The organism is Stenotrophomonas sp. ESTM1D_MKCIP4_1, assembly GCF_003086895.1.
In the GTDB taxonomy this organism is placed as follows: domain Bacteria; phylum Pseudomonadota; class Gammaproteobacteria; order Xanthomonadales; family Xanthomonadaceae; genus Stenotrophomonas.
The window spans coordinates 2532416-2588732 of record NZ_CP026004.1 but is presented as its reverse complement, the minus strand read 5'-3'; the positions used below and the strand labels follow the sequence as shown (position 1 = coordinate 2588732).

Below are 56317 nucleotides of genomic sequence, written 5' to 3'. Positions count from 1 at the left end.
CTGATCAATCAGTTCATTGATTCGCAGGCGAACCAGCGCACCGATGGCTATGGTGGCTCGCTGCAGAACCGCCTGCGCTTCCTGCGCGAGGTGGTGCAGGCGGTGGTGGACGTTGCAGGTGGGCAGCGGGTGGGCGTACGTCTGGCGCCGCTGACCACCCTGCAGGGCGCGGTGGATGACACGCCGCAGGCGACCTACCTGGCCGCCGCGCACCTGCTGGGCGAGCTGGGCGTGGGCTATCTGCATATCGCCGAGGCTGACTGGGAAGATGCCCCGGTGATGCCGGTGGCATTCAAGCAGGCACTGCGCATGGTCTATCCCGGCACTCTGATCTACGCCGGCAAGTACACCGCCGAGCGTGCCGAGCAGGCGCTGGCTGAAGGTTGGGCCGACCTGATCGGTTTCGGTCGGCCGTTCATCGCCAACCCGGATCTGCCCGAGCGGCTGCGCGTCGGGGCGGAATTGAACCCGCCGGATCGCGCCACCTACTTCGGTGGCGGTGAAGCGGGGTTCACCGATTACCCGGCGCTGGAAGAAGCCGTCGAGGCCTGATGTCGGTCGGTGGTTGCCGGCCAGCATCGGATGAGGTAGGTGCCGACCGTTGGTCGGCACGCCCGGTTGGAAGTCAGGGCCTGTCGCGCACCAACGCGTCGGCCTCGACCACGCCGCCATCCTTGCCATGCAGGTACAGGTGCATGTCCTGCTGCGGGTACGGAATGTTGATGCCGGCCTTGTCGTAGCCCAGCTTGAGCTGTTCCAGCAGGGTGACCTTGGTACCGAAGTGATCGGCGGATTTGACGTAGCAGCGGATGCCGAGGTTGATCGCATGCGCACCCAGCTCGTACACCACGACGTCCGGTGCCGGGGTGGCGAGCACGCGCGGTTCGGCCTTCATCAGCGCCAGTGCCGTATCGCGTGCGAGCTGGATGTCATCGTCATAGCCAATGCCGATCACCAGTTCGACGCGGCGGGTCGGCTCGGCGGTGAGGTTGATGATGGGCGCGGCGGTGATGAGCGTATTGGGAATGGTGGTGTGCTGGTTGTCCGCGCCGGTGATGACAGTCTGGAAGATGCGGACTTCACGCACGGTGCCGGTCTGCCCGGCCACGGTGACCACATCACCGACGCGGAACGGACGCAGGGTCACCAGCATCACGCCGGAGGCGATGTTGGACAGCGAATCCTTCAGCGCCAGGCCCACGGCCAGACCCGCGGTGCCGAGTACGGCCAGTAGCGGTGAGATCGGGACGCCCAGGGTGGCGATGGCCAGCACGACGACGATGACCAGCGCGGCGGCATACACCACGTTGCGCATGAAGCTGCCGAGCATGGGGTCCACCCCCATGCGCGAGGTCGCGCGGGGCATGGCATTGGACACGCGACGCGCGATCCACACGCCGATGAGCAGCACCACGATGGCCGACAGCAGCGGCACGCCGTAGGTTTCCAGCAGGCGTTCCCAGTTGAGCGAGTGGAACCAGGACGTGGCGGCGGGGACGGACGGGGCAGCGGCGGCGATCATGGGGTCTCCTATGCAGCTGGGGGCGTGGCGTTTACAGACGGCAGAAACACGAACGCCCCGCAGAGGCGGGGCGTGCATGCTGTTGCAGTATGGGCGGGCGCCAATGAACGTGACGTCAGCCCATCATGGCGTCAGGCATTGGCCTTGTGCTTGGCCAGACGCAGCCAGGTGTCGACCACGGTATCCGGGTTCAACGACAGCGACTCGATGCCTTCCTGCATCAGCCACTCGGCCAGATCCGGGTGATCGGACGGGCCCTGGCCGCAGATGCCGACGTACTTGCCCTTGGCGCGCGCGGCCTTGATGGCCATCGACAGCAGCTTCTTCACCGCCGGATTCCGCTCGTCGAACAGGTGCGCGACGATCGACGAATCGCGGTCCAGGCCCAGGCTGAGCTGGGTCAGGTCGTTGGAGCCGATCGAGAAGCCGTCGAAGATCTCCAGGAACTCATCGGCGAGCAGTGCGTTGGACGGCACTTCGCACATCATGATGATCTTCAGGCCGTTCTCGCCCTGCTTCAGGCCGTTCTGTTCAAGCACCTCGACGACCTTGCGGCCTTCTTCCAGGGTGCGCACGAACGGAATCATGACCCACAGGTTGTCCAGGCCCATTTCGTTGCGGACACGCAGCACGGCCTTGCATTCCAGCGCGAAGGCGGCCGAGAAGCTCGCATCGACGTAACGGCTGGCGCCGCGGAAGCCGATCATCGGGTTCTCTTCGTGCGGCTCGTAGTTGCTGCCGCCGATCAGGTTGGCGTACTCGTTGGACTTGAAGTCCGACAGGCGCACGATCACCGGATTGGGGGCCACCGACGCGGTAAGGGTGGCGATGCCTTCGGCCAGGCGGTCCACGTAGAAGCTGACCGGATCGCCATAGCCGGCGATCTTTTCGTCGATCTTTTTCTTCGTCGCCGCATCCTGGCGGTCGTATTCCAGCAGCGCATTCGGGTGGATGCCGATGTGGCTGGCGATGATCATTTCCAGGCGGGCCAGGCCGATGCCGGCGTTCGGCAGCTGGCCGAAGTCGAAGGCACGTTCCGGGTTGGCCACGTTCATCATGATCTTCAGCGGTGCCGGCGGCATGTTGCCCAGATCGGTGGTGGTGCGCTCGAAGTCGAGCTTGCCTTCGTAGATGAAGCCGGTATCGCCTTCAGCGCAGCTGACGGTGACCTGCTGACCATCCTCGATGACCTTGGTGGCATTGCCCGAACCGACCACGGCCGGCACGCCCAGCTCGCGCGCGATGATCGCGGCGTGGCAGGTGCGGCCACCACGGTTGGTGACGATGGCCGAGGCGCGCTTCATCACCGGTTCCCAGTCGGGGTCGGTCATGTCAGCAATCAGCACGTCGCCCGGCTGCACGCGGTTCATGTCTTCCAGCGTCTTGACCACGCGGGCGGTGCCCGAGCCGATCTTGGCGCCGACCGCACGGCCTTCGGCCAGCACCTTGCCGCCCTTTTCCGTCAGCGCGAAGCGCTCGATCTGGGTGGCATGGCTGCGCGACTTCACCGTTTCCGGGCGCGCCTGCACGATGAACAGCTTGCCGCTGACACCGTCCTTGGCCCACTCGATGTCCATCGGGCGGCCGTAGTGCTTTTCGATGATCAGCGCCTGCTTGGACAGTTCCTGCACGTCCTCGTCGCTGATGGAGAAGGTGCTGCGCAGCTCGACCGGGGTGTCCTCGATCTTCACGCGCTCGCCCGGCACGTCCGAATAGACCATGCGGATCGCCTTGCTGCCCAGCGCGCGGCGCAGGATGGCCGGCTTGCCGGCCTGCAGGGTGGGCTTGTAGACGTAGAACTCGTCCGGGTTGACCGCGCCCTGCACGACCATTTCGCCCAGGCCGAAGGAGGAGGTGACGAAGACCACGTCACGGAAGCCCGATTCGGTGTCCAGGGTGAACAGCACGCCGGAGGAGCCCACGCCCGAGCGCACCATCAGCTGCACGCCCGCGGACAGGAACACGTCTTCGTGCTTGAAGCCGTGGTGCACGCGGTAGGCGATGGCGCGGTCGTTGTACAGCGAGGCGAACACTTCCTTGACCTTGTGCACGACATCGTCGGCACCGGTGACGTTGAGGAAGGTTTCCTGCTGGCCGGCGAAGGACGCGTCGGGCAGGTCCTCGGCGGTGGCCGAGGAGCGCACGGCCACGGCCACGTCGCCGCCGCCGTTCTCGGCGCTCAGCTTGGCGTAGGCGCTGCGGATGTCCTGGTCCAGCTGGGGCTGCAGCGGGGCATCGATCACCCAGGTGCGGATTTCCTTGCCGGCGACCGTCAGCGCGTTGACGTCTTCGACGTCCAGCGTGGCCAGCTTGTCGAAGATGCGCTTGGACAGGTCATTGTGGGCGATGAAGTCCTTGAAGGCTTCAGCGGTCGTGGCGTAACCGCCGGGGACGGAGACCCCCAGACCGGCCAGGTTGCCGATCATTTCGCCCAGCGACGAATTCTTGCCGCCCACGCGGGCCAGATCGCCCAGACGCAGTTCGTGCAACCACAGGATGTTCTCGTTCAAGCGCGATGCTCCGTTTGGCCATCGCCCGAGGCGGGCTGAATGGCCGCGTCCGTAGGAAGAAGCCGATATGATGCCGGTCGCAGTACCGTCGGCACAAGCTTGTGCTGCAACCATTTTCAGCTTCAGAGGGGTGAAAACCGCCTATGTCGACCATCCGTCCGGTGTTCTACGTTTCCGATGGAACCGGTATCACCGCTGAAACCATTGGGCATAGCCTGCTCACGCAGTTCACCGGGTTCAGCTTCATCACTGATCGAATGTCGTTCATCGACGACCCCGAAAAAGCCCGGGAAGCCTGCGCCCGGATCCAGGCGGCGGGGGAGCGGTACCAGGTCCGGCCCATCGTGGTGAACTCCTGCGTGGACCAGAGCCTGAGCCTGATCCTGGCTGAAAGCGGGGCGCTGATGCTGGATGTGTTCGCGCCGTTCATCGAGCCGCTGGAGCGCGAACTGGCCAGCCCGAGGCTGGCCCGGGTCGGCCAGGCCCACGGCATGGTGGACTTCGATACCTACCATCGCCGCATCAACGCGATGAACTTCGCCCTGACCCACGATGACGGCATCGCGGTGAACTACGATGATGCCGACGTGATCCTGGTGGCGGTGTCGCGCGCCGGCAAGACGCCCACCTGCATCTACCTGGCCCTGCATTACGGGGTGCGCGCGGCCAATTACCCGCTGACCGACGAGGATCTGGAAAGCGACCGCCTGCCGCCGCGGCTCAGGAACTATCGTCGGAAACTGTTCGGGCTGACCATCGACCCGGACCGCCTGCAGCAGATCCGCCAGGAGCGCCGGCCGAATTCGCGCTACGCCAACCTGGACACCTGCAAGCGCGAGGTGGCCGCAGCGGAGGTGATGTTCCGCATGGAACGGATACCGACCCTGAGCACCACCCATACCTCGATCGAGGAGATTTCCAGCAAGGTGCTGGGCACGCTGGGCCTGCAGCGCGAGATGTATTGACGGGTGCGCCAGCCCGGCGTTGGACAGGTAGCGCCGGCCGCTGGCCGGCGTTGAACAGGTGGAGCCGGCCGCTGGCCGGTTGCCAGGGAATCCGCTGGCACCACCCTCCGCTGCCCCCTTGGCCGGGCTGATCCAGCCCCCACGTTGTAAGGCCAACGTGTAGGATCGACCCATGGCCCAAGCCTCGCCCCGCACCGAACGCATCCCCCGCCTGAGCCGGCTCAGCTGGCTGATGGGCCTCTATGCCGAAAACTACCGGCATCTGGTCCGCCTCTTCGCCCCGGCCGAACTGACCGCCGGCAGCTACGTTTCCTCGGTCGGCGACGGCCTGGACGTGCGCCTGGACGTGATCGAATGCCACCGCTACACCGTGGAACTTCGGCTGACCTACGACCTGGCCGACCCGGTGACCGGTGAGCCGGATCCCTCGGCCTATGTGCGCCTGTACCGTGATGCCCGCCAGGCCGAGACGACCCACTGCTACGTGGGCCGCCGCTGGCAGGACACGATGGGCCTGTACCCGCCGCCGGCCGAGCTGATCAGCCACCGCATGCGGATGAACACCTTCCTGGGCAAGTGGCTGGAATACCTGGCCGAACGCGGCCACGGCGTGGCTACCCTGCGCCGTGACCCGGAGGGCAGCGCTGCGCTGCCGGCCGGGCAGCGCCTGTCGCTGGTGCGCTGATCGGCCATAATCCACGGCTGACCTGCCGCTGGATGCTGCCCCATGCCGTACACCCCGATCGTCGCCACCCTGGGCTATGTGCTCTCGCCCGATCGCCGCCAGGTGCTGATGATCCACCGCAATACCCGCCCCGGCGACCATCATCTGGGCAAGTACAACGGCCTGGGTGGCAAGGTTGAGCCCACCGAGGACGTGGCGGCGGGCATGCGCCGCGAGATCGCCGAGGAAGCCGGCATCGACTGCACCGCCATGCGCCTGCGCGGCACCATCAGCTGGCCGGGTTTCGGCAAGCATGGCGAGGACTGGTTCGGCTTCGTGTTCGTCATCGACAGCTTTGCAGGCAGCCCGCATGGCGGTAACCACGAGGGCACCCTGGAGTGGGTGGACGTAGACAAGCTGGACACGCTGCCGATGTGGGAAGGCGACCGCAACTTCCTGCCGCTGGTGTTCGACGCCGACCCGCGCCCCTTCCACGGAGTGATGCCGTACAAGGACGGACGCATGCAGAGCTGGTCGTTCAGCCGGCTCTGAAACGATGCGGGTAGAGCCGGCCGCTGGCCGGCTGCCAGGCATGGTGAGGTTGCCGGCCAGCGGCCGGCACTACCGATTGCTGCCGGTGCGCAGGGGAATCAGCACCGGTGCGCCAGCAGCAGGTGGAAATGCTTGTCGCGCGTCTGCCCGTCATTGCCGGCAGCGGTTTCCCGGTGGCTGCGCCACGCCGAAACGTTGAAGCCGGACACCCGCAACGCCAGTTCCACGGCGTCAAGCTCATGCAGGTGGAAATCAGCGGCAAACGGCAGGCTACGCATGAAACCGGCATCACCGAAGGCCAGGCACAGCCGGCCGCCACGGCGCAGCACCCGCGCCAGTTCGTCCAGCACGCGGGCCAGATTCGGCCAGAAGTACAGCGTGTTGACCGCCAGCGCGGCGTCCACCGAGCTGTCGGCCACCGGCAGGGCATGCACATCCCCGTGCTGGACCGCAGCGCGGTCGCCCAGGCCGGCATCGGCCAGATGCCGGTTGCCGGCGTCGACCATCGCCGTCGACAGTTCAATGCCCAGGTAGTGGCTGCCCGTGGCCCGCAGCAGTTGTGGCGCGAAGGCGGCGTTGCCAGGACCGATCTCCAGCACCCGTTCGCCCGGCGCGACCGCCAGCAGGCCGATGGCGGCGCCATTGAGCTCGCGGTTGCTGCGGTTCATCGATTCGCCCACGGCCAGCGCGGCGTCGCCGTGGGGGTGCCGCAACTGCGCGGCCAGGGTGCGTGCATCCAGCATCGACAACGTCCATGAAGAAGAAATCGGACGTGGCGTCGGCGGGTCCGCCGGTGACCATAACGCCGGGCCCGGCACTTGGGAAGTAGGAAAACCCCGCTTCGTCGTGATCAGCAAATGGCCAGCGTCGCAGTCCATGAGACCAGGTTGTCCACAGGGGGTGTGGATTACGCGTGGGCAACTTTGTGGATAAGCCGCGACAGGCGCCACCCCCCTAGGCTGTCAAGATGGGTGGCGAAAAATTCACCGCAGGTGATGAGGGGTGACGGATGGGTGAAGACCGGCCTCGGCCCATGCTGTCGCCAGCAGTGGCGCTCGCGGTACCCTGTCTGCCTTGATCCTCCGTGAGACCCCATGAAACGTCATTTCTCGATGCTGCGTGAGTTCCAACTGGCGGACTGGTTCACCTTGGCCAACGCCTTCTGCGGCACCGGGGCCGTGTTCGCCGCCATGCGCTTCCTGCAGGACGGCGCGCGCGGCTACCTGATGTTCGGCATGGCGCTGATCCCGCTGGCGTTCATCTTCGATGCGCTGGACGGCCGCATCGCGCGCTGGCGCAAATCCAGTTCCACCCTCGGCCGCGAGCTTGATTCGCTGTCCGATGTGATCTCCTTCGGCGTGGCCCCGGCGGCGCTGGCCTACGCCTGCGGCATGCAGGGCGGCTGGGACTGGCTGGTGCTGAGCTACTTCGTCTGCTGCGGCGTCAGCCGCCTGGCCCGCTACAACGTCACCGCCGAGGCGCTGGCCGGTGAAGAGGGCAAGGTGAAGTACTTCGAGGGTACGCCCATCCCCACCAGCCTGGCGTTGGTGATCGTGCTGGCCGTCGCGGCGGGCACCGATGCCATCGGCCACAACCTGTGGTTCGGGCAGTGGCAGCTCGGCCCGTGGCAGCTGCACCCGATGGTGCTGCTGTTCGCCCTGTCCGGGTCGCTGATGATCAGCAAGACCCTGCACATTCCCAAGCCATGACCCAGCCCAGCGGAGGCCCGCGATGACCAGCTCGGCCCATGACGCCGGCAGCAGCGATTTCGAGAACCTGTCCCGCCAGTACTTCGGCGCCTGGGGCGATGCCCTGCGCCATGCGGCGACGCCGGGCGCCGTGGCCGGGGACGATCCGGGCAGCTGGCAGCGCCTGTTCGACTGGTGGGGGCAGCTGCTGCCGGAACAGGGGCAGGGCGCTCCGGAAGATGCCCTGCGCCGCTTCCGCGAACAGGCGGGAAGCTGGTACGGCACGATGCAGGAAGTGGCCGCGCGTTTCGCCGGCCGCGACGCCAGCAGCGCCGACGTTGCCCAGGCCTGGCGTGAAGCCGTGCAGGGGCAGGGCGATGGCATGCTGCAGTGGATGCTGCAGGGCGCGCGTGGCAGCACCCAGGCCGGCGCCTCGCTGCCGGAATTCGCGGCCTGGCTGCAGCAGTGGCAGGTGCAGGCCGGCCCGTGGCTGCAGAGCCCGGCCTTCGGCCCCGGCCGCGAGCACCAGGCGCGCTGGCAGACCCTGCTGCGCGCGCAGGAGGAATACCAGCAGCATTCCCGCGCCTACGTGGACCAGATCAAGCAGGCGCTGGAAGAGGCCTTCAATCTGTTCGAAAAGCGCCTGGCCGAGCATGAGCAGCCGGGCAGCCAGCTGACCAGCGCGCGGGCGATGTTCGATCTGTGGATCGAGGTGGCCGAGGAGGCCTACGCCAAGGTGGCGCTGTCGGAGGCGTTCCAGCAGGTCTATGCCTCGCTGGGCAACGCACAGATGCGCCTGCGTGCCGGCCTGCAGCGCGAGGTCGAACAGGTGAGCGAGCGGATCGGCCTGCCCACCCGCAGCGAGATGGACGCCGCGCACCGCCGCATCGCCGAGCTGGAGCGCAGCCTGCGCCGCCTGCAGGCGCAGGTGGCCGTACTGGCCGGCACCGCCGAGGTCGACCCGGTGGCACAGCCGGCGCCGGCCAAGGTGAAGCCTGCCGCACGCAGGGCGCCGAAGAAATCCGCGGCTGCCCCACCCGCAGCAAAGAAAGCCACCACCAGCAGGAAGGCGCCGGCGAAGCCCGCCGCGCGCCGCACCACCACGCGGAAACCGTGACCGATGAAAGGACCGCTGGGCTTCAACGCCGATGACCTGATGCAGGAAACCCTGGCCATGCAGCGCAAGCTGATGGAAGGGTTGAAGCTGCTGCCGCAGGTGGAGGACGTGGACTATGGCGCCACTGCCCGCGAGGAAATCTGGCGCGACGGCAAGGTGGTGCTGTACCGCTTCGTGGGCGAACAGGCCCCGACCCGGAAGCCGCCGCTGCTGATCGTCTACGCGCTGGTGAACCGGCCCTACATGGTCGACCTGCAGGCTGACCGTTCGCTGGTGCAGAAGCTGCTCGCGCTGGGCCAGGATGTGTACGTGCTGGACTGGGGCTACCCGGACCGCTCCGAGCGTTTCCAGACCCTGGAGGACTACCTGCTGCGCTACATCGACGGTGCGGTGGACGCGCTGCGCGTGCGCAGCGGTGGGCCGGTGAACATGCTGGGCATCTGCCAGGGCGGAGTGTTCGCCCTGTGCTATGCGGCGCTGCGCCGGAACAAGCTGGACAACCTGATCACCATGGTCACCCCGGTCGATTTCCACACTGCCGACAACATGCTCTCGCACTGGGCACGGCAGGTGGACGTGGATCTGCTGGTGGACACGCTGGGCAACATTCCGGCTGACCTGATGAACGCCAGTTACCTGATGCTCAAGCCGTTCCGCCTGAACGTGCAGAAGTACGTGGGCCTGCTGGACATCCTCGACGACAAGGCTGCGCTTGAGGATTTCCTGCGCATGGAGAAGTGGATCTTCGATTCGCCGGACCTGGCGGGCGAGGCCTTCCGTGACTTCATCAAGCAGTTCTACCAGGGCAACGGCCTGGTGAAGGGCACGGTGCGCATCGGCGAGGAAGCCGTGGACCTGTCCAGGGTGACCCTGCCGGTGTTGAACATCTATGCCGAGCAGGACCATCTGGTACCCCCGGACGCCTCGCGTGCGATGCGCGGCCGATTGGGCACCGACGACTACACCGAGTCCAGCTTCCGCGGCGGGCATATCGGCATCTACGTTTCCGGGCGCGCGCAGCGCGAAGTGCCCGCGACGATCAACGACTGGCTGCACGCCCGCAAGGCGTAGAGTCGAGCTTGCTCGACCGCCACGTCGACTCACTGGAGACTCTGATGACTTCACGACATCTCCTGATCCTTGCCACCCTGCTGGCCGCGCCGCTGGCCGAGGCCGCCCCGGGCGCCCAGGCCCAGCGCGAGATCGCCCAGCTGATCGGCAGTCTCGACGGCTCACAGTGCCGGTTCCAGCGTAATGGCAGCTGGCATGACGCGGCCGAGGCGCGTGCGCACCTGCAGCGCAAGTACGACTACCTGCTGCGGAAGAACAAGGTGGACAGTGCCGAGCAGTTCATCGAGCGTGCGGCCAGCCAGAGCAGCATGAGCGGCAAGCCCTACCGCATCCAGTGCCCCGGGCAGGCAGAGCAGTCCTCGGCCGCCTGGTTCGGCGCCCGCCTGCAGGCCCTGCGCCAACGCACGCCGTAGACACAGCCCCGGTGTAGAGTCGAGCTCGCTCGACTTCGTCTTGCCCCCAACCCAGGAGGTGCCACCATGAACACCGCGCCACGCACGCTGTCGCGTTCGTTGAACGACCGCATGATCGCCGGCGTGATGGGCGGCATCGCCCACCGCTTCGGCTGGAATCCCACGCTGGTGCGGATCGTGTTCGTACTGGTGTCGATCGGCTCGGCCGCCTTCCCCGGCATCCTGGTGTACCTGATCCTCTGGCTGCTGATCCCCAACGAGGCCGATTGAACACCGCCGACCGGCCCTGGCCCCTCTGGTTGCGCGCACTGCAGGTGCTGGGCGCCGCCTGGACGCTGCCCAATACATTGCTCGGCCTGATCGGCGGCCTGGCGGGCCTGGCAGGCGGGGCGAAGCTGCGCTGGAGCGGGCGCGACTACGCGCTCATCTTCGACCACTGGCCCTGGGGGCCGGGAGGGGCGATCACCCTGGGCAACGTGATCCTGCATACCGGGCACGACCTGGGCATGTCCTGCCGGACCTATGCACACCAGGCGGGGTGGGGCGTGGAGCCGCTGATCCGGCTTGATGACCATGAGCGTGCGCACGTCTACCAGTATCTGGTGCTGGGTCCGTTGTACCTGCCGGTGTATCTGCTGTGCGGGGGCGTCAGTGCGCGCAATCCGTTCGAGCGGGCCGCGGATCATTACGCCCGCTTCGGGCACGGCTGGTGGCCGTAGTTTCCAGCCAACGGCGCAGCCCCTCGTGGCTGGGGCGCGGTGATTCATGGGGGGCTGGCCGGGCAGGTGGATTGCGCAGGGGACGCTGCAAGTACGTCCCTGTAAGCTCGGTCGCCGCATCCATGCGGCTCACGCCCCTGCGCAACCCACCTACCCGGCCTCGGACACGTTCCTGCGGCGTCCAGCCACGGAAAAGAAAAAGAAGAGGAGAAGCGGGTCGCGCGCTGCGCTTGCTCGCAGCCGAGCATGGCTATGCCGGTCGTCCTGACCGGCACCCTTCGGGCCGTCGCCACGCGCGACGTTGGCAGCGGCTCCTGCCGCTGCCTTCGGCTCTACAGGAAGCAATCAAGCGGCCGGGGAGGCTGCTCTGCTTTTGATCTTCTTTTTTCTTTTCCGTGGGTGGAGGCACCCGGGAACCGTCAGGGGACGGGCGGGGTGGGTTCGCGGGACCGTTGGCGCCATGGATGGCGCCATCGAGCCCCCATGGATGGGTTTACGGCGTGTCCCGCGAATCCACCCCGCCCGGCCCAGCTCGCAATGCCAGTCGACTGCCAGTCGACCCACCCCACCACCCACGAGGGGCTGCGCCGTTGGCTGGAAACCCCCATTCACTATCCGAAAGTTAAAGATCCGTAAGCATCCTGACGTGATCGGGCGGTCATCTGCATGCAACCGATCGTCATTAGCCTTCGTGACGTTCCAGTCAGCTTGTTCGCGGTAAGCTCTATCCCGATGAGCTCGCAAGTACCGCTCATCGTGTGCAGTACGCAGTAGCAATTTGGAGGAAGACATCACATGGCAATCGTTCTTTATGTCGGTGGTAGCAAGGATGGCGAGAAGGGCGTGGTGCCCTACGGCTTCAGCAAATCGCGCGCCGACACCGCGCTGGGGCCGGAGTTTTACACCGAGCGGTTCATGGAACTGCAGGGCGTCGGCAAGGTCCGGTTGATGGCGCTTGAGGGCATGCGTGACGACATCGTCATGCAGCGCGCCGCCCGCCACTACCGTTGACCCCGTAACACGCGGCAGGGCGCGCCCACCATCGCGCGCCCGCGCCGGCATCCCAGCCCCCCCGCCAGGATGCCGGCGTCCAGACCGGCCGCAGATGCTGAACCCCGCCCGGTGTCAACGCCTTGTCCGGTTCGCCCGCGGGTTGCCAGAATGGGGCCTTCCCGTAATGCGGCCCAGACCTGAAGCAATGCACGACGCCAAGAACGCCCAGAGCGCGCTCGCCCAGCAGATCGCCCAGACCATCGCCGAAGAGATCGGTGCCCAGCCCGCCCAGGTGCGTGCCGCCGTCGGCCTGCTCGATGAAGGGGCCAGCGTTCCGTTCATTGCCCGCTACCGCAAGGAAGTGACCGGCGGCTTGGACGACACCCAGTTGCGCAACCTGGAAACCCGCCTGACCTACCTGCGCGAGCTGGAAGACCGCCGCGCCGCCGTGCTGGCCAGCATCGGCGAGCAGGGCAAGCTGAGCGATGCCCTGCGCAATGACATCCTGGCCGCCGACACCAAGAGCCGTCTGGAAGATCTGTACCTGCCGTACAAGCCCAAGCGCCGCACCCGCGCGCAGATTGCCCGCGAGGCAGGCGTGGAGCCGCTGGCCGATGGCCTGCTGGCTGACCCCACGCAGGACCCGCAGGTGTTCGCCGCCACCTTCGTCGACGCCGACAAGGGCGTGGCCGATCCCAAGGCGGCACTGGAGGGTGCGCGCGCGATCCTGATGGAGCGCTGGGGCGAAGATGCCGCGCTGGTGGGTGAACTGCGTACCTGGCTGGGCGAGACCGGGGTGATCCGGGCCCGCGTGGCTGAGGGCAAGGAAAACGACGGCGCCAAGTACCGCGACTATTTCGAGCACGCCGAGTCGCTGGCGAAGATTCCCTCGCACCGCCTGTTGGCGCTGTTCCGCGCGCGCCGCGAAGAAATCCTGTTCCTGGAGCTGGATCCCGGCACCGATGCCGAGGCCGGCCACCAGTACGCCGAAGGGCGTGTGGCCCGCAAGGCCGGCATCGCCGACCAGGGGCGAGCGGCTGATCGTTGGCTGCTCGATGCCTGCCGGCTCACCTGGCGGGCCAAGCTGCACACGCACCTGCTGCTGGACCTGTTCAACCAGGCCCGCGAAAAGGCCGAGGCGGATGCCATCGCTGTTTTCGGTGACAACCTCAAGGATCTGCTGCTGGCGGCGCCGGCCGGCCCGAAAACCGTTCTGGGCCTCGACCCGGGCATCCGCACCGGCTGCAAGATCGCGGTGGTCGACGCCACCGGCAAGCTGGTAGCCACCGACACCATCTACCCGCACGAACCGCGCCGGCAGTGGGATCAATCACTGCAGACGATCCGGCAGCTGTGCGCCAAGCACAACGTGGAACTGATCGCGATCGGCAACGGTACCGCCAGCCGCGAGACCGACAAGCTGGCCGGCGAGGCGATCAAGGCGACGGGCAATCCGAAGCTGCAGAAGGTGGTGGTCAGTGAAGCCGGTGCATCGGTGTACTCGGCGTCGGAGTTCGCGGCCAAAGAGTTCCCGGGCCTGGATGTGTCGCTGCGTGGTGCGGTGTCGATTGCGCGGCGCCTGCAGGACCCGCTGGCCGAGCTGGTGAAGATCGAACCCAAGGCGATCGGCGTCGGCCAGTACCAGCATGACGTTGACCAGTACCGCCTGGCGCGCGCGCTGGATGCGCGCGTGGAAGACTGCGTCAACGCCGTCGGCGTGTACGTCAACACCGCCTCGGCCGCGCTGCTGTCGCGGGTGTCCGGCCTGTCGTCCACGGTGGCCGAGAACATCGTGCGCCACCGCGATGACAACGGCCCGTTCAAGCGCCGCAAGGACCTGCTGAAAGTTGCGCGCCTGGGCGAAAAGACCTTCGAGCAGTGTGCCGGCTTCCTGCGCATCGCCGATGGCGACCAGCCGCTGGATGCCTCCGCCGTGCACCCTGAAGCCTATCCGGTGGTGGAGCGCATCGTGGCCAGCACCGCGCGCCCGATCAAGGCGCTCATCGGCGACGGCACCTTCCTGCGTGGCCTGAAGGCCGAGCAGTTCACCGATGAGACCTTCGGTGTGCCGACCGTGCGCGACATCCTCAAGGAACTGGAAAAGCCGGGGCGCGATCCGCGTCCGGAGTTCAAGGCCGCCCGTTTCGCCGAGGGCGTGGAGGACATCAAGGATCTGCGCGAAGGCATGGTGCTGGAAGGCGTGGTCAGCAACGTGGCCGCGTTCGGTGCGTTCGTCGATATCGGCGTGCACCAGGACGGGCTCATCCATATCTCGGCGCTGTCCGATACCTTCGTCAAGGACCCGCGTGATGTGGTCAAGGCGGGCGACATTGTCAAAGTGAAGGTGCTGGAGGTGGACGTGCCGCGCAAGCGCATTGCCCTGACCCGGCGCCTGGACGACACGCCCGGCCAGGCCACCAGCCGGCCCGGACCGCGCGAGGAGCGGGGCCCGAACGCTGGACCGGGGCCGCGCCGCGACGCGGGCGGCCAGGGCCGGGGTCAAGCCCGCGGGCAGGGGCAGGGGGGGCGTCCGGCAGCGTCGGCGCCGCCCGCCAACAACGCACTGGCCGAGGCCTTCGCCCGCGCCAAGCGCAGTTGAGCACGCCCCCTCCCTGGCACCAGCCGGGTGGGGGGACTTGTCGAGGTTCCCCCACAGTGCGCACACTTGCGCCCTAGGGGGCGCCACCGGGCGGCCCTGTCGTCGCCGGGGAGGGCCGTGGCGCCAATCGTTCCCGCCAGCTTCCATGTCGGTTGCAGCCGTGTGCTGCGGCCGGCGTGCACGTGCGCGGACGGCGCGGAGGGCTGATGGGCGGCCCCGGCAACACTGAATCCAGTCGCGTCGAGCAGCGGCTGCTGGAGCTGGCCGAGGACCGTCGCCGCCTGGCGATGATCATCGACGGCACCGCCGCAGGGACCTGGGAATGGAACGTGCAGACCGGCCAGATGCGGATCAACGCGCGCTGGGCGGAGATCGTCGGCTACCGCCAGGACGAACTGGAGCCGGTGTGCCAGCAGACCTTCATCACCCTGGTCCACCCCGAAGACCTCGCCCGTTCCGACGCAGCGCTGGAGGCGCATTTCCGCGGGCAGACCGATCACTATGCCTGCCTGCTGCGCATGCGGCACAAGGACGGGCGCTGGATCTGGATCCATGATCGCGGCCGTGTGTTCGAGTGGGACGGGCAGGGGCGCCCGCTGTGGATGGCCGGCGCCCACGACGATGTGACCGAGCTGCAGCAGGCCCGGCAGGATGCGGCGGAGATGCGCCAGCGACTGCAGGCCCTGGTCGATGCCTCCGACGAAGTGGCGGTGATTGCCACCGACCCGCAGGGCACCATCACCCTGTTCAACACGGGCGCCGAACGCCTGTTGGGCTATTCGGCCGACGACGTGGTGGGCCGCGTCGATCCGGGCATCTTCCATGAGCCTGACGAGATTGCCGTGTTCCTGGCGCCGCTGGTTGATGGCGAGGGCCGCCTGCCGACGATCTTCCAGGCCATGACCGCGCAGGCCCAGGGCCGCACGTTCTCGCGGCAGTGGACCTTCCTGCGCAAGGATGGACAACGCCGCCAGGTACGCCTGTCGATCAGCCGCATGGACGGTGCCGATGGCCAGCGCATCGGCTACGTCGGCATGGCCATTGATATCACCGAGATGCAGCAGGCGCGCGCGGATGCACGTCTGGCGGCGGAAAAGTTCGCCGGCGCCTTCACTTCGGCGGCACTGGGCATGGCCCTGGTTTCGCTGGAAGGGCGCTGGCTGGACGTCAACGATGCCTTGTGCCGCATCCTCGGCTATCCACGCGAAGAGCTGTTGCAGGTCGATTTCCAGCGGCTGACCCATCCGGCCGATCTGCAGGCCGACCTGGCGCTTGTGCAGGATCTGCTGGCCGGCCGGCGCAATTACTACCATCTGGAAAAGCGCTACCTGGACCGCGATGGCAACATCATCTGGGCGCGGCTGTCGGTGTCGTTGGTGCGCAACGAGCGCGGCGAGCCACTGCATTTCGTGTCGCAGATCCAGGACATCACCGCCCAGCGCAGCAGCGAGCAGCGGCTGTACGAGAGCGAACAGCGCAGTCGCATCACGCTGGATGCGGTGGCCGACCTGGTGTTGAGCGTGACCCTGGCAGGGCGTATCGAATACGCCAATGCGGCCGCCGTGCGCATGCTGGCCGGCGACGGCGCGCTGACCCTGGCCGGGCACAACGTGCAGGACGTGCTGTCGCTGACCACGGAGTATGCCCCCGGTTCGGTGCTGGATGTGGCCGTGCTGCTGGATCCGGACAGCAACGCGGTGGACCTGCATGCCGATCTGCTGATGCGGATGGGCGCCGCCACGGTGCCGGTGGACCTGACCCGCGCGTGGCTGCGCGACGACGAGGGCCATGTGCGCGGGGCGGTCTGGGTGCTGCGCGACGATACCCAGCAGCGCGCCCGCCAGCGCGAGGCACGGCAACTGGCCGAGATCGATCCGTTGACCGAACTGGGCAACCGCCGCGGCTTCGAGGCGCACCTGCAGCAGGCGATCACCCGCGTCGAGCGCACCGGCCAGGCCGCCTCGCTGATGTTCATCGACCTGGACCGTTTCAAGCCGGTCAATGACACCTGGGGCCACCTGGCCGGCGATGCCGTGCTGTGGGCCGTGGCCAGCGTGCTGCGCCATGGCGTGCGCGATTCGGACATCGTGGCGCGGCTGGGCGGCGATGAGTTCGCGGTGATCCTGCCCGGCTGCGGACCGCGCCGGGCTGCCCGCATCGGCCGCGAACTGCTGCAGACCCTGTCGGCGCTGTCGATTCCCTGGGACACGGCGCGGCTGCGCATTGGCGCCAGCATCGGCATCGCATCGCTGGAGGCAGGCATGTCCGTGGACGAGGCAGTGGCGTCAGCCGACGCCCAGTGCTACCGGGCCAAGGCCATGGGCCGCAACAACGTGCAGGTGCAGGGCGAGCTGGGTGAACTGCCTGGCGAGGACAACGAGCCGGGCTGAACCGGTGCGTACCGGGTGCGCGCATGAAGCATGTTTCATTTGCCCGCACCGCCGGTTTTGGGGAGCATGGGCGAAGTCTGGACTTCACCGCTGCCCATGTCGCGCGTACTGACCATCGAGGACGACGCCATCACTGCCCAGGAAATCGTGGCGGAGCTGGGCAACCATGGCCTGCAGGTGGACTGGGTGGCTGACGGCCGCGAAGGCCTGGTCCGCGCCGCCAGTGGCGACTACGACGCCATCACGCTGGACCGCATGCTGCCCGGGCTGGATGGCCTGGCCATCGTCACCACCCTGCGCCGGATCGGCGTGCAGACCCCCGTGCTGATGCTCAGCGCGCTGTCGGACGTGGACGAGCGCGTGCGCGGCCTGCGTGCGGGGGGCGATGACTACCTCACCAAACCCTTCGCCTCCGACGAGATGGCCGCGCGGGTGGAAGTGCTGCTGCGCCGCCGCCAGCAGCCGGCCAGCCACGAGACCGTGCTGCGCGTCGGCGACCTGCAGCTGGACCTGCTGGCGCGCACCGCCCACCGCGGGGGGCGCAGCCTGAGCCTGCTGCCGACCGAGTTCAAACTGCTGGAATACCTGATGCGCAACGCCGGGCAGGTGTTGACCCGGATGATGCTGTTCGAGGAAGTCTGGGGCTATTACTTCGATCCGGGCACCAACCTGATCGACGTCCACATCGGTCGCCTGCGGCGCAAACTGGACCAGGCCGACCTGCCATCGCTCATCCGCACCGTGCGCGGCAGTGGCTATGTCCTCAGCGAAACTGTCTGACGGCTGGCGGTCGTCCAGCAGCCGCCTGCTGGGCCTGTACAGCGTGCTGTTCGTGGCCTGGTCGTGCGTGTTGCTGGGCGTGTTGTACTGGCGGGTGTCGCTGTATCTGGATGAGCTGGCGCAGTCAGCGGTGCTGCAGCGCGCGCATCTGTTCGAGCACTTCAGTGGGGATGCACTGACCGAAGCCCTGCGCGAAAACCGCCGCTACGACCTGCACGGCATTGATGCGTACGGCCTGTTCACGCCGCAGGGGCAGCCACTGGCCGGGGTCATGAAAACCCTGCCCAGCCAGCTGCCGCTGGATGGCAGTGCGCACCCGGTTTCGGGCCTGCCGATCACCGATGTGAATGCCAAGGGCAAGCGCGGTTTCGGCCTGGCGATGCCTACCCGCGACGGCCGCATCCTGGTGCTGGTGCGTTACAGCGGGCCCTTGAACGAAGTGAACCACCTGATCCTCGATGCGCTGCTGTGGGGTGTGTCGCTGACCCTGGTACCCGGCCTGCTGGGCTGGCACCTGCTGCGGCGGCGGCCGCTGCGGCGCATCCAGGCCATTGAACAGGCCACCGCTCAGATCGTCGCCGGCCATCTGGGCCAGCGTCTGCCACTGTCCAACCGCCGCGACGAGCTGGACATGCTGGCATCCATCGTCAACGCCATGCTTGATCGCATCGAGCAGCTGATGACCGAGGTCAAAGGGGTGTGTGACAACATTGCCCATGACCTGCGCACGCCGTTGACCCGGCTGCGCGCGCAGCTGTACCGCATGCGCCAGCAGGTGGGTGACGGCGAGCCGCAGGCGCTGGCGCTGGAGCACGTGCTGGATGAAACCGACACCCTGATGGCGCGTTTCCGCGCGCTGCTGCGTATTTCCGAACTGGAGGACCACCAGCGCCGTTCGGGCTTCGTGGCCTTGGCGCCGGAGGCGCTGCTGCAGGAGATCCACGCGTTCTATGCGCCGTTGGCCGAGGAAAAGGGCCAGTGGCTGGAGCTGGAACTGGCAGCGGACCTGCCCGGCGTGATCGGTGATCGCGGCCTGCTGTTCGAGGCGATCGGCAATCTGCTGGACAACGCGATCCGCTTCGCCCCGGAAGGCGGGCGGGTGCGGCTGGCGGCGCGGGTGCAGGACGCTGCGACGTGCATCGTGGTGGAGGATTCAGGGCCGGGCATTCCCGAGGCCGAGCGCAGCCTGGTGTTCCAGCGCTTCCATCGTGCCGATGCCAGCGCGGGCGGGGGATTTGGTCTGGGGTTGTCGATCGTGGCCGCGATTGCAGGCCTTCACGGGTTCCGTGTGACGGCGGGGGAGTCGCGGCTGGGCGGCGCCGGTTTCAGTCTGCTGTGCCGGCCGCAGGTGCTGTAGGGGGTGGGTTTTTGCAGGGCTCGCAGCCCTGCACCTGCTTCAATCAACAGCAGAAGCTGGTTTCCTGAGGGAGGCGGGGTGGGTCCGGTTGAGGGGGACGGCGTAAATACGTCCATGTAGCCTCGGTCGCGCCATTCATGGCGCTCACGCCCCCTCAACCGGACTCACCCCGCCTTCGACAATTGGCCGAGATCTGTCGGAGTACGGGGTCGGATCCCGTTGCTGCGCAACGGGCTCTGACCCCATCTTTTTTGCAGTCGACCCAGTAGATCCACGCCATGCGTGGATGATTTCGTTCGATGTCTGACAGGTGTGCCGAACGGTCGGCACCTACCAAAAGCCTGTCGTAGATCCGCGCCATGCGTGGATGAACTCATTCGATGTCTGACAGGTGTGCCGACCAACGGTCGGCACCTACCAAAAGCCTGTCGTAGATCCACGCCATGCGTGGATGAACTCATTCGATACCTGACAGATGTGTCGACCAAGGTCGACACCTACCAACAGCTGCGTGAACCTGTCGAAGGTGGGGTGGTGTCGGATTGCGGGGTGTCCGCGGCATGGATGCCGCGGCCAAGCCTACACGGACGTACTTGCGGCGTCCCCGCAATCCGACACCGCCCCGCCAATCCACGGATATCCCGCTGTTGCCTTTGACGTTGACGTAGACGTTGATGTTGATTGCAGCAGGTGCAGGGCGCAGCCCTGCCGCCCCCCCCCCGTTTCATGAAATATGTTTCATCTGCGGCACAGCTTTGTTTTAAACGCCAGCGCCGATACTTGGCGGCCTGCGCTGCCCGCGGTGGGCAGTGGCACTGCTGGAGAGCTGCATGCTCGGCTTGGTCAGGACCGCGCTCAACAAGCCTTACACCTTCGTGGTGATGGCCATTTTCATCTGCATCGTCGGCCCGCTCAGCGCCCTGCGTACGCCCACCGACGTGTTCCCCGACATCGGCATCCCGGTCATCGCCGTGGTCTGGCAGTACACCGGTCTCTCCCCCGATGCCATGTCCGGCCGGGTGATCTCGCCCTACGAGCGTGCCCTCAGCACCACCGTCAACGATATCGAACACATCGAGTCGCAGTCGCTGGCGGGCATGGGCGTGGTCAAGGTGTTCTTCCAGCCCGGCGTGGACATCCGCACCGCCAATGCGCAGATCACGGCCATCTCGCAGACCATCGTCAAGCAGATGCCGGCAGGCATGACCCCGCCGCTGATCCTCAACTACAGCGCCTCCACCGTGCCGGTGCTGCAGATGGCCTTCTCAAGCCCGACCCTGGGCGAATCGCAGATCCGCGACCTGGCGCAGAACACCGTGCGCCCGCCGCTCACGTCGATCCCCGGCCTGGCCATTCCCGCGCCCTATGGCGGCAAGCAGCGGCAGATCACCCTCGACCTGGATCCGCAGGCGTTGGCTGCCAAAGGGCTGTCCGCGCAGGACGTGGGCAACGCGCTGGCGGCGCAGAACCAGATCACTCCGGTGGGCACGGCCAAACTGGGCAGCAACGAATTCACCGTGCTGCTCAACAACAGCCCCAGTGAGATCGAAGCGCTCAATGAGCTGCCGATCCGCACCGTCAATGGCGCGGTGGTCACCATCGGCCAGGTCGCCCACGTGCGTGACGGTTCGCCGCCGCAGACCAACATCGTGCGCGTCAACGGGCGCCATTCGGTGCTGATGGCCGCGCTGAAGAACGGCGATGCGTCCACGCTTACCCTGGTCAGCCGCATCCGCGCCATGCTGCCGCAGATCGGTGAAACCCTGCCGCCTTCGCTGAAGATCTCGCTGCTCGGCGATGCGTCTACCTTCGTGCGTGAATCCATCAGCAGCGTCGCCCGCGAAGGCATCATTGCCGGATTGCTGACCAGTGTGATGATCCTGGTGTTCCTGGGCAGCTGGCGCTCGACGGTGATCATTGCTGCGTCGATTCCGCTGGCGGTGCTGTCGGCCATCGCACTGCTGTCGGCCGCGGGCCAGACCCTCAATGTCATGACCCTTGGTGGCCTGGCGCTGGCGGTGGGCATCCTGGTGGACGATGCCACGGTGACCATCGAGAACGTCAACTGGCACCTGGAGCAGGGCAAGGGCGTGCGCGAGGCCATCCTTGATGGGGCTGCGCAGATCGTCGGCCCGGCGTTCGTGTCGCTGCTGTGCATCTGCATCGTGTTCGTGCCGATGTTCCTGCTGGATGGCATCGCCGGCTATCTGTTCCGGCCGATGGCGCTGGCGGTGATCTTCGCCATGGGCAGCTCGTTCGTGCTGTCGCGCACCCTGGTGCCGACCATGGCGCTGTACCTGCTGCGCCCGCATCGGGTTGAACATGGCATCGGCCACCACCCGGAAGATGCGTTCCTCAATCACCACGAGGGTGACCATCCGCAGCATCGGCGCGCGCGCCTGGCGGCCACGCTGGTGCGCTGGCAGCAGCGCTTTGAAGCGGGTTTCTCGGCCGTGCGTGACCGCTACCACGCGCTGCTCGGCCTTGCTCTGGCCAACCGGAGGCGCTTCCTGATCGGCTTCATGGCCTGTGTGCTGGTGTCTTTTGCGCTGCTGCCGACGCTGGGCCAGGACTTCTTCCCGGCCACCGAGGCCAGCGCGCTGTCGCTGCACGTACGCCTGCCCTTGGGCACGCGCATCGAGGAAACCGCCGCCGCCTTTGATCGCATCGAAGCACGCATCCGACAGGTCGTCCCGCCCAGCGAGATCGATGCCATCGTGGACAACCTCGGCCTGCCGATGACCGGCATCAACATGGCCTACAGCGCCAGCGGCACCATCGGTCCGCAGGACGGCGACATCCAGGTCTCGCTGAAGCCCGGCCATGGTGACGCGGCCGGATACGAGCGGCGCCTGCGCGAAGTGCTGCCTGCGGCATTCCCGGGCACCAGCTTCGCCTTCCTGCCCGCCGATACCAGCAGCCAGATCCTCAACTTCGGTTCGCCCGCACCGATGGACGTGCGTATTGCCGGACCCAACGCCGCCGGCAACCGCGCCTATGCGCAGGAACTGATCCGCCACCTGCGGCACGTACCGGGCCTGGTCGATCTGCGCCTGCAGCAGCCTGATGGCTACCCGACGCTGAAAGTGGACGTCGACCGCCTGCGCGCCAACGGCCTGGGCATCACCGAACGCGATGTCACCAACAGCATGGTGGCGTCGCTGGCCGGCAGCGGCCAGGTTGCCCCGACATTCTGGCTGAGCCCGAAGAACGGCATCTCCTACAGCGTGGTCGCGGCCACCCCGCAGTACCGCATGGACAGCCTGGCCGCGCTTGGCGCACTGCCGGTGACCGGCAGCAGCGGTGTCCCGCAGGTACTGGCTGGCCTGGCCGACATCCAGCGCGGTGCCAGTTCGGCGGTGGTGACCCATTACAACGTGCAACCCACGCTGGACGTGTACGCCGGTGTGCAGGGCCGCGATCTTGGTGCGGTGGCCGCCGATGTGCAGAAGGTCATCGACGGCATGGCCAGCCAGCGTCCGCGCGGCGCCGAGGTCGGCCTGCACGGCCAGATCGACGCACTGCATGTGGCGTTCACCGGCCTCGGTTACGGCCTGCTGGCGGCGATCGTGCTGATCTACCTGCTCATCGTCATCAACTTCCAGTCCTGGACCGATCCCTTCGTCATCATCACCGCGCTGCCGGCGGGCCTGGCGGGCGTGGTCTGGATGCTGTTCCTCACCCATACCTCGTTGTCGGTGCCCGCGTTGACCGGCGCGATTCTGTGCATGGGCGTGGCCACGGCCAATTCCATCCTGGTGGTCAGCTTCTGCCGCGAGCGCCTGGCCGAGCATGGCGATGCCGCCAAAGCTGCACTGGAAGCCGGCTTCACCCGCTTCCGCCCGGTCTGCATGACCGCGCTGGCGATGATCCTGGGCATGCTGCCCACCGCACTGTCCACCGAACAGAACGCCCCGCTGGGGCGCGCGGTCATCGGCGGCCTCCTGCTGGCCACCTGCGCCACCCTGTTGTTCGTGCCGGTGGTGTTCGCCCTGGCCCACTCGCGTAAGCCCCGCACCGCCCCCGCCGGAGAGCCCCTGCATGTCTGATGCTTTGCTGCCGCAGCGTTCGCTGCGCCGCCCCCTCATCCTGGGTGCCGCCATCGCGGTGGCCGTGGTGGCCGCCGGTCTGGCCCTGCGCGCCCAGCAGGCACACGCGGTAGTCGAATGGACCGAACGCCAGGCCGTGCCGGCGGTGCAGGTGGTAACCGCCGGTGCACACGGCGATGCGGGTTCGATGACCCTGCCAGGCCATCTCACCGCATGGACCGAAGCCCCCATCCATGCGCGCGTGGGCGGCTACCTGAAGTCGTGGAGTGCCGATATCGGCCAGACGGTGAAGGCCGGTGAGGTGCTGGCGGTGATCGACAGCCCGGAACTGGACCAGCAGATCGCCCAGGCCCACGCACACCTGCTGCAGGTGCAGGCCGATGCCGCGCTGGCCAAGGTCAGCGCCGAACGCTGGCAGGGCATGCTCGGCAGCCATTCGGTGTCACGCCAGGAAGCGGACGAGAAGCAGGCCAATGCGGTGGCCGCGCAGGCCAGCGTGGAGGCCGCGCAGGCCGACTATGCGCGCCTGCAGGAGCTTGGCCGCTATCGCACCCTGCGTGCCCCCTTTGCGGGCACCGTGACGTCGCGGCAGACCGATGTGGGCCAGCTGATCCGCGCCGACGACAGTGGTCGCGAACTGTTCAACATCGCCGATACCCGCCGCCTGCGCCTGATGGTGCCGGTGCCGCAGGGCAGCGCGGGCAGCATCCAGCCAGGGTTGCAGGCCAGCCTGCAGGTCCCCGGCCAGGCCGGCCGCCACTTCACCGCCACGCTGCAGGGCGATTCCAGTGCGATCGACCGCAGTTCGGGCACGCTGCTGGCACAGTTCGTGGTCGACAATGCCGATGGCGCGCTGCTGCCGGGCAGCTATGCCGAAGTGACCCTGCCGCAGAAGGGCAGCGGCGACGGCGTGAGCGTACCGGCCGACGTACTGATCTTCCGTGCCAAGGGCACCCAGGTGGCGGTGGTCGATGAGAAGGGCATCGTGCACCTGCGCGACATCCACATTGCCAGTGACCTCGGCAGTACGCTGCGCGTGGACCGCGGGCTGAAGGCAGGCGACCGGGTCATTCCCAACCCGCCCGATGCACTGCGCGAAGGCGACCAGGTGCGCGTGGTTGCCGGTGAGCAGGAACCTGCCCATGCGCGCGGCTGATCATCGGCTGGCGGTGGTGCTGGGCACCCTGTTGCTGGGCGGCTGCTCATTGGCGCCGACCTACCAGGTGCCCGCCGTGGCACTGCCGGCCGGCTACGAAGGCAGCACCGCACCTGCTGTGGCCGCACCGATGCCGACGGACTGGTGGCAGGTGTTCCAGGACCCACAGCTGGACCGACTGCAGCAGCAGTTGGCAGCGGCCAGCCCCACCTTGGCGCTGGCTGTGGCCCATTACGATGCCGCGCGTGCGGCGGCCGGCGAAGTGGCGTCGGCGCGTGCGCCACAGGTAGGCTTCAGCGCCGGGCCGATGCGCCAGCGCCAGTCCGACGACAAGCCACTGCGCAGCGCCACCCAGCCTGCGCTGTACGACAGCAACAGCGCCACCTTTTCGCTGTCTTTCGATCTGGACCTGTGGGGACGTTTGCGCAATGCCGCTGCTGCGGCGGGCGCGCGTGCCGACGCCAGTGGCGATGATCTTGCGGCGGCGCGGCTGAGCCTGTCGCAGCAGTTGGCCGGGCTCTACCTGCAGCTGCGGGGTGCCGAAGCCCAGCAGCACATCCTGCGCGACAGCATCGACGACTACCGGCAGGCGCTGGCCCTGACCGAGGATCGCTTCCGTGGCGAGATCGCGTCGGAACTGGACGTGGCCCGCGCCCGCCATCAGCTGGCCAGCGCACAGGCCGATCTGGATGCGCTGGATGCACGCCATGCGCTGCTGCGCCATGCCATCGCCGAACTGGTGGGCGCACCGGCCAGTGGCTTCGTGCTGGCCGAGGGCGGCCTCCCGGCCTTGCCGCAGGTCCCTGCGGATCTGCCCAGCAACCTGCTGCGGCAGCGGCCGGACATCGCGGCGGCCGAGCGACGGGTCTTTGCCGCCAATGCCGGCATCGGTGTGGCCCGCGCCGCCTGGTTCCCGCAGCTGAGCCTGATCGGCCTGCTGGGCGGGCAGACCTCCGGCAGTGCCGCCGTGCTCGACGCGGGCAACCGTTACTGGGCGCTTGGCCCGCTGGCAGCATTGCCCGTGTTCGATGGTGGCCGCCGCAAGGCCGCCAAAGCCCAGGCGTATGCCGAGTTCGACGCCGCCTCCGCGCAGTACCGCGCCACTGTGCTGGCGGCCATCCGCCAGGTGGAGGACCAGCTGACGCTGCTGCGCCAGCTGGACGCCCAGCGTGGCCACGAAGACGATGCGGTGCAGGCCGCGCGTCGTGCCGAGCAGATCGCGCGCGACCGCTATGCGGGCGGTGCGGTGAGTTACCTGGACGTGGTGAGCGCGCAGACCGATGCACGCCAGGCGCAGCTGGGCCTGCAGGACATCCAGAGCCGCCAGCTGCAGGCCAGCGCGGCGCTGATGGCTGCCTTGGGCGGCGGTTGGGTGCACTGACGCCGGATACGGTCTCAATCCGTGAGAGGGCGGGGCGGAACAATCGCCCCATCGCCACCTCAGCAGGGAAGTGCCATGAGCCGTTGGAACCCACACGTCGCCGGTGCCTATGCCCCGGCCTGCATCGGCTGGCTGCTGGCGCTGGCCGGCGGCCTGCGCCTGGAACAGCTGCGTATCGACCCGCTGGCACAGTCGCTGGTGCCGGTGCTGCAATGGGGCGTGACGGTCGTACTGCTGGTCACGTTGGGGTGGATCATCGCCGCCAGCGCAACGCTGTGGCGCAAGGCGCGCCGGCCCCTGTAGAGTCGAGCCAAGCTCGACTGCTTCTGGCTCGACGCTGCCAATGACGAGGGTGTTGATGTTCGCCTGGGATGAAACGGCCTTTATCGAATTGTTCGGCGCTGCATCGTCGGTGAACGCGTCGGAAGGCAGCGAGGTACAGGTGGTGCATGCGCAGGCAGGCATCCGTCTGCTGCTGTCCTTCAGCGTGCTGAGCGGTGATGCACGCGTACAGGTGTTCGCGGCAGGGCAGGGCGAGCCGGTGTTCGACGGCTGCCTCGCATCCAGCCCGGGCGCGCGCGTCGTCCGCAATGCAGGGGCCGAGTTCGTGGAGATCGGAGGTGCCGGAAGCTGGCCGCATGCGCATGGTTACGACATGCAGCAGCCGCTGGATCACGGGTTGCGCGTGTTCGTTTCACCCGCGCTGATGGTCAAGACGTTCGGTACGTAGAGTCGAGCTTGCTCGACTGTTGCTGTTGCCTTTGTAGAGTCGAGCCATGCTCGACTCTACGCCGCCGCCATCCGGGCTCAACGAAGCACAGGCTCCGCATCCACCAGCTGCACATCATGCATCTGGTCCAGATACGCCTCGTAGTAGCCCTTGTGCGAGGCCCCCACGATGGCCAGCATCCGCGTGCCCGGATACTGGCCCAGCACGTCGCGGATGTTGGCGACCATGCGCAGGTTGCGGGTTTCCCAGTAGCCCAGGTAGTTGCGGCCGAAGCCCTCCGGCGATGGTTCGACGAACGCGGCACCGAAGTCGTTGTCATACACCAGCTTGACCATGGCAGGATCGTTGTCGTTGCGGTAGATCGCCATCAACCCATCGGGCTTGTCGACATTGGCGTACAAGCGCTCATAGGTGCCATGGCGGATCTTTCCGGCATCGTTGTCCCACGCGCTGCGGATCGCCTTTCCGGCGGCCTCCTGCTGTGCTGCAGGGGTGGGCGCATCGGCGGTGTGGTCATCCACCGACCACAGCCGCTCCAGGCCCAGGCGGGCCGCCAGCACGGCGGCGACCAGGGCGGTTTCGTCCTTGCGCACGCGGCGTGCTTCCAGGAACTGCACGAGTTCAGGGCTCAGGCTGTCGCCTGCGCGACGCTCGGCCGGTGAAAGCCGCAGCCACTGCACCAGGGCCGAGCCACGCTCGCCGGCGGCCAGGCACACCGCGGCCAAGCGGCGGCGCTGTGCCGGTGTCGGGTCCTTCGGCCACGCAGCGAGCAGGCGCTCCATTTCGGCATTGGCGTCCGGCACATCCAGGCCGGTGGCCGCCTTCGCTGGGGCCAGATCAGGGCAGTAGTCCGCGGTGCTTTCCGCATAGCGGCTGGGGTAGCGGCGCATGTAATCACATTGCAGGCCCGGCACGTTTTCCACCGCGATCGCGGTCGGTGCCCAGGCCTGCAGGCGCGTCAGCAGCGGTTCCAGCTGCTCGGGCCGGAACGTATCCGGCAGGCCTGAAAGATGCGGGCTGCCCAGCACCAGCACTTCATTCACGCGTCCGGCAGGGGGCCCTTTGAGCTGGTCGGGGTGGAAGGCGGGGCGGTACGGCGCATCCGCCGCACCGGCTGTGGTGCTGCACACCGCCAGCAACAGAACACACGCGCTTCGCTTGAACATGGCTTCTCCCTGCAATGGTTGGCTCCCTGACCCGGCCATGGTGCGCGCGGCTGCGCGTGAGGGGATGCGCCGTTGGTCATTGCAACCTTTTCGGTGCAGCGTGCATCGCTGTAACGGCAGGGATCATCCACAATGGCCGTTGCACCCCGGAACAGACAACGACATGGACGCTGCGTTGCCCATCGTGACCACTGCTGCAGTGCTTGGAGCGATCATCGGCTTCGTCGGGCCGCTGGGCTGGCGTTGGCACGTGCTGCGCCTGTCGCCGGCGTTGTTGCTGCCGGTCGCACTGCACATCCTGCAGACCTCGTCGTGGATCCTGGGGGGCGGCGGTGGCTGGGTGACCGCGGCGCTGCTGGTCTGGGTGGGCAGCCTCGGCTACCTGCCGGCGGTACTGGCCATTGCCGTGCTGCGCTGGATCCTGTGGCGGCAACGCTGACCGGGGCCCAGCGCCGGCAGGGTGCCGCCCTGGCCAAATGGGCCTAAAGGCTGCGGCGGGCCTGCCGATAACCGGAATGGATCCCGCTCCTGTTCCTCGCGGCTGGACTCTAGGCTGCCCCCGACGGGCGGCCCGCGCTGTGTGTACCGCAGTCCGCAGTCCAGAGCTTTACGCGCACCACCAACAAGGACGCTACCCCCGCGCGTCTGCAAGTCCAGGCAATTGATGGCCCCGCCGGGCATCCGCCCGCCGGATTGCATTTTATTGGACTCCGAGGACCCCATGATGCTGATGCCAGGCTTCACGGCAGGTGAGCAGACACCGGCCGACTCCCATTCCCGCTATTCGCCCTGGCGCGCGCTGCTGGGCGCGCTGGGTTCCCAGCGCAGCGCCACTGCACAGTCGGAACAGGACCGTCGCCAGGACGAGCTGGCCGCGCAGGTGGCCGCGTTGCACCGCGTGCAGGCGGTCATCGAGTTCGGCCTGGATGGCACCATCCTGCAGGCCAACGAGAACTTCCTGCAGGCCGTGGGCTACCGTCTGGATGAGATCCAGGGCCAGCACCACGCCCTGTTCGTCGACCCGGAGCACAGCCGCAGCGCCGAGTACCGCGAGTTCTGGGCGCGGCTGGCGCGTGGCGAGTTCGACGCCGGGCAGTACCGGCGCTTCGGCAAAGGAGGACGGGAGATCTGGATCCAGGCCTCGTACAACCCCGTCCTGGATCGCCAGGGGCGGCCCTACAAGGTCGTGAAGTTCGCCACCGACATCACCGCGCAGAAGCTGCAGGCCGCCGATTCAGCGGGGCAGCTGGCCGCCATCGACAAGTCGCAGGCCGTGATCGAGTTCGGCCTCGATGGCCGCATCCTGTCGGCCAACGCCAACTTCCTGGCCGCCACCGGCTACACCCTGGAGGAAGTGCGCGGACAGCATCACGCCTTGTTTGTCGAACCCGAGTATCGCCAGAGCGCCGAGTACCGCCAGTTCTGGGAAAAGCTTGGCCGCGGGGAGTATGACGCGGGGCAGTACCGGCGCCTGGGCAAGGGCGGTCGTGAGGTATGGATCCAAGCCTCGTACAACCCGATCCTGGACATGAACGGCCGTCCGTTCAAGGTGGTGAAGTATGCGACCGACATCACCGCCCAGGTACACGAAAACCAGGCCACCCAGCGTGCCGTGGCGCAGACCCGTGAAGTGGTGGCGGCCGCAAAGCAGGGCGACCTGACTCACCACGTGGACATGACCGACAAGCGCGGCCCGGTCGCCGAGCTGTGCGAGGGCGTCAACGCGCTGGTCGAAGCGATGGCCGGCATCCTCGGCCAGATCAAGTTCGCCGCCGATACCATTGCCGTGGGCGCCAGCGAAATCGCGCAGGGCAACAGCGATCTGTCCCAGCGTACGGAGCAGCAGGCCGCGTCGCTGGAAGAAACGGCAGTGTCCATGAAGGGCCTGGCCGACACCGTACAGCGCACCGCCACCCATGCGCGGCAGGCCAGCGAACTGGCCGGCGGCACCGCCGATGTGGCAGCGCGTGGCGGCGCGGTGGTTCATGAGGTGGTCGCCACCATGGCGGTGATCAACGCCTCCTCGCGCCGCATCGTGGACATCATCGGGGTGATCGACGGCATTGCCTTCCAGACCAACATCCTGGCGCTCAATGCGGCAGTGGAAGCGGCGCGGGCCGGCCAGCATGGTCGTGGGTTTGCCGTGGTCGCGACCGAGATCCGTGAGCTGTCACAGCGGTCGGCCAGTGCCGCCAAGGAGATCAAACAGCTCATCGACGCATCGGTGGCGAACGTCGGCGCCGGAACCGCGCAGGTGGAAAGTGCCGGGCGCACCATGGATGAAATCGTGCGTGACGTGCGCCGGGTGAGCGACCTGATGACCCAGATCAGCGCGGCGGCACAACATCAGAGCGACGACATCCAGCAGATGAACCAGGCCATCGACCTGATCGACCAGGGTACCCAGCAGAACGCAGCACTGGTGGAGGAAGCCTCGGCGGCGGCGCGCAGCATGGAAGAGCAGTCCGGGCAGCTGCTGCAGACGGTGGCCGGGTTCCGGGTGGACGTGGGGCAGGGCAGTGCGACTGCACACCGGTCGCCGATGTTGCGGGTGGTACCGTAGCGGCCGCCGCGCGTGCAAAGGCCAGGTGCATGACCTGGCCTTTGCTGCCCGGTGCTGCCTGTGGCGTCCGCGGACCCGGTATGGGTGGACTCAGCTCAATGCGTCACATTGGGTGGCCCGGGCTTCCTTGTAGGCCGTCATGACCCAGCCGCTGGCGGTCCGCTGGAACGTGCCTGAGCGCTGCATGCCACCTCCGCAGGAGCTCATGCTGACGACGGAGCCAACCGGCATTCCGCTGAACTCATGACCAGGCGAGCCCGTGCATCCCACATAGCTGCACCCACCAATGGAGTTCGTGTGGGTGTCAAGCAGACTGCCTTTCCCGCAGCGCTCGACGTGGGTCTCGACGTGAATGACTTCGGCTTCTGCATCGGCAAGTTCCCGACGCGGCGGGGTGGAAATTACGGCCGTGGCGCGGTGTGCGTCGAAGAACCTGTTGAGACTCGCGGTGGTCTCCTTGAACCCGGCGTCTCCGCGACGGAGGATCGTGCTGGTTTCGGTGGTTGTGCACGGGCTGCGTGAAGGTGCGGCATAGGCGTCCGATGCTTCGGACATCCCGGCACCCAGGACCAGCAGCGACAGCACGACAACAGACGGTGACAGCTTCATGCTTTTCTCCTGTTCTGTAGCGATCTCGACCACTTCATGTGGTCGTCGCCAGCCTACGTCGGTCCTGCGGGCACGCGATTTTCGGGAGTGAATTGAACGGAACCTGCGCATGGTGCGTCAGTCTGTGGCGCATTCCGGCTGCCAGTGCGCCGGAGGTCCCGCCAAAGGCGACATGGGTGCACCGGCACGTTGGACGTCCAGCGCATGATCGGCGCGCCAATGGATGGCGGGACAGGACCACGCATGGCACGGCCGGCGTGGTGGAACCGGGCGCCCTGCGGCCTTGCTACCATGGACCGAACGCCAGGGGAGAGGCGCCATGGACAAGTTGGTCAGCATCCAGTGGTTGAGGGGATTGGCGGCGATAGGGGTCGTCTGGTTTCACGCGATGTTCCTCATCACCAACAACGGGCTGCATTCGTACCAGACGGAATACGGAGATATTCGGCAGATAGGCTCCATTGGCGTCGATGTGTTCTTCGTCATCAGTGGGTTCATCGTTTCGATCTCTGCGGCGAACGCTGTGTCGGTGAAGGCGTTTGTCCAGAACCGCCTGCTGCGGGTCTGGCCCCTGTATGCCTTGGCCACACTCCTCTTTGTGCTGGTCAGCCCCGGTCCGGTGGGCCTGGGGGACCTGCTCATGTCGCTGGCGCTGATGCAGCCCGTTGGCCCCGCGTCAATGTCGCCAACGCTACCGCCGGGGTGGACGCTGTTGTTCGAGGCGACCTTCTATGCCGTGGTCACTGCAGCGCTGTTATGGCGCTCCCGCAGGAGCCTGGCTGAAAGGATCACGCTGATCGTTGCAGGTCTCGTCATCCTCGGGTCTGCCTATGGCTTTGCCCGGCCGTTCAACGTTCTATCCCTGAACATCATTGGGAATCCGATCACCTTGGAGTTCGTGCTCGGGGTGGTGATCGGGCGGTTCTGGACCCGTGGCTATCGTCTTCCTTCCTGGGGCGCCAGCGCACTCTTTGCCGCAGGTGCGTTCTTCATTCTCCGCGATGCAATGCACGGAATGAGTGGTGAGTGGCTGTCCGGCAACACGCTCGATGGCACCATCAGCTGGGAGCGCCTCAGAACGTGGGGTGTCTATTCGGCCCTCATCGTTGCCTCAGCGACTCTCAGGGAGCCCGTGCCAGAAGGAAGAGGGCGCTTCCTCGCAGTGCTGGGCGATGCTTCGTACTCGATCTACCTGTTTCACATGCATGTCCAGGACTGGCTGCTCCACCGGTTGGATCTGTTCGGCGCCATGGCCGCGGACGGGATCATTCTCTGCGCCACTCTGGTATCGGTTGTTGTGGGCGTCATTGCTCATTACGTGCTGGAGCGCCCCATCCTCACCGCAGTGAAGGCTTGGCGATCCCGGCAACCGGTGCCAACGGTTCGGCCAGAGGAGCATCGCATCCCCTGAGTTGTCCGGTCGGATGGCGAGCTGCGGCAGGCGAGCCTGAACCGCGCTGTCGATCAGGCGCGCCACGTGAAAGATCGCTGACAGCGTGGCCAGAGCGCTGAGGATGATCGAAGGGGGTAATGAAAAACAGGCTGGAGTCGGTGAACTCACGACTCCATTACGCCATTTCTGTAGAAGCGCTTGCGCCGCAAGGCTTCATGGTGCCGGTGAAAGGACTCGAACCTTCATGGGGTTACCCCCGGCTGATTTTGAGTCAGCTGCGTATACCATTCCGCCACACCGGCAGCAGCGGGCTAGTGTAACCGAGGGCGCTGACCGTTCATAGGGGCGCCGGCGAATCGGGCCAGAAGCCCGCCGTTTTGTCGGTTATGGCCAGGTGATGGCTATACTGGACCGGCTTAACTGGTGCAGGAGCGGGGTCCATGACAGCGTTGCAGGACGTGCGGGTGCTGGTGGTCGAGAACGACGAGATGAGCGCGGCTCTGCTGCAGATGCAGCTGGTGCAGGCTGGCTCCGTGGTCGTCGGGATGGCTGCGACGGTCGCCGAGTCGCTGCGCCTGCTGCAGGAAACTTCGCCGGATGTAGCGCTGTTGGATTACCGCCTTGCCGGCAACGAGACCAGTGAGCCCGTCGCTGCGGCGCTGACGGCGCGTGGGGTCCCCTTCGTGCTGGCCACCGGCATGACCGCCGAACAACTGCCGGCATCGATGCGTGCCGGCGTACTGCTGGTCAAGCCCTATCTGTCGGCGGATCTGTCGCGGGCGCTGGTGCGCGCGGTCGGCCGCTCCAGCGCGCAGGTCTGACGGCAGGAACCCGGCTCAGGCCGCCTCTTCATAGACGTAGCGCAGGTCCTCGCGGTCATCGAGGATGGCGTACTGCGTGGCCAGCTGGTCCGGATCGGGGTTGAGCCAGGCATCGAGATGTTCCGGGCGGATCGGCACCACACCACGGTCATGGCCGGCAGCCGCCACGTCGGCCGGCGGTGCGTCGGTGATGGCAGCGAAGGACAACAAGCGGCCTTCCGGGCCTTCCCATTCGGCCCACAGGCAGGCCAGCAGCAGATCGCGAGGTGGATCGGGGCGGAACTCCAGTACGACGTCCTGTTCTTTTTCATCGGCATCCAGGCTGCGGCCGGCGATGGCGTGGCGCGGCACGTGCTCGTAGAACGCACTGACCACCACCACGCCGTGGCGCAGGCCGAAGGCACCGCGCCAGTAGCCTTCCAGGCTGTCCCGGCGCGCGTTGTACGTCCCCGGATACAGCACGTCATTGCGCGCGGGCTTGTCCGGCAGGCGGCACTGGTAGCGCATCGGCTTGATTACCCGCTGCCCGTTCTCGCTGACCATCACCGGCGCATAGGTGCCGGGGAAGATACGGTTGTCGCGTGGCAGCAGCTGCGCCCGGTGCAGGTCATCCAGGCGTGACTGCGCGCGTTCGATGCGGTTGCTGGCCACGCGCAGGTCGTTGCGCGCTTTCTGTGTCGGTCGTGTGGCCAGGGTGGCGTTGGCGATGTCGCGTCGTTCGCTCTGCTTCAACAGCTCGGCCTGCAGCGCCTGCTGCTCCTCCGCATGCCACTGCTGGATCTTCGCCACGATGTCGCGCCCCTGTTCGGTGCGGGCACCGGCGAATCCATCGTCCATCGCCTTGGGGGTCTTCGGCCGCTTCTTGCCGGGATCATGCGCGTACAGCTCGGCGAATTCTTCCAGCGACAGCACGGCACCGAATTCACGGACCAGCTTGGCGTAGTCGGCGCGGATGAGGGCGGAGTAGCACATGGGCATTCTGTGAGCGAAGGTCGCAGCGGCTGCGACCTGACTACGGCAGGATAGCGCGACATCTGGGAGATGACGCATGAATGATTCGACGACCTGCCTGTTCCGCGATGGCGTACCCACCGTGGAGGAGTACTGCGAGCTGAGGCTGCTGGCCGGGCTCAGTGCCAAGACGGCAGAGGCTGCCAGCCGCGCACTGCCCAATACCCTGTTCGGGGTCTGTGCCTACGAGGGCCGCGAGCTGGTGGCGATGGGGCGCATCGTGGGGGATGGCGGTTGCCACCTGCAGGTCTGCGACATTGCGGTGGTGCCCAGGCTGCAGGGGCAGGGTCTGGGTAAAGAGGTGATGCGGCGCCTGGATGCGTGGATGCAGGCACATCTGCCGCCGTCTGCGTATGTCAGCCTGCTCGCCGATGGTGAGGCGCATCGTCTGTATGCGCAGTTCGGGTTCGCGCCCACCGCACCCGCATCGATCGGCATGTACCGCCGGTTCTGAATGGCATGCCTGGTTTGCAGGCAAAGAAAAACCCCGGCCGAGGCCGGGGTTTTAAAGAATTGGCGTCCCCACGGGGATTCGAACCCCGGTCGCCACCGTGAAAGGGTGATGTCCTAGGCCTCTAGACGATGGGGACGCACGAAAACTTCAAGTTGTAGAACTTCGACGGCCTAATGTCGAAGTGGTGGAGCCAAGCGGGATCGAACCGCTGACCTCCTGCATGCCATGCAGGCGCTCTCCCAGCTGAGCTATGGCCCCATGAAACCCCGGATGATCCTGCCGGGAGCAGGGTCCGTTTTGAAACTGGCGTCCCCACGGGGATTCGAACCCCGGTCGCCACCGTGAAAGGGTGATGTCCTAGGCCTCTAGACGATGGGGACGCACGAAAAACTTCAAGTTGTAAAACCTCCGACGGCCTAATGTCGAAAGTGGTGGAGCCAAGCGGGATCGAACCGCTGACCTCCTGCATGCCATGCAGGCGCTCTCCCAGCTGAGCTATGGCCCCGTGTAACTGAGCCGCCTATCTTACCAACGTATTCACCTTTGTGGAAGCTTTTTTTTCGCTTTCTTCGTTGTGAACCACCAGCGCCACAAGGGCAGGGGGAACAGCAACGCCACAACCTGAACGCCGGTAGGCGGTGAACAAAAAAGACCCGGTTATCGGCCGGGTCCTCGTTGTTCGTGATGAGTTGGCGTCCCCACGGGGATTCGAACCCCGGTCGCCACCGTGAAAGGGTGATGTCCTAGGCCTCTAGACGATGGGGACGCAGATCTCATCAATGTTCTTTAGCGACCTTTCGACGGCCTAATGCCGAAAGATTGGTGGAGCCAAGCGGGATCGAACCGCTGACCTCCTGCATGCCATGCAGGCGCTCTCCCAGCTGAGCTATGGCCCCACGTCGCTGAGGAGCGAAATAATAGCTGTGCCCCCGGGGGTTGGCAAGCGTTTATTGCACTTTTCTTCACGTCTGCTGCGACGCCGATGTCAGCCGTCCGGCAGACGCTGCGCGCGCAGGCGCAACGCGTTGCTGATGACCGATACCGAACTGAGGCTCATCGCTACTGCGGCCAGCATCGGCGACAACGAAATGCCCCACGGCACCAGCACGCCGGCGGCCACCGGAATGCCCAGGCCGTTGTAGAGGAAAGCGAAGCCGAGGTTCTGTCGCATGTTGCGCACAGTCGCACGTGAAAGCTGGCGCGCGCGCAGGATGCCGCGCAGATCTCCCTTCACCAGCGTGACCTGCGCGCTGGACATCGCCACGTCGGTGCCGGTGCCCATGGCGATGCCGACGTCTGCGCTGGCCAGGGCGGGCGCATCGTTGATGCCATCGCCGGCCATCGCCACGACGCGGCCTTGTGCCTGAAGCTGCTGCACCAGCGCGGCCTTGTCGGCGGGACGGCTTTCGCCATGCACTTCGTCCAGACCCAGCGTGGACGCCACCGCCTGCGCAGTGAGCAGCCCATCACCGGTAGCCATGATGATGCGCAGACCGTCGCGCTGTAGCGCGGCGATGGCGTCGGAAGTGGTCGCCTTGATCGGATCGGCCACTGACAGCAGTCCGGCCAGCTGGCCGTCCACCGCCAGGTACATCACGCTGGCCCCGCGTCGGCGCAGGGCATCGGCCTGTTGCTGCATCGCTGCCACAGCGATCGACTGCGCAGACATCAGTGCGGTGTTGCCCAGCCACATCGCGCGACCCTCCACACGCCCACGCACGCCCAGGCCGGTGATCGAATCGAAGTCCTCGACTGCCAGCAGCGGCACATCACGAGCGCGCGCGGCGGCAACGATGGCTTCGGCCAGGGGATGTTCGCTGCCCTGGTCAAGGCTGGCGGCCCATTGCAGCACCTGTGTGTCCCTGAAGCCGTCACTGGCCAGCACCATATCGAATGCAGGGCGGCCCTCGGTCAGCGTGCCGGTCTTGTCGATCACCAGCGTATCGATCCTGCCCAGCGCTTCGATGGCTTCAGCATCGCGGAACAGCACGCCGTGCTGCGCCGCGCGGCCGGTGGCCACCATGATGGACATCGGCGTGGCCAGCCCCAGCGCGCATGGGCAGGCGATGATCAGCACTGCCACCGCGCTCAGTACGCCATGGGTCCACGAGGGCTCAGGCCCGAACAGTCCCCAGCCGAACAGCGCCAGTGCGGCCACGGCCAGCACTGCCAGCACGAACCAGTACGCCACCCTGTCGGCCATGCGCTGCATCGGTGCGCGCGAGCGCTGCGCCTGTGCCACCAGCTGCACGATCTGCGCCAGCATGCTGTCATCTCCGACGCGCTCGGCCTCGATCACCAGCGCGCCGGATCCATTCAGGGTTGCGCCGATCACGCTGTCACCGGCCTGCTTGGTGACCGGCACCGGCTCGCCGGTCAGCATCGATTCGTCCAGCGTCGAACGGCCGTCCAGCACGCGGCCATCCACCGGGACCTTTTCGCCGGGACGCACGCGCAGGCGGTCACCTGCCTTCACCAGCGCCAGCGCAACGTCGTGTTCGCTGCCGTCCGCTTCGATCCGGCGTGCGGTCTTTGGGGCCAGCCCCAGCAGGGCCTTGATCGCAGCGGACGTCTTGGCGCGGGCGCGCAGCTCCATCAGCTGGCCCAGCAGCGTGAGCGAGATGATCACCGCTGCCGCCTCGAAGTACACACCCACGTGGCCGTGCTGCTTGAACGAGGGCGGGAACACGCCGGGTGCGACGGTGGCCACCACGCTGTAGCCGTAGGCGGCGATGACGCCGGTGCCGATCAGCGTCCACATGTTGGGGCTGCGGTTGCGGATCGACTGCGCCCAGCGTTCGAGGAACGGCCAACCCGCCCACAGCACCACCGGCGTGGCCAATGCGGCCTCCATCCACACCCGCGTTGCAGGTGAAAGCGCGTGCAGCAGCGGCGTCATCGCCAGCATCGCCAGCGCCATGGTCGCCACGCTGAGCGGCAACGAGACCCAGAACCGACGGCGGAAGTCGGTGAGCTCCGGATTCTCGCCGTCGTCCAGGCTGGGCATCATCGGCTCCAGCGCCATGCCGCAGATCGGGCAGGTGCCAGGGCCTTCCTGGACGATCTCCGGATCCATCGGGCAGGTGTACAGGGTGCCGGCCGGCAGTTCAGGGGCGGGGTGGGAAGACGGGTCGAGGTAACGCTGCGGGTCGGCGATGAACTTCTGCCGGCAGCCACCACTGCAGAAGTGGTAATCGGCGCCCTGATGGTGGGCATGGTGAGGGGAGCTGGCCGGATCGACGTCCATGCCGCACACCGGATCCTTCACCGTCAGGGCGGCCTTCTTCGGGCTGCCGCCGCAGCAGCTGCCTGCAGGGTGCGAATGCCCGCTGTTCATGCGTTGTCCTCGGTCAGGGCGGCGAGGATGGGGCATTGCGCCAGGGCACCATGACCCGGGCAGGCCTCCACCAGCTGCGAAAGCGCGGCGTGCATGCGCTGCAGCTCGGCCATGCGCTGCTGGATGTCGAGCAGGCGGGCCTGCGCCGCGTCGCGCACGCTGGCCATGTCCTGGGAATGGCGGTCGCTCAGGGCGAGCAGTTCGGCGACCTCCTCCAGGCTGAAGCCCAGCGCCTTGGCCCGGCGGATGAAGCGCAGCCGGCGCAGGTCCTGCTCGCCAAAGATGCGGTACCCGCCGGCCGAGCGCGCCGCAGTGGGCAGCAGCTGCTGGCGTTCGTAGTAACGGACGGTGTCGATCGGCACCCCGGCCTCGCGGGCCAGCTGTCCAATGTTCATGGCGCACTCCTGGATGACTGGGGGCATTGTCAACCCTTGAGTCTGGTCCAGAGTCAAGGGTTTGTGGAGTCAGCCTGCCGGTCACTTTGCAACTTTCTTCATAGCCCCGCCGTTGGGGCAGTTCCTACCCTTCGCCTGAACCGGCCGCTCGACGGCCTGAACGAATGGAGGAAGGGAGTATGGAGGGACTGAACAGCGAGGGTTTCGTCGAGGTTGCCGTGGTCGAGTACCCAGGGGGCGATCCGTCGGCCGCCTCGGTGCTGGCTGAAATGGCCCATGTGGCCAATCGTCTTGCCCAGCAGCAGCGGCGCCCCAGCGCACGCGTGCTGGTCACCCGCTGGATCGTGCCGGCCAGCAATCGTGGCGTGAACCGCGTTGCCGGCGCGGAGATGCTGGATGCGGAAATTCCTGCGGTGATTGCACTGCCGGGCCAGGTGAGCCCGGTCGTCGCGGTGCGGGCTGAGGAAATTCTGCTGGACTGGCTGCGTGCGCATTACGACGGCGGCAGCCTGCTGGCGGCGGCTTCGGACGGTGTCGGCGTCCTGGCCAGGGCCGGTCTGCTGGCCGGGCGCACCGTGTCCGGCCCGGACCTGCGGCGCCATCCGGGCCTGCAGGGCCAGGCCGCCAGTTGGGCGCCAAGTGAGCGCGCGCTGGTTGACGATGGCGATCTGCTGACCGTGGCAGGCCCACAGGCATGGCGCTACCTCGGCCTGCGCCTGCTGTATCGCCTGCACGGGCAGGGCGTGGCCAGCACGGTGGCGCAGCAGCTGGGCATCGCCGTGCCGGCCGGCATCCAGCAGGATCTGGAGCGGTTCAGCGCCAACTTCGCCCACGGCGATCGCGATGTACTGAAGGCCCAGCGCTGGCTGCATACCACGGCGGCACGTGGCGCCACGCTGCCGGCCATCTGCGAGATCTCCGGGCTCGAGCCGCGCACGCTGCAGCGTCGTTTCCTGAAAGCCACCGGGCTTCGGCCCATCGAGTACTGCCAGCGCCTGCGGGTGGCGAAGGCGCAGACCCTGCTGCAGCAGGGGGCGAGTATCGATGAGGTGGCCTGGGGGGTGGGCTATGCGGACCAGAGCGCGTTCCGCCGCCTGTTCCTGCGCATTGTCGGGATGACGCCCGCCAACTATCGGCGCCACGTGAGCTGCAAGCGTCGTGAGCGTGCCTTGCCGGCCCCAGCCGCCGTGGCGTCGCGCGCGCTGCCGGCTCTTCCCGTGGTACCGGTCGACGGTTCGCGGCTCGACGCCGCCTGACCGCTGGCGCAGCAGTGCCGTGCTTGCAAGGCAGGCCCGGCGCTCTGAATATGCTGAACTCTGGAATGTCGTGCGGGTGATGTAATGGCAAGTGTGGGGCCGGTGCCGATGCCGGTTGTGGTTGTTCTGGTCTGTCTCCTGGTTGCGATGAGCATCGCGCGGCTCTGGCCGTCACGCCAGCCGGTGCGTCCGCGGCCCTCTGGTGCGGGCAGGGTGTTGGACATGTTGCTGGTGGGCCTGCTCTGCGGTCGCCTGTCCTTCATCGCCGCCAACCTTGCGCTCTATCTTGAAGCGCCCTGGAGCATGTTCCAGATTGCCGACGGCGGCTATCACGTAGCCGTGGTGCTGGTCGCCGCACTGGGCTGGGGCATCTGGAGCCTGCGCCGACAGCCTTCGTTGCGTGTTCCGGTCATGTGCAGTGCACTGGCGGGTGTGCTGTTGTGGGTCGGGGGCAGTTACGGACTGGCCCGATGGCAGGCCAGCACACTGTCATTGCCGGCGGTGCAGGTCGTGGATCTGCAGGGTCGGTCGCTGGACCTGGAACAGTTCCAGCGCAGGCCGCTGGTGCTGAATCTCTGGGCCAGCTGGTGCGGGCCCTGCCGCCGCGAAATGCCGGTCCTGGCCCGGGCACAGCAGGCGCACCCTGAGGTGCAGTTCGTGTTCCTCAACCAGGGCGAACGCCAGGATGAAGTCCAGCAGTTCCTGCAGGCCGAGCACCTTGCGCTGCGCAATGTGCTGCTGGACGAGCCTGCTGCCGCTTCGACCGCGTTGGGCATACGGGCCTATCCCTCGACCCTGTTTTTCGATGGGCAGGGAGGCCTGCAGGACCTGCACCTGGGTGAACTGACCCAGGCCGGCCTTGAACACAAACTGCGCAGGCTGCGGTAGCCTGCGCGGGCATTTCCCTTTGGAGCTCACATGCTGTCGATTTCCCTGCGCACCGCGCCCGCGGTACTGATCCTGCCGGTGCTGCTGGCCATGACCGCCTGCAGCCAGGCGCAGACGCCGCCGGCGAAGGCGCCCGCGGGCACGGCCGCTGCTGCCCCTGCAGCAAGCAAAGGTGACCGCCCGGCGGTGCTGAAGGGCATCGAAAAGCACGGTTTTGAAGTCATTTCCGAGTTTGATGCACCCGGTGGCCTGCGTGGCTTTGCGGGCGTGGTGGGTGGCCAGCAGCCTGCGGCTGCCTACGTCACTGCCGATGGCAAGCATGTGCTGGTGGGCAGCCTGTTCGATGCCGAGGGCAATGATGTGGCTGCCGAGTCGGTGGAGAAGCTGGTGGCCGCGCCGATGTCGGCCAAGATGTGGTCGAAGCTGGAAGCCAGTGCCTGGGTGCGCGATGGCAAGGCGGATGCACCCCGCGTGGTCTACACGTTCAGTGACGCGAACTGCCCGTACTGCCACAAGTTCTGGGAGGCGGCGCGTCCGTGGGTGGATGCAGGCAAGGTGCAGCTGCGGCACATCATGGTGGGCGTGATCCGCGAGGACAGCCCGGCCAAGGCAGCCGCCATCCTGGCCGCCCGCGACCCCAGTGCTGCACTGCTGGAAAACGAACACCAGTTCGACCGCGGAGGTATCAAGCCGCTGCCGAGCATCAGCCGCGAGGTTGCAGGCAAGCTCGATGCAAACCAGGTGCTGATGGTCGAAATGGGTTTCCAGGGCACGCCGGGCATCCTGTTCCAGAATGACCAGGGCAGCGTCGAGCGCCGTGCAGGTCTCCCGCAGGGCGATGATCTGCAGAAGGTACTTGGACCGCGCTGAGGGTTCTGCACCGCAGTCGAACACATCAGGCCCGCATGGCAACATGCGGGCCTGTTGCATTCTGCGACATCGGCAGGCAAAAGGCTTGCGCAGTGGATTGCAGGCCGTCACTTCTGAATCGTGACTGACATCAAGCATTGCGACTTGATCGCAATCAAGGCCGAAATCAGCAGTCTGACTAGCCTTTACGCATGGATTACAGCATTCGTGCGACAGGGACTGCCCCAACGTTCTGCATCGACAGGTCGATTGGCGTCTTGCCATTCACAACATCCTCACTGCGGGGTTGTTACCCAGTCGCCTGCGGTCGCCACCTCGCTGGCAGCGCAGCCGCAGTCAGGTTTCCCGCGGCCAGAACAGGGCGATGTCATCGTTCTGTTGCCTGCAGCACGCAGGCTGGCCCTGGATATCGACGCAGTACTCCGCAACCCAGCAACGGCAGATCGCTGTCGGGATGGCGCTCGCGTCCCGCCCGGCAGCGCATGGCAGGTTTTCGCCCAGGGAGGATGCAATGCGCTTGGCGGTCTTGAGTCTGGCTTGCACGGTGGCGCTGGCGGCAACGCCTGCACATGCCGAGGAGGACGCACAGGCGCTGCGGCGTGAGATTGCCACGATGCGGCAGGCGCTGGAGGGCATGCAGCAGCGCCTGGACCGCCTCGAACAGCGCGAAGCCTCCGCGCAGGCGCCGGTGCCGGTGGCTGCGCCCACGCCCACACCCACAGCCACACCCACACCCACACCAGCAACGGCACCGGTCACCGCAGCCACAACAGCCGCGCTGCATCCCACCCAGGTGTCCGGGGTTGCCCCGCCGGTGCTGCCACAGCGTGAATCGGTCGCCGATCCATCCACGGCGGCATCCCGGCCGGACAGTGCGGCCGGCCCGACCGATCCGGAGCTGAAGGGCTTCTTCGCCATTCCCGGCACCGATACGGTCATCCGCATCGGCGGCTACGCCAAGCTCGACGCCATTGCTGATTCGCGGGATGCAGGCGACCAGGATCAGTTCATTCCGTCGTCGATGCCGGTCGGCGGCAGCCACCGTGATGTGTCCAATTTCAACATCCATGCCAAGCAGACGCGCTTCAGCTTCGAGGCGCGGCGGCCCACCACGCACGGCAATCTGCGCTTCTACCTCGAGAATGATTTCTTCGGTAGCAGTGATGGCTACGAGTTCCGGCTTCGCCACGCCTATGGCCAGCTCGGCAATACCTACGCAGGCTATGGCTATTCCAGCTTCATGGATGCCGACAGCCTGCCCGACACGCTGGATTTTGCCGGTCCGGGCGGTGCGGGTTACCTGTTGGTGGCGGGTATTCACCACAGTTTCGCGCTGGGCAAGGGCACCACGCTGACCCTGGCCGCGGAAGATCCGGAGACCGAGCTGGCCGGCGCCAGTGATACCCGTGCAGCGGTCAACCGGCTGCCCGATGTCACCCTCAGTGCCCGCATGGAGCGCGACTGGGGGCACCTGCAACTGGGCGCCGTGGCGCGAAGCCTGGCCTATGACGGCGATGGCGAGCGCGACCGGCGCATGGGCGGCGGCCTGCAGCTGAGTGGCTCGGCATCGGTCGGCGAACGCGACCTGCTGCTGTTTGGTGCGCTGGGCGGCCGAGGGCTGAGCCGCTACACCGCTGACCTTACCGGGTCCGGGCTGGACGCCGTGGTCGACGCCGATGGCAGGCTGGAAGCGTTGGATCTGCACGGTGGCTTCGTCGGGTACACCCATTACTGGTCCGAGCTGTGGCGCTCGAACCTGATCCTCGGCCAGCTGACCCTGGAGCGGAACCGCGCGCTGGCTGCGGACGCATTCCGGGAGAGCCGTTACGGCGTATTCAACCTGATCTGGAGCCCGGCGCCGTCGTGGACGATGGGCATGGAACTGCTGTACGGGCGCCTGGAACAGCAGGGCGGCGCACGCGGCGACACGGTCCGGGTGCAGGGCAGCCTGCAATACAACTTCATCAGATAGCCGCCAGCGGACCTGCGCCCGCGCAGCCGAATCCCATGCCCGGCGCCGTCGGGCCCATGCCCGCTTCAGGAGAGTGTCATGGCAGAAGCAAAGAAAATCGGGGTGGTTGGAGCCACCTTCCTCGTCGCCGGCAACATGATGGGATCCGGTGTGTTCCTGTTGCCGTCCAGTCTGGCCAAGATTGGTACCGCCTCGATCTGGGGCTGGTTGATCACCACGGCCGGCGCGCTGCTGCTAGCGTTCGTGTTTGCCAAACTGGGCAAGCTGGCACCCAAGGCCGGCGGCCCCTATGCCTACGCCCGCGACTGGTTTGGACCCTACATGGGCTTCCAGACCAACACCATCTACTGGTTTGCGAACTGGATCGGCAATGTTGCCATCCCGATCGCCGCCGTCGGCTACTTCAGCTACTTCTTCCCGATCCTCTCGGAGCCGCTGGTGCGTTGCGTGGCCGTGCTGGTGCTGGTGTGGGCCTTGAGCTTCGCCAACATGATCGGGCCGGCCTTCGTCACCCGGGTGCAGACCGTGACCACCAGCTTCGCGTTGGTGCCGATCCTGGGCATCGCGATCTTCGGCTGGTTTTTCTTCGATGCCGATATCTTCAAGGGCGCCTACAACGTATCGGGGGAATCGAATTTCGGTGCGATCTCCAGCGCGGCGGCGCTGACCCTGTGGGCATTCATCGGCGTGGAGTCTGCATCGGTGACGGCCGGCGTGGTGGAAAACCCCGAGAAGAACGTGGCCCGCGCCACGCTGGCGGGTGTGTTCCTGGCGGCCGTAGCCTACATCGCCAGCTCGTCGGTGATCATGGGCATGGTGCCGAATGCGGAACTGCAGGTGTCCGATGCACCGTTCGCATTGGCGGCAGCCAAGGCCGTCGGTGGATGGGGTGGGGCACTGGTGAGCCTGTGCGCCTTCGTGGGTGCGGCCGGTTCGCTGGGCGGCTGGATCCTGCTGACCGCGCAGAGCGCCAAGGCGGCCTCTGATGATGGCCTGTTCCCGAGCATCTTCAGCAGGACCAACAAGGATGATGTCCCGGTCAGGGGCGTGCTGATCGTGGCGGTGCTGATGACCGTGGCCGTGCTGGTCACCTCCACCTCGGAGACGGCCTCGGCACAGTTCGACGTGATCACGTCGGCGGCGGTGGTACTCACCCTGCTGCCCTACATCTATTCCTGCGTGGCCTGCTATTTCGTGGTGGAGCGTTCGCACACGCTGGTGCATACCGGTGCGTTCTGGACCCTGACCAGCCTGACCGTCGTGTACTGCCTGTGGGCGATCTATGGCTCGTCGGGAAGCATCGTGCAGTACGCCTTCCTGTTCGTACTGTTCATCACCGTGTTCTATCCCTTCTTCAGCGAGGAGCGCCGCCAGCAGCGGCAGCGCGCCCGTGAGGCATCGGCCATCGGCGCCGCCGGCCCGCGTTCCTGAGTTCGACAAGGAGAAACAACGTGTATTTCAAGTCTCTGGATTATCCGGTCATTGTCATTGACAACGACTACGAGTCGCCGCGCATCGGTGGCATCCTCATCCGCGCGCTGGTGGAAGAGCTGCGCGGCAATGACCAGCGGGTGCTGTGCGGCCTGAACCTGGATGATGCCCGTGCCGGTGCGCGGACCTACGTTGCTGCCTCGGCCGTACTGATCTCCATCGATGGCAGCGAGGAGGTGGAGGGCGAGTTCCAGCGCTTGACCGCGTTCCTGCGCGAACAGAGCGCGCGCAGGGCCAACCTGCCGGTGTTCCTGTACGGCGAGCGGCGCACCATCGAGAAGGTGCCGAGCAAGCTGCTCAAGCACATCCACGGTTTCATCTTCCTGTTTGAAGACACGAAGAGCTTCATCGCGCGGCAGGTGATGCGCGCGGCCGAAGACTACATGAAGAACCTGCTGCCGCCGTTCTTCAAAGCGCTCATCCACCATGCCGCGGAGTCCAATTATTCCTGGCATACGCCGGGCCATGCCGGTGGCGTGGCGTTCACCAAGTCTCCGGTCGGGCGTGCCTTCCACCAGTTCTATGGTGAGAACACGCTGCGCAGCGATCTGTCCATTTCGGTTCCGGAGCTGGGTTCACTGCTCGACCATACCGGGCCGATCAAAGAGGCTGAAGAAGAGGCTGCGCGCAACTTTGGCGCCGACCACACCTTCTTCGTCACCAACGGCACCTCTACCGCCAACAAGATCGTCTGGCACGGTACGGTGGCCCGTGGCGACGTGGTGTTCGTCGACCGTAACTGCCACAAATCGCTGCTGCACGCGCTCATCATGACCGGTGCAGTGCCGGTGTACTTCACGCCCAGCCGCAACGCGCACGGCATCATCGGGCCGATCAGCCTGGATCAGTTCACCCCTGAGTCGCTGCAGCAGCGCATCGCCGCAAACCCGCTCGCGAGCAGGGCCTACCAGGCTGGCTCGAAGCCGCGCATCGCGGTGGTCACCAATTCCACCTACGACGGCCTGTGCTACAACGCCGAGAAGATCGCCGACGAGATCGGCAGCGCGGTGGACTTCCTGCATTTCGATGAAGCGTGGTATGCGTACGCCGCATTCCATCCGTTCTACGAAAACCATTACGGCATGGCCAAGGGCAAGCCGCGCGAGCAGGATGCGATCATCTTCACCACGCATTCGACCCACAAGCTGCTGGCTGCTTTCTCGCAGGCCTCGATGATCCATGTCCGGAACTCCGCGCATCGCGACCTGGATGCCGAGCGTTTCAACGAGTCGTTCATGATGCATACCTCGACCAGCCCGCACTACGGTGTGATCGCTGCGTGCGATGTGGCCTCGAAGATGATGGAAGGTGATGCCGGCCGTTCACTGGTGCAGGAAATGCACGACGAGGCGATTGCCTTCCGCCGCGCGATGCTGCACGTGCGCGACGATCTGGGCCGCGACGACTGGTGGTTCAGCGTGTGGCAGCCGACCCAGGTCGAGCGCAGCCTGGACAAGGGCGATACGCCGGCCCCGCTGGTGGCCAAGCGCGAGGAGTGGTACCTGCAGCCGGACGGCCACTGGCACGGCTTCGAGAACCTGGTCGACGACTACGTGCTGATCGACCCGATCAAGGTGACCCTGCTGACCCCGGGCCTGTCGATGGACGGCAGCATGGGCGCTCTGGGCATTCCGGCGGCGGTGCTGAGCAAGTTCCTGTGGGGCCGGGGCATCACCGTTGAAAAGACCAACCTGTACTCGGTGCTGTTCCTGTTCTCGATGGGCATCACCAAGGGCAAGTGGAGCACGCTGGTGACCGAGCTGATGGCGTTCAAGGAACTGTACGACCGCAATGCACCGCTAAGCCAGGCACTGCCGGTGCTGGCTGCCGATTACCCGGTGGCCTATGCCGGCTGGGGACTGCGCGACCTGTGCGATGCCTTGCATGCGTTCAACCAGGAATTCGCGGTGGCCAAGGTGATGCGGGAGATGTACGTGGACCTGCCGACCCCGGTGATGACGCCGTCCGAGGCTTACAACCATCTGGTGAAGGGCGAGATCGAGCGGGTCGACATCGAGCAGATCAACGGCCGCATTGCGGCGACCATGCTGGTGCCGTATCCGCCGGGCATTCCCACCATCATGCCGGGCGAGCGCTTTGGTGCCAGCGATGAGCCGATCATCCAGTCGCTGCGCATCGCGCGCGAACAGAACGCGCGCTTCCCTGGCTTTGAATCGGACGTGCATGGGTTGATCATCGAGCACGACGGCGATGCGGTTTCCTACCGGGTGGAGGTGCTGAAGGCCTGAGCTGCGAGGTAGAGTCGAGCTTGCTCGACTGGCTGTGCAGGGCAGCCGTAGCATGGACTCGGCTCTACAGGTGGCATGGGAGCCGTAGCGCCCGAGCCCACGCTCGGGCGGCGCCGCACAGCGGCGTCGGGCCGTCGAGCAGGCGCGACGCTACCCTTGATGCAGGTAGTACTCGACCGGTACCACCAGTTCCTGCGGTGCGTTCATCTCATCCGGAATGGGCGGCAGCGGCTGTGCGCGGCGGAAGGTCTGCAGGGCGGCTTCGTCCAGCAGTGGCTGGCCGCTCGACTGCTCCAGGCGCAGGGCAAGCAGGCTGCCTTTGCGGTCCAGGCTGACCCGCACCCAGGCCGTGCCCTGCTGGCGCCGTGCGCGCGCGGCGGCCGGGTAGAAGCGATAGCGCTGCAGTCGCGCCATCAGCCGGGCCTCCCACTGGTCGCTGGCGGCGCCGGCTTGCAGGTCCGCAGGCGGTGCATCCGGCGCGGGCGGTGCTGCGGCGATCGAGGCCGTTGCCGGCGCGGCGTTGGTGCTTGCTGCAGGCGGAGCAAGCAGCAGCGGTTGGCGACCACTGCCGCCGGTTTCGCTGGCCGCCAGTTCGCCCTCGCGCGCTGCGGTGGGCAACGGCGGCGGCGGTGCTTTGCTGGGCTGCGGCGCGCTGGCCTGCTGTGCCGGGCGGGGCGTATCGGCGTGGCGTTCCTCCACCGGCCGCGGCGGTGCGGCCGGTGCCAGCAGGCGCAGACTGATGCGCATGTCCTGCTCCGGCGGTGGCAGTGCCGGCGGGCTTGCCACCCAGTGCACAAGCAGCAACAGCGGCAACAGGTGCAGGCCGACGCTGATGGCGACGGCCTGCCAGTGGCCGCGGCGCTCACTCATTGCCGGACACCCACAGCAGATCGGCGTCGGCTGCGTCCAGGCTTTCACCCGGTGCGCCCAAGGCGATCACCAGCGCTGGCACAGCCGGCGGCAGGTAGCCGGGAACGCCGGTGCCGCGCAGTACGTGCCATCGTCCGGCCACCAGCAAGGCCGGGGCGGGCGATGTCGCCAGCACCTGGGCCATGCGCGTGTCGCGCGCGTGCTGCACGGCAAGCATGCCTTCCAGCATCGGCGCGGCCCCGGCATGCTGGGCCAGCACGACCGCGGACAACCGCTGCCGCGCGTCGGCCCCCGGGAACCGGACGGGCTCAGCCGATGCCAGCAGCGCATCGACCTCGGCACGCGACAGGTTGCCGCCGTGCAGGGCAATGCCTGCAGCGCAGGCGTCCTGCACCAGGCCGCCATAGGCCTGCCAGGGCCAGCGGCTGTCCCAGCCCAACAATTCCTGCAGGCGGCTGCCGTCGGCGCGGTTGCCCTTGGCCAGCCAGCGTTGCACGCGCTGCAGGCGCGCCTGGCGTTCCTGCGCGATCATCTCCAGGACCAGCGCGCCCTGTGGCCGCTGCCGCTGCAGGGCCGCCAGCAGCCAGCGCTGCGCGGCGTGGTCGGCCTCGACGTCGTGGCGCTCGCCCAGCAGCACGCGCTGCGCCCCGGCCACGCGCTGCGTGAAGCCCGCCTCATCCAGCGCCTGGCCCGTGGCCAGGTCGATGACGCGGCCCGGCATCGGCTGCGCACCGGCCATGCCCGCCAGCGCTAGCAGGCACAGCATCAGCCAGCGGCGCTCAGAACGCCACATTGACGCCCATCGAGAGCGTCCGTCCACGGCCGTTGCCGCGATCCAGGATCGGGCTGAAGATGCTGTCGATCGAGGCGTTGTTGTCATAGGCTTTGTTCTGCAGGTTTTCAATGTTCAGCCACAGCGTGGTATTGGCCTGGGGCTTGAAGCTGGCGTAGAAATCCAGCAGCACGCCGGTGCCGCCGGTCTTGCGGGTCTGGAAGAAGTCGTAGCCTTCCTCGGTGGGGCCGGAGTACTCGGCACGCACGCCGGCCTGCACGCGCTGCTGCCACCAGCTGCGACCCACGTCCAGCGTCCAGTAGCGGTCGGGGAGGGCGGTGATGTCTTCCAGGTTGACGTATTCGATGGTGGGCGCGCTGGTGTGCGAACGGGTCCAGCTCAACGTGGCGTGGTAGTGCTCGCTGGCGTAGTGGGCTTCCAGTTCGATGCCACGCATGCGCACGATGCCGGGCTGGTTCATCCAGCGGGTGGTGGTGGTGAAGTCATCGGCGTCGAGCACGTCGGTCCAGGCACTCAACTGCTCGTCGCTGTCGATGGCCACTACCAGGGGCGCTACCTCCGGCGGATGCACCGCCAGCAGGTACTGCGGCTTGATGTAGTCGCGGATGCGGTTGTCGAAGCGGGTGACCCGCAGCTGGGCCAGGTCACCGTCCACCAGCAGTGAGTCGGTGCTGAGGTTGGCGCCGAACTGCAGATTGCGCGAACGCTCGCGCCGCAGGAACGGGTTCGCGCCCACGCCATCGGCATCGCTCATGCCTTCCAGCGGGATCTTCTCGAAGAACATTTCCTGCACCCGGGGCGCGCGCGAGGTGCGCGAGGCTTCGGCAAACAGCTGCAGCCAGTCGGTGGCCTGCACCGAGAACGCGAGGCTGGGGCTGAGTGCGTGCTGGGTGCGGCGCACATCGATATCGCCACCACCGATGTCCGTGCACTGGCCTGGCACGTCCGAACAGACCGGAATATGGCCGCTGATGCCATAGCGCTCCTGGCGCAGGCCAGCGGTCAATGCGTAGCGCGCATACTGCAGTTCCAGCGTGCTGAACACGCTGTCCAGCTGGCTGCGGCCTTGCGGGTTGGCGCCGCGCAGGGTGGGGGTGTCGGCCACGAAGATGTCCGACTGGTGCTTGATGCCGGTGTTCCAGCGCGCCTGCACCGTGCCCATCTCGAAGCGGCTGGTGTTGTCCGCGGTCCAGCTGCTCAGGCTGCTGTGCGTGCGCCGCCCGATGTAGCTGGAATCCTCCACGGGCGGGTAGTACAGGTGGGTCTTGTTGCCGGCGTAGGTAACGCGCACGTCCAGCCATGGCGTATAGGGCGTGTAGTGGTAGCTGGCACGCTGGTTGCGCGCGGAAATCTGCCACGGATAGTTATGGTAGAAGTCGTTCTCATAGCGCATGTGGCTCAGGTCCAGGCGGTGCTGGTCGCTGGGCTGCAGGCGCGCTTTCAGCAACCAGCTGCTGGGTTGCTGGCTGGCCGGATCTGCGGCGTTCTTCTGTCCGTTGGCGGTGGCGTACTCGCCGCTGCGGCTGCTGCTGGCCGCAGCGAGCAGGCCGAACTGGCGGTCGCCACCGTCCTCGCTGTGGCGCCAGGCACCGGCGAACGTGCGGCCATCGCCGTAGCCATTGTTGCCGTGGCGGTAGCCGGCGCGCAGACCCCAGTCGCGACCCTCGGCCAGCAGGTCGTCGATGTCCAGCGTGCGGAAGTTCGCGCTGCCGGCCAGCGTACCGGCGCCGTCAGCGCCGGCCACCGCGCCGCGCTGCACGTCCACGCCCGCCAGCAGGAACGGGTCGACGTAGGCGAAGGGGCCGCCCGAGCCATGGCCGGCGTTGTTGCGGAAGGTCTGGGTGACGCCGTCGATCATGGTGTTGACGCGGCCGGCGCCGGTCATGCCACGGATGTTGACCTGCAGGCCAGGCTGGCTGCGCGAGTGGAAGCTGTGGCTGCCGGGCATCGAACGCAGCAGGCTGTTGCCATCCTGCCGTTCGGCCATGGCCACGCGCTCGCTGCCAACCGTCGGCGTGAAGCCGTCGGCAATGGGGGCAACGTACTGGCTGGCGCCGGCGTCGGCCGCCCGTCCACGCGAGGCATCGCTCTGCACGCGCAGCGGTCCGGTGCGGCGACTGCCGTCGTCACGCTGAGGCGGCGCCGGTTCCAGGGTTGCATGGCGGGCGTCGATGAAACGCGGCCGCAGCGTGCTGCCGGCCAGCAGGCGGGTCAGCGCCTGGGTGTCATCGAAGTCACCCTGCACGGCGGGGGCAACATGGCCCACAGGCAGGGCGGTGGCCATCACCAGATCAATGCCCGTGAGGCGGCTGTACGCATCCAGTGCCTGGGCCAGCGGCTGCGCGGGCAGATCGTAGTGACGCGTGGCGGCCTGCGCGTGGGCAGGGGGAGACAGCAGTGGCAGGGCGCCGGCACAGGCCAGCGAGAGGGCGAGAACGAGGGGACGGTGGCACGGCATCGAAGGCTCCAGGGGGTGACGCGAGGCGTCGTTCACCTGGGTAGACGCGGCGGCAGGGCCGATGTCAGGGTGCATCGTGCGGCGTTTCGTGCGGCGGCAGCCATACTTGCACGTCACCGGGCAGGCGCAGCACGCGCACGTGCAGTTGCGTGGCCAGCTGGTCACGGCTTTCGGCAGCACCATCGGCACCGCCGAGGAGGGTGACCGGTTGCTGGCGGAGCGCGGTGCCGATGACCCAGGTGTGGCCGCCGTGCCAGGTGTCCAATCCCTGCATGACCGTGGCCAGCGGTGCCGAGACCCAGTGCAGGCGACGCTCGCGCCAGGCCAGTGCGCCGCTTTCGATGTCGATGGCTGCGCTCGTGCCGTTGCCATCGAAGCGCATCTGCCGGCCTTCTTTCGCCTCTGCGTGGCCAGGGCCGCTGTCTACCCGCACCGCGTGTTCGGTAACGATCACCCTGCTGGCGTGTTCACCCACGGCGACATCGAAGGCGGTGCCCAGCGCGGTGACCGTGCCGTGCGGTGTGTGTACCTGGAACGGCCTGCCGGAGTCCGCAGCGACCTTGAACCAGGCCTGGCCGTGCTGCAGCTGCAGCTGCCGACGCGTGCCATCGATGCGCAGGTGCACTTCCGTGCCCGGGGCAAGCTGCAGGTGCGAGCCGTCCGGCAGGATTTCGTCGCGGGTCTGCCCAGCGGCCGTGCGCACCACCTGCGCGGCGGGCGGGGTTGCGTGGCGGCTGTACAGGCCGATCGCACACAACAGCAGGACCGCGATGCCGGCGTCGCGTACGCGGCGGCGCTGCCGTCGCTGCTGCTGCCGCTGCATGCTGGGCAGGCCCGTGCCGGCCTGCCAGAGTGCCTGCAGGTGCTGGTACTGCGCGGCGTGGCGAGGGTCGGCCGCATACCATCGGGCGAATGCGTTCTCGTCCCGGTGGCCGTCATGGCCGTCCAGCCACCAGCGGGCAGCTTCCTGGGCGATGGCGTCGTGGCTCACGCCTGCGGTACCTGCTGGACGGCAACCAGGGCACGCAGCAGGTGGCCGTGCGCGGTCTGCCGGGTGATGCCGAGCAGCCGACCGATCTCGGCCAGCCCCATCTGTTCCACCCTTGCCAGCAGGAATACCTGGCGGGATCGCGCAGGCAGGGCGGCGATGATCGCGTCGAGATGGCGCAGCTGTTCGGTGTCCAGCAGGCGCTGCTCAGGCAGCGGTGCCGGGTCGGCGATGGCCAGCAGCTGGGCGTCGTCGAGCGTTTCCTCGCGGCGACGCGTGCGCTGCCGATAGTGATCGGCGATCAGGTTATGGGCGACGCGATACAGGTAGGCGCGGCCGTTGCCCAGCAGTCCACTGGCAGCGACCTTGATGACACGCAGCCAGGTTTCCTGGACGACGTCGTCGGCGTCGCTGCGTTGCGGAAGTTTGCGGCGGACGTGGGCATGCAGCGGCCGGTAATGGGCTGCGCACAGATGCGCGACATCCGTCGGTTCGACAGGCGTGGACACAAGGCGGGCGGGGGACAGTAGGAAGGAACAGCCCGCGGCGGCAAGGGCAGCGGCTGCACCTTACAGCAAAGGAGAATCATTTGCATCATCGCGATCCGGCCGGTTGCAGCCGGGCGCCCGGTCAGGGGCCGCGGCTGGCGCTTCGCAGTTGCAGCAGCAGGCGGTGCGCCGGGAACGTGCGCAGCGTTGGGTGCCGGGATCGGTAGTAGGCGTCCCAGTAGCTCGCTGCGCGCTGGATGCAGCGATCCACGAAGGCAGGGTTCGCTCGCACCAGGGGCAGGTAGGCGGCCGGGCCGATCTGCTGCGCCTGCTGTTCGACGGCTACGGCGATCTCCTCGACGTACTCGCCGAGCAGCGCAAGGTGGAAGGCCAGGACCCACGGTGCCGATGCCGCGCCCAGTGTTTCAAGCGCGTGCTGGCGCAGATGGCCGTCCGGGTGGCGCGTCGCCACGCAGAGGCACAGCAGGCGCGCGTCGCCCTGCAGCGAGGAGGCGAGGCGCATCAAGCGTGTGCCATCGGCATAGAGGCGGCAGGGGAAGCGCAGTGCTTCTCCGTCGAGCTGGATCTGGTGCTGGGCAAGGTTCGGGTGGGGCGTTGCCTCGATGCGGCGCAGGCGGTGCTGCAGATCCGTGGCGATGTCGCGCAGATGGGCGGGTACGTCGAGCATCGGTCGAGTATCGCCGCCCTTGACGGCCGGGCCAATGGCCAGGCCAGGCCGTTCAGAGCGGCCGGTACTGGATCTGCGCCGCCAGCACGCGCAGGCCGTCGGCGCCGCTGGACAGGATGCGTTCCTCGCCCACGCCCTTCAGGCGCTGCAACTGGAAGCCGTCTTCGACGGGCAGGCGCGCGGCGAGGGCGTCCAGATGCTGCAGGGCACCCGGGCCCTCGCAGTCGAACTGCCCCCAGTATTGGCCGTGGCGGTGGATGGTCAGGCGGTAGTGCATCACGGGGTCTCCGGCAGGTGCTGCAACCACTGCGCGAACATGGCGTTGGCTGCAGCGGCCAGCGGCGCACCATAGCGGCGGGCCTGCGCGCGCAGGTCGTTGGGAACGATGCCGGCCTGGGCCAGTTCGAGGGTATGGCCGATCAGCCAGCGCTCGAACTGGCGGGCATCCAGTTCCGGATGGCATTGCAGGGCAAGGGCATGGAGGCCGACGGCGAAGGCCTGGTGGCGGCAGGCGGGGGGGCTGGCCAGGCGCTGGGCACCCTCTGGCAACTCGGAGGCTTCGCCGTGCCAGTGCAGCACCGGGATGCCCTGCAGGGCCTGCAACGGCGAGCGTTGGCCGTCTTCGGTCAGCAGCAGCGGGGCAAAGCCGATCTCCTTGCCGCCACTGGCCGCGACCGTGGCGCCCAAGGCGCGCGCCATCAACTGCGCGCCCAGGCAGATGCCCAGCGTCGGCCGCTGCTGCTGCAGGCGGCGTTGCAGCAGGGCGATGCTGTCGGCCACGAACGGGTAGAGGGCCGTGTCATTGACGCTGATCGGGCCGCCGAGCACGACCAGCAGGTCCGCCCGTTCGGCGGGCTCCAGCGGATCGACGCCGGCCTGCAGTACCTGCACGGTCCAGCCCTGCGCGTGCAGCAGGGGCTGCAGCGTGCCCAGGTCTTCGAAGGCGACGTGCTGCAGGACCACGGCGTGTTTGCCGGCCGAGGGCATCATGGGGATTCTCCTGCGCTGGGCCAGTAGGCGCTGTCCGGCGTGGCGCGGGCACCGAAGATCGCCTGGCCGACGCGTACCACGGTGGCGCCTTCTTCGATGGCCACCTCGAAATCTCCGGACATGCCCATCGAGAGCTGCGACAGGTCGACGCCCGCCGGCAGGCTGCGCTGCAACTGGTCGCGCAGCTCGCGAAGGCGCACGAAGCAGGCGCGCACCCGTACGACATCCGGGGTGAAGATGGCCAAGGTCATCAGCCCGCGCGCCCGCAGGCGGTCGAACGCAGGCAGATGCTGCACGAAGGCGGCGACGGCGTCGGGTTCCAGGCCGTACTTGCTGGGCTCGGCCGAGGTGTTGACCTGCACGAACACATCCAGCGTGCGGTCTTCCAGCTCCAGCCGCTGCTGCAGCGCTTCGGCTACGCGCAGGCTGTCCAGCGCCTGGAATTCGCTGGCGAAGCGGGCGACATACCGCGCTTTGTTGGTCTGCAGGTGGCCGATGACCGACCACTGCACGGCGAGGTCGGCCATGGCTTCGGCTTTGCGCTGGGCTTCCTGCACCTTGTTTTCGCCCAGGCTCAGGCAACCGGCGGCCACTGCCATGCGGATGCGTGCCTCATCCACGGTCTTGCTGACTGGCAGCAGGCGCACGCTGGCGGGGTCACGTCCGGCACGGCTGCAGGCTGCGGCGATGCGTTGGCGCACCGTGGCCAGGTTGGCGGCGATCTGTTCGACCGACTGTGCGACAGGCCAGTCGGCGTGGGCAAGGGGCATGGGGTACCTCCGGTGCGCGGTTGCCAGGGTGGGATACACTGGCACAGGACAAGATATAGTTTGGCATAGGACAAAATGAAAATCATCGGACGTAGCGCCGAGGCGATCTTCGACAGCATCCGCGAGGGCATCGGCAATGGCGAGCTGGCGGCGGGCAGCGTGCTGCCGCCGGTACGTGACCTGGCCGAGCGGCTCGGCGTGAACCGCAATACCGTGGCGGCCGCGTACAAGCGGCTGGACGCGGCGGGTCTGGCCAGTACGGCGGGCCGGCGTGGGACGATGGTGCGTGGGCCGGCACAGGCCGTGGCGCGTGAAGGCAGTGCGCCCGGGCTGGCCCTGCGCGACCTGGCGGGCGGCAATCCGGACCCGCGCCTGCTGCCCGCGTTGCGCCTGCAGGCGGCAGCCCCCAGGCTGTACGGGGCGGACACGGTGAGTGCGCGCATGCAGCGCCTGGCCCGTGCCGCGCTGGACCCGCATTGCCCGGCCGGCTATGCGCTGGAACTCACCCATGGTGCGGTGGATGGCATCGAGCGCCTGCTGGCGGCGTGGCTGCTGCCGGGTGACCGTATCGCGGTGGAGGATCCGTGCTTCCTCGGCAGCCTGAACGTGCTGGCGGCGGGCGGGCATGCGGTGCTGCCGGTGGCAGTGGACGCGCACGGCATGCAGGTGGAGGCGCTTCGCGCTGCGCTGGAGGCCGGTGCACGGGCGGTGCTGCTGACCCCGCGCGCGCACAACCCCACCGGCGCCAGCCTGGATGCGAAACGGGCGCGGGCGCTGCGCCAGCTGCTGGCGGGCTACCCGCAGGTGGCGATACTGATCGACGATCACTATGCGCTGCTTTCACAGCAGCCCTATCACTCGGTGCTCCCGGCCGATGACCGCTGCTGGGCGCTGCTGCGTTCCCTGTCCAAGGCACTGGGGCCCGACCTGCGGCTGGCGTGGCTGGGGTGTGACGAAGACACCGCCAGCCGTCTGCGTCTGCGGCTGGCCGCGGGTACCGGCTGGGTCAGCCACCTGCTGCAGGATGCGGCCAGTGCAGTGCTGGAATCGGCGCCGCAGCGGGCGAAGATCACCGCGGCGGGTGAGCGTTACCAGCAGCGGCTGCAGTCCTTGCAGGCACGGCTGCGCGAGCGCGGGGTGC

The 56317-nt window shown here is 67.1% G+C and carries 49 protein-coding genes and 7 tRNA genes (2 of these 56 cut by a window edge); 32 read left to right on the top strand and 24 right to left on the bottom strand.

Annotated elements, in window-relative coordinates; all coding sequences use genetic code 11:
• A protein-coding gene (locus tag C1924_RS11870) for an alkene reductase (protein WP_108765482.1) crosses the window boundary here: on the top strand, positions 1-552 show its final stretch. Its footprint begins 564 nt before the window's first position; the window shows 552 of its 1116 coding nt (coding positions 565-1116); its start codon lies beyond the left edge, outside the window; the stop codon is at positions 550-552.
• A gap of 73 nt (positions 553-625) precedes the next feature.
• Here the strand turns inward: C1924_RS11870 and C1924_RS11865 are convergent, their stop codons facing one another.
• Positions 626-1522: a mechanosensitive ion channel domain-containing protein gene (locus C1924_RS11865; protein WP_108765481.1), complete on the bottom strand. Its 897-nt coding sequence runs from the start codon at positions 1520-1522 to the stop codon at positions 626-628.
• A gap of 131 nt (positions 1523-1653) precedes the next feature.
• Complete coding sequence (ppsA, locus tag C1924_RS11860) at positions 1654-4032, bottom strand: phosphoenolpyruvate synthase (protein WP_108765480.1); 2379 nt, start codon at positions 4030-4032, stop codon at positions 1654-1656.
• A 143-nt stretch (positions 4033-4175) separates the two neighbouring features.
• On the opposite strand from ppsA, the gene C1924_RS11855 reads away from it, so the two are divergent.
• The 3 genes from C1924_RS11855 to C1924_RS11845 all read left to right on the top strand — a co-directional run bounded on the left by C1924_RS11855 (position 4176) and on the right by C1924_RS11845 (position 6213).
• Positions 4176-4997: a pyruvate, water dikinase regulatory protein gene (locus tag C1924_RS11855; RefSeq protein ID WP_108765479.1), complete on the top strand. Its 822-nt coding sequence runs from the start codon at positions 4176-4178 to the stop codon at positions 4995-4997.
• A 172-nt stretch (positions 4998-5169) separates the two neighbouring features.
• Positions 5170-5682, top strand: a complete 513-nt coding sequence (locus tag C1924_RS11850) for a DUF1249 domain-containing protein (RefSeq protein ID WP_108765478.1) — start codon at positions 5170-5172, stop codon at positions 5680-5682.
• 42 nt (positions 5683-5724) lie between these two features.
• The gene (locus C1924_RS11845) at positions 5725-6213 is read left to right on the top strand and encodes an 8-oxo-dGTP diphosphatase (RefSeq protein WP_108765477.1); all 489 of its coding nucleotides are present in this window, start codon (positions 5725-5727) and stop codon (positions 6211-6213) included.
• 98 nt (positions 6214-6311) lie between these two features.
• Here the strand turns inward: C1924_RS11845 and C1924_RS11840 are convergent, their stop codons facing one another.
• Complete coding sequence (locus C1924_RS11840) at positions 6312-6962, bottom strand: class I SAM-dependent methyltransferase (RefSeq protein ID WP_108765476.1); 651 nt, start codon at positions 6960-6962, stop codon at positions 6312-6314.
• Between the two features lie 345 nt (positions 6963-7307).
• On the opposite strand from C1924_RS11840, the gene C1924_RS11835 reads away from it, so the two are divergent.
• The 16 genes from C1924_RS11835 to C1924_RS11760 all read left to right on the top strand — a co-directional run bounded on the left by C1924_RS11835 (position 7308) and on the right by C1924_RS11760 (position 26656).
• A complete protein-coding gene (locus C1924_RS11835; RefSeq protein WP_108765475.1) occupies positions 7308-7922 on the top strand; it encodes a CDP-alcohol phosphatidyltransferase family protein in 615 nt (204 codons plus the stop codon).
• Positions 7923-7944: 22 nt separating this feature from the next.
• Positions 7945-9018, top strand: coding sequence for a class III poly(R)-hydroxyalkanoic acid synthase subunit PhaE (phaE, locus tag C1924_RS11830; protein WP_108765474.1), 1074 nt, complete (start codon positions 7945-7947; stop codon positions 9016-9018).
• Positions 9019-9021: 3 nt separating this feature from the next.
• Positions 9022-10089 (top strand): class III poly(R)-hydroxyalkanoic acid synthase subunit PhaC, encoded by a 1068-nt coding sequence (gene phaC, locus C1924_RS11825; RefSeq protein WP_108765473.1) that lies wholly within the window; start codon positions 9022-9024, stop codon positions 10087-10089.
• 44 nt (positions 10090-10133) lie between these two features.
• Entirely contained in the window at positions 10134-10502 is a 369-nt protein-coding gene (locus tag C1924_RS11820) for a YfeK family protein (protein ID WP_108765472.1), read from the top strand.
• A 66-nt stretch (positions 10503-10568) separates the two neighbouring features.
• Positions 10569-10772 (top strand): PspC domain-containing protein, encoded by a 204-nt coding sequence (locus C1924_RS11815; RefSeq protein ID WP_108765471.1) that lies wholly within the window; start codon positions 10569-10571, stop codon positions 10770-10772.
• Positions 10769-11221 carry a hypothetical protein gene (locus C1924_RS11810; protein WP_108765470.1) on the top strand — a complete coding sequence of 151 codons (453 nt, stop codon included), beginning with the start codon at positions 10769-10771 and terminating at the stop codon, positions 11219-11221. Before C1924_RS11815 ends, C1924_RS11810 begins: the two co-directional genes overlap by 4 nt.
• A gap of 795 nt (positions 11222-12016) precedes the next feature.
• Positions 12017-12232, top strand: a complete 216-nt coding sequence (locus C1924_RS11805; protein WP_005417149.1) for a hypothetical protein — start codon at positions 12017-12019, stop codon at positions 12230-12232.
• 187 nt (positions 12233-12419) lie between these two features.
• Positions 12420-14813 (top strand): Tex family protein, encoded by a 2394-nt coding sequence (locus C1924_RS11800; RefSeq protein WP_108765469.1) that lies wholly within the window; start codon positions 12420-12422, stop codon positions 14811-14813.
• A 206-nt stretch (positions 14814-15019) separates the two neighbouring features.
• The gene (locus C1924_RS11795) at positions 15020-17203 is read left to right on the top strand and encodes a PAS domain S-box protein (protein WP_108765468.1); all 2184 of its coding nucleotides are present in this window, start codon (positions 15020-15022) and stop codon (positions 17201-17203) included.
• 96 nt (positions 17204-17299) lie between these two features.
• Positions 17300-17983, top strand: a complete 684-nt coding sequence (locus C1924_RS11790) for a response regulator transcription factor (protein WP_108767047.1) — start codon at positions 17300-17302, stop codon at positions 17981-17983.
• On the top strand, positions 17961-19340 hold the full coding sequence (locus tag C1924_RS11785) for an ATP-binding protein (protein WP_108765467.1): 1380 nt from the start codon (positions 17961-17963) through the stop codon (positions 19338-19340). Before C1924_RS11790 ends, C1924_RS11785 begins: the two co-directional genes overlap by 23 nt.
• Positions 19341-20170: 830 nt before the next feature.
• Positions 20171-23389 (top strand): efflux RND transporter permease subunit, encoded by a 3219-nt coding sequence (locus tag C1924_RS11780; RefSeq protein ID WP_108765466.1) that lies wholly within the window; start codon positions 20171-20173, stop codon positions 23387-23389.
• Complete coding sequence (locus C1924_RS11775) at positions 23382-24545, top strand: efflux RND transporter periplasmic adaptor subunit (protein ID WP_108765465.1); 1164 nt, start codon at positions 23382-23384, stop codon at positions 24543-24545. Before C1924_RS11780 ends, C1924_RS11775 begins: the two co-directional genes overlap by 8 nt.
• Entirely contained in the window at positions 24532-25926 is a 1395-nt protein-coding gene (locus tag C1924_RS11770; RefSeq protein WP_108765464.1) for an efflux transporter outer membrane subunit, read from the top strand. Before C1924_RS11775 ends, C1924_RS11770 begins: the two co-directional genes overlap by 14 nt.
• Positions 25927-26001: 75 nt before the next feature.
• On the top strand, positions 26002-26229 hold the full coding sequence (locus tag C1924_RS11765) for a hypothetical protein (RefSeq protein WP_108765463.1): 228 nt from the start codon (positions 26002-26004) through the stop codon (positions 26227-26229).
• A gap of 55 nt (positions 26230-26284) precedes the next feature.
• Positions 26285-26656, top strand: coding sequence for a hypothetical protein (locus C1924_RS11760; RefSeq protein WP_108765462.1), 372 nt, complete (start codon positions 26285-26287; stop codon positions 26654-26656).
• A gap of 77 nt (positions 26657-26733) precedes the next feature.
• On the opposite strand, the gene C1924_RS11755 is transcribed toward C1924_RS11760, so the two are convergent.
• Complete coding sequence (locus C1924_RS11755; RefSeq protein ID WP_108765461.1) at positions 26734-27822, bottom strand: DUF5694 domain-containing protein; 1089 nt, start codon at positions 27820-27822, stop codon at positions 26734-26736.
• 163 nt (positions 27823-27985) lie between these two features.
• Here C1924_RS11755 and C1924_RS11750 point away from each other — a divergent pair, with 163 nt between their 5' ends.
• Complete coding sequence (locus C1924_RS11750; RefSeq protein WP_108765460.1) at positions 27986-28261, top strand: hypothetical protein; 276 nt, start codon at positions 27986-27988, stop codon at positions 28259-28261.
• 285 nt (positions 28262-28546) lie between these two features.
• Entirely contained in the window at positions 28547-30385 is a 1839-nt protein-coding gene (locus tag C1924_RS11745) for a methyl-accepting chemotaxis protein (RefSeq protein WP_108767046.1), read from the top strand.
• Between the two features lie 90 nt (positions 30386-30475).
• On the opposite strand, the gene C1924_RS11740 is transcribed toward C1924_RS11745, so the two are convergent.
• Complete coding sequence (locus C1924_RS11740; RefSeq protein WP_159094794.1) at positions 30476-30994, bottom strand: hypothetical protein; 519 nt, start codon at positions 30992-30994, stop codon at positions 30476-30478.
• A gap of 319 nt (positions 30995-31313) precedes the next feature.
• Here C1924_RS11740 and C1924_RS11735 point away from each other — a divergent pair, with 319 nt between their 5' ends.
• Complete coding sequence (locus C1924_RS11735) at positions 31314-32405, top strand: acyltransferase (RefSeq protein ID WP_159094793.1); 1092 nt, start codon at positions 31314-31316, stop codon at positions 32403-32405.
• A 198-nt stretch (positions 32406-32603) separates the two neighbouring features.
• Here C1924_RS11735 and C1924_RS11730 read toward each other — a convergent pair.
• Positions 32604-32689 (bottom strand) — tRNA-Leu (locus C1924_RS11730).
• A gap of 138 nt (positions 32690-32827) precedes the next feature.
• Here C1924_RS11730 and C1924_RS11725 point away from each other — a divergent pair.
• Entirely contained in the window at positions 32828-33208 is a 381-nt protein-coding gene (locus C1924_RS11725; RefSeq protein ID WP_108765457.1) for a response regulator, read from the top strand.
• A gap of 15 nt (positions 33209-33223) precedes the next feature.
• Here C1924_RS11725 and C1924_RS11720 read toward each other — a convergent pair whose 3' ends face one another.
• Positions 33224-34180: an SOS response-associated peptidase family protein gene (locus tag C1924_RS11720; protein WP_108765456.1), complete on the bottom strand. Its 957-nt coding sequence runs from the start codon at positions 34178-34180 to the stop codon at positions 33224-33226.
• Positions 34181-34256: 76 nt separating this feature from the next.
• Here C1924_RS11720 and C1924_RS11715 point away from each other — a divergent pair, with 76 nt between their 5' ends.
• A complete protein-coding gene (locus C1924_RS11715; RefSeq protein WP_108765455.1) occupies positions 34257-34673 on the top strand; it encodes a GNAT family N-acetyltransferase in 417 nt (138 codons plus the stop codon).
• Positions 34674-34733: 60 nt separating this feature from the next.
• Here the strand turns inward: C1924_RS11715 and C1924_RS11710 are convergent.
• From C1924_RS11710 to C1924_RS11675, 8 genes are all read right to left on the bottom strand, one after another.
• Positions 34734-34809, bottom strand: a tRNA-Glu gene (locus C1924_RS11710).
• 46 nt (positions 34810-34855) lie between these two features.
• Positions 34856-34931, bottom strand: a tRNA-Ala gene (locus C1924_RS11705).
• Between the two features lie 46 nt (positions 34932-34977).
• Positions 34978-35053 (bottom strand) — tRNA-Glu (locus C1924_RS11700).
• A 49-nt stretch (positions 35054-35102) separates the two neighbouring features.
• Positions 35103-35178: transfer RNA gene (locus tag C1924_RS11695), tRNA-Ala, on the bottom strand.
• A 185-nt stretch (positions 35179-35363) separates the two neighbouring features.
• Positions 35364-35439: transfer RNA gene (locus C1924_RS11690), tRNA-Glu, on the bottom strand.
• A gap of 54 nt (positions 35440-35493) precedes the next feature.
• A tRNA-Ala gene (locus C1924_RS11685) sits at positions 35494-35569 on the bottom strand.
• Between the two features lie 89 nt (positions 35570-35658).
• The gene (locus tag C1924_RS11680) at positions 35659-38010 is read right to left on the bottom strand and encodes a heavy metal translocating P-type ATPase (protein ID WP_108765454.1); all 2352 of its coding nucleotides are present in this window, start codon (positions 38008-38010) and stop codon (positions 35659-35661) included.
• Positions 38007-38405, bottom strand: a complete 399-nt coding sequence (locus tag C1924_RS11675; RefSeq protein WP_108765453.1) for a heavy metal-responsive transcriptional regulator — start codon at positions 38403-38405, stop codon at positions 38007-38009. The genes C1924_RS11680 and C1924_RS11675 overlap by 4 nt, the downstream gene beginning before the upstream one ends.
• A gap of 179 nt (positions 38406-38584) precedes the next feature.
• Here C1924_RS11675 and C1924_RS11670 point away from each other — a divergent pair, with 179 nt between their 5' ends.
• The 6 genes from C1924_RS11670 to C1924_RS11645 all read left to right on the top strand — a co-directional run bounded on the left by C1924_RS11670 (position 38585) and on the right by C1924_RS11645 (position 47131).
• A complete protein-coding gene (locus C1924_RS11670; RefSeq protein ID WP_254051131.1) occupies positions 38585-39661 on the top strand; it encodes a helix-turn-helix domain-containing protein in 1077 nt (358 codons plus the stop codon).
• A gap of 84 nt (positions 39662-39745) precedes the next feature.
• Positions 39746-40549, top strand: a complete 804-nt coding sequence (locus tag C1924_RS11665; protein WP_108765452.1) for a TlpA disulfide reductase family protein — start codon at positions 39746-39748, stop codon at positions 40547-40549.
• 30 nt (positions 40550-40579) lie between these two features.
• Positions 40580-41419 (top strand): thiol:disulfide interchange protein DsbG, encoded by an 840-nt coding sequence (gene dsbG, locus C1924_RS11660; protein WP_108765451.1) that lies wholly within the window; start codon positions 40580-40582, stop codon positions 41417-41419.
• A 511-nt stretch (positions 41420-41930) separates the two neighbouring features.
• Entirely contained in the window at positions 41931-43391 is a 1461-nt protein-coding gene (locus C1924_RS11655; protein ID WP_108765450.1) for a DcaP family trimeric outer membrane transporter, read from the top strand.
• A gap of 78 nt (positions 43392-43469) precedes the next feature.
• Positions 43470-44822 (top strand): arginine/agmatine antiporter, encoded by a 1353-nt coding sequence (adiC, locus tag C1924_RS11650; RefSeq protein WP_108765449.1) that lies wholly within the window; start codon positions 43470-43472, stop codon positions 44820-44822.
• Between the two features lie 20 nt (positions 44823-44842).
• Complete coding sequence (locus C1924_RS11645; RefSeq protein ID WP_108765448.1) at positions 44843-47131, top strand: Orn/Lys/Arg decarboxylase N-terminal domain-containing protein; 2289 nt, start codon at positions 44843-44845, stop codon at positions 47129-47131.
• Between the two features lie 150 nt (positions 47132-47281).
• On the opposite strand, the gene C1924_RS11640 is transcribed toward C1924_RS11645, so the two are convergent.
• The 9 genes from C1924_RS11640 to C1924_RS11600 all read right to left on the bottom strand — a co-directional run bounded on the left by C1924_RS11640 (position 47282) and on the right by C1924_RS11600 (position 55176).
• On the bottom strand, positions 47282-48001 hold the full coding sequence (locus tag C1924_RS11640; protein ID WP_108765447.1) for an energy transducer TonB: 720 nt from the start codon (positions 47999-48001) through the stop codon (positions 47282-47284).
• Positions 47994-48794 (bottom strand): ChaN family lipoprotein, encoded by an 801-nt coding sequence (locus C1924_RS11635; protein WP_108765446.1) that lies wholly within the window; start codon positions 48792-48794, stop codon positions 47994-47996. Before C1924_RS11635 ends, C1924_RS11640 begins: the two co-directional genes overlap by 8 nt.
• Complete coding sequence (locus C1924_RS11630; protein ID WP_108765445.1) at positions 48781-51252, bottom strand: TonB-dependent receptor; 2472 nt, start codon at positions 51250-51252, stop codon at positions 48781-48783. Before C1924_RS11630 ends, C1924_RS11635 begins: the two co-directional genes overlap by 14 nt.
• A gap of 64 nt (positions 51253-51316) precedes the next feature.
• Positions 51317-52243, bottom strand: coding sequence for a FecR domain-containing protein (locus C1924_RS11625; RefSeq protein WP_108765444.1), 927 nt, complete (start codon positions 52241-52243; stop codon positions 51317-51319).
• Positions 52240-52749, bottom strand: a complete 510-nt coding sequence (locus C1924_RS11620) for an RNA polymerase sigma factor (protein ID WP_108765443.1) — start codon at positions 52747-52749, stop codon at positions 52240-52242. The genes C1924_RS11625 and C1924_RS11620 overlap by 4 nt, the downstream gene beginning before the upstream one ends.
• 121 nt (positions 52750-52870) lie before the next feature.
• Complete coding sequence (locus C1924_RS11615) at positions 52871-53416, bottom strand: hypothetical protein (protein WP_108765442.1); 546 nt, start codon at positions 53414-53416, stop codon at positions 52871-52873.
• Between the two features lie 52 nt (positions 53417-53468).
• Positions 53469-53693 carry a hypothetical protein gene (locus C1924_RS11610; RefSeq protein WP_108765441.1) on the bottom strand — a complete coding sequence of 75 codons (225 nt, stop codon included), beginning with the start codon at positions 53691-53693 and terminating at the stop codon, positions 53469-53471.
• The gene (locus C1924_RS11605) at positions 53693-54406 is read right to left on the bottom strand and encodes a glutamine amidotransferase (protein WP_174208959.1); all 714 of its coding nucleotides are present in this window, start codon (positions 54404-54406) and stop codon (positions 53693-53695) included. The genes C1924_RS11610 and C1924_RS11605 overlap by 1 nt, the downstream gene beginning before the upstream one ends.
• Positions 54403-55176, bottom strand: coding sequence for a YggS family pyridoxal phosphate-dependent enzyme (locus tag C1924_RS11600; protein ID WP_108765440.1), 774 nt, complete (start codon positions 55174-55176; stop codon positions 54403-54405). The genes C1924_RS11605 and C1924_RS11600 overlap by 4 nt, the downstream gene beginning before the upstream one ends.
• Before the next feature lie 75 nt (positions 55177-55251).
• Between C1924_RS11600 and ptsJ the strand changes: the two genes are divergently transcribed.
• Positions 55252-56317, top strand: partial view of a transcriptional regulator PtsJ gene (ptsJ, locus tag C1924_RS11595; RefSeq protein WP_108765439.1) — the 5' portion only. Its footprint extends 221 nt past the window's final position; only the first 1066 of its 1287 coding nucleotides appear in the window; its start codon is at positions 55252-55254; its stop codon lies off the right edge, out of view.

What these genes read in the sequence shown, in the direction of transcription:
- C1924_RS11675 (WP_108765453.1), bottom strand. Translation starts at nt 38,405, where the DNA reads ATGAACATTGGACAGCTGGCCCGCGAGGCCGGGGTGCCGATCGACACC.
- C1924_RS11635 (WP_108765446.1), bottom strand. Translation starts at nt 48,794, where the DNA reads ATGTGGCGTTCTGAGCGCCGCTGGCTGATGCTGTGCCTGCTAGCGCTG.
- C1924_RS11785 (WP_108765467.1), top strand. Translation starts at nt 17,961, where the DNA reads ATGTCCTCAGCGAAACTGTCTGACGGCTGGCGGTCGTCCAGCAGCCGC.
- C1924_RS11790 (WP_108767047.1), top strand. Translation starts at nt 17,300, where the DNA reads ATGTCGCGCGTACTGACCATCGAGGACGACGCCATCACTGCCCAGGAA.
- C1924_RS11780 (WP_108765466.1), top strand. Translation starts at nt 20,171, where the DNA reads ATGCTCGGCTTGGTCAGGACCGCGCTCAACAAGCCTTACACCTTCGTG.
- C1924_RS11615 (WP_108765442.1), bottom strand. Translation starts at nt 53,416, where the DNA reads ATGCTCGACGTACCCGCCCATCTGCGCGACATCGCCACGGATCTGCAG.
- C1924_RS11835 (WP_108765475.1), top strand. Translation starts at nt 7,308, where the DNA reads ATGAAACGTCATTTCTCGATGCTGCGTGAGTTCCAACTGGCGGACTGG.
- C1924_RS11775 (WP_108765465.1), top strand. Translation starts at nt 23,382, where the DNA reads ATGTCTGATGCTTTGCTGCCGCAGCGTTCGCTGCGCCGCCCCCTCATC.
- C1924_RS11665 (WP_108765452.1), top strand. Translation starts at nt 39,746, where the DNA reads ATGGCAAGTGTGGGGCCGGTGCCGATGCCGGTTGTGGTTGTTCTGGTC.
- C1924_RS11720 (WP_108765456.1), bottom strand. Translation starts at nt 34,180, where the DNA reads ATGTGCTACTCCGCCCTCATCCGCGCCGACTACGCCAAGCTGGTCCGT.
- adiC (WP_108765449.1), top strand. Translation starts at nt 43,470, where the DNA reads ATGGCAGAAGCAAAGAAAATCGGGGTGGTTGGAGCCACCTTCCTCGTC.
- C1924_RS11600 (WP_108765440.1), bottom strand. Translation starts at nt 55,176, where the DNA reads ATGCCCCTTGCCCACGCCGACTGGCCTGTCGCACAGTCGGTCGAACAG.
- C1924_RS11865 (WP_108765481.1), bottom strand. Translation starts at nt 1,522, where the DNA reads ATGATCGCCGCCGCTGCCCCGTCCGTCCCCGCCGCCACGTCCTGGTTC.
- C1924_RS11670 (WP_254051131.1), top strand. Translation starts at nt 38,585, where the DNA reads ATGGAGGGACTGAACAGCGAGGGTTTCGTCGAGGTTGCCGTGGTCGAG.
- C1924_RS11760 (WP_108765462.1), top strand. Translation starts at nt 26,285, where the DNA reads ATGTTCGCCTGGGATGAAACGGCCTTTATCGAATTGTTCGGCGCTGCA.
- C1924_RS11740 (WP_159094794.1), bottom strand. Translation starts at nt 30,994, where the DNA reads ATGAAGCTGTCACCGTCTGTTGTCGTGCTGTCGCTGCTGGTCCTGGGT.
- phaE (WP_108765474.1), top strand. Translation starts at nt 7,945, where the DNA reads ATGACCAGCTCGGCCCATGACGCCGGCAGCAGCGATTTCGAGAACCTG.
- C1924_RS11715 (WP_108765455.1), top strand. Translation starts at nt 34,257, where the DNA reads ATGAATGATTCGACGACCTGCCTGTTCCGCGATGGCGTACCCACCGTG.
- C1924_RS11750 (WP_108765460.1), top strand. Translation starts at nt 27,986, where the DNA reads ATGGACGCTGCGTTGCCCATCGTGACCACTGCTGCAGTGCTTGGAGCG.
- C1924_RS11815 (WP_108765471.1), top strand. Translation starts at nt 10,569, where the DNA reads ATGAACACCGCGCCACGCACGCTGTCGCGTTCGTTGAACGACCGCATG.
- C1924_RS11640 (WP_108765447.1), bottom strand. Translation starts at nt 48,001, where the DNA reads ATGAGTGAGCGCCGCGGCCACTGGCAGGCCGTCGCCATCAGCGTCGGC.
- C1924_RS11655 (WP_108765450.1), top strand. Translation starts at nt 41,931, where the DNA reads ATGCGCTTGGCGGTCTTGAGTCTGGCTTGCACGGTGGCGCTGGCGGCA.
- C1924_RS11820 (WP_108765472.1), top strand. Translation starts at nt 10,134, where the DNA reads ATGACTTCACGACATCTCCTGATCCTTGCCACCCTGCTGGCCGCGCCG.
- C1924_RS11805 (WP_005417149.1), top strand. Translation starts at nt 12,017, where the DNA reads ATGGCAATCGTTCTTTATGTCGGTGGTAGCAAGGATGGCGAGAAGGGC.
- C1924_RS11610 (WP_108765441.1), bottom strand. Translation starts at nt 53,693, where the DNA reads ATGCACTACCGCCTGACCATCCACCGCCACGGCCAATACTGGGGGCAG.
- C1924_RS11605 (WP_174208959.1), bottom strand. Translation starts at nt 54,406, where the DNA reads ATGATGCCCTCGGCCGGCAAACACGCCGTGGTCCTGCAGCACGTCGCC.
- C1924_RS11850 (WP_108765478.1), top strand. Translation starts at nt 5,170, where the DNA reads ATGGCCCAAGCCTCGCCCCGCACCGAACGCATCCCCCGCCTGAGCCGG.
- C1924_RS11855 (WP_108765479.1), top strand. Translation starts at nt 4,176, where the DNA reads ATGTCGACCATCCGTCCGGTGTTCTACGTTTCCGATGGAACCGGTATC.
- C1924_RS11680 (WP_108765454.1), bottom strand. Translation starts at nt 38,010, where the DNA reads ATGAACAGCGGGCATTCGCACCCTGCAGGCAGCTGCTGCGGCGGCAGC.
- C1924_RS11765 (WP_108765463.1), top strand. Translation starts at nt 26,002, where the DNA reads ATGAGCCGTTGGAACCCACACGTCGCCGGTGCCTATGCCCCGGCCTGC.
- C1924_RS11725 (WP_108765457.1), top strand. Translation starts at nt 32,828, where the DNA reads ATGACAGCGTTGCAGGACGTGCGGGTGCTGGTGGTCGAGAACGACGAG.
- C1924_RS11745 (WP_108767046.1), top strand. Translation starts at nt 28,547, where the DNA reads ATGCTGATGCCAGGCTTCACGGCAGGTGAGCAGACACCGGCCGACTCC.
- C1924_RS11630 (WP_108765445.1), bottom strand. Translation starts at nt 51,252, where the DNA reads ATGCCGTGCCACCGTCCCCTCGTTCTCGCCCTCTCGCTGGCCTGTGCC.
- C1924_RS11845 (WP_108765477.1), top strand. Translation starts at nt 5,725, where the DNA reads ATGCCGTACACCCCGATCGTCGCCACCCTGGGCTATGTGCTCTCGCCC.
- dsbG (WP_108765451.1), top strand. Translation starts at nt 40,580, where the DNA reads ATGCTGTCGATTTCCCTGCGCACCGCGCCCGCGGTACTGATCCTGCCG.
- C1924_RS11770 (WP_108765464.1), top strand. Translation starts at nt 24,532, where the DNA reads ATGCGCGCGGCTGATCATCGGCTGGCGGTGGTGCTGGGCACCCTGTTG.
- C1924_RS11800 (WP_108765469.1), top strand. Translation starts at nt 12,420, where the DNA reads ATGCACGACGCCAAGAACGCCCAGAGCGCGCTCGCCCAGCAGATCGCC.
- C1924_RS11735 (WP_159094793.1), top strand. Translation starts at nt 31,314, where the DNA reads ATGGACAAGTTGGTCAGCATCCAGTGGTTGAGGGGATTGGCGGCGATA.
- C1924_RS11755 (WP_108765461.1), bottom strand. Translation starts at nt 27,822, where the DNA reads ATGTTCAAGCGAAGCGCGTGTGTTCTGTTGCTGGCGGTGTGCAGCACC.
- C1924_RS11795 (WP_108765468.1), top strand. Translation starts at nt 15,020, where the DNA reads ATGGGCGGCCCCGGCAACACTGAATCCAGTCGCGTCGAGCAGCGGCTG.
- phaC (WP_108765473.1), top strand. Translation starts at nt 9,022, where the DNA reads ATGAAAGGACCGCTGGGCTTCAACGCCGATGACCTGATGCAGGAAACC.